Source organism: uncultured Sphingobacterium sp. (assembly GCF_964277905.1).
GTDB lineage: Bacteria > Bacteroidota > Bacteroidia > Sphingobacteriales > Sphingobacteriaceae > Sphingobacterium > Sphingobacterium siyangense.
Window position 1 is genome coordinate 173,014 of the sequence record NZ_CAXYKD010000048.1, and the last position, 57,671, is coordinate 230,684.

A 57,671-nucleotide genomic window follows, 5' to 3' on the forward strand; every position below is an offset into this window, starting at 1 on the left:
CAGGCATTAAATCAAGACAGGCAGAATAATCCGCATTCAACAGGTCGCCTACAGTAACGGCATAAATGCGTATGATACCACCTTTATTTTGTTCATTTCTGACGAAAGCGACTTCCTTAAAACCTCCCGGTAGATCTTCAATACTTTTCTGATTGAAACTATCTTTTAAAATAAAACCCAACAGCACTAAAATCGGTATGACCAAAAGCCATAGCCTTTTATTCTTCTTCATTAAAAATACTTAAATTGTAATTGTTATACCTAATAATTTGTAAAACTCTTTTAAAATTGCCTGGTGTCCTGGCCAAGCAGGAGAGGTGACCAAATTGCCGTCTACCACCGCTTGATCCGCAGGGATATTTTTCCATGTGCCACCCGCTAGTTCAATGTCGGGACCCACAGCAACATAAGCTGTCAAAGTGCGACCTGCGAGTACTTTTGCAGCTGTCAACACTTGAATGCCATGACATATTGCTGCCACAGGCTTATTGTGCTCAAAGAAGTGTCTTGTAATCTCCAAAACACGTTTGTTGAGTCGAATATATTCTGCCGATCGTCCTCCCGCAATATATAAACCGTCATAATCTTCGACATTGACCTGGTCGAAATCTTTATTGATTGCGAAATTGTGCCCGCGCAGTTCTTTATAAGTCTGGTCACCAGTGAAATCATGCACTGCTGTGGGGACTACATCTCCGCTTTTGCGGTCCGGAGCAATTGCATCTACCGTTAATCCTATTGAACCCATTGCTTGAAATGGAACCATTGCTTCGTAATCTTCTACAAAGTCTCCTACAAGTAGTAATATTTTTTTTGCCATATCAAAAAACCTCTTTTAATAGGTTTTCAATTTACATATTAAAAGAGGTATTCACAACGATTATTTGTTAATCTTTTGTTAACCTTGCACGGCTAATTTTTCGGCAAGTGCACGTTTTGTTTTACGTACTTTAGCTTCTAATTGACTTCTTAAAGTGGGATCGATAATACCTTTACCTTCTTCAAAGTTTTTGTGGAATTCAGGAAGGGAGAAGGAGTCTAATATATCGGCGCCATCCCAAGTGATTCGGTTTACAGCAGTGTTCAATACGGTGGCACCTCCCATTGGACCGGGTGCAGTAGCCAATAAGAAAACAGGCTTGCCATTGAATAATTTGCGGTTAGGAATACGCGAAACCCAGTCAACAATATTTTTGTAAGCTGTAGTATATGAACCATTGTGTTCGGCCAAGGAAATCAAAAGGAAATCTGCTGCATCCATTTTAGCAGCAAAGTCATGTGCCAACTGTGGAATGCCCAACTCGACTTCTTTGTCGTAAGAATAGATAGGCATTTCAAAATGGTTTAAGTCTAGCAATTCGATGATATCGTCTGCTTCTTTGTAGTATTTGGAAGTACTTGTGACGAACGTTTTGTTGATTGAATTTCTGTTGCTTGTTCCTGCAAATGCTAATATTTTCATCTTTATATCATTAATTTATGAGGTGTTGAATAGGGGCAAAACTACCCCATACTGACCTCGTTGTTACCTTTAGAAAATCATGATTTTCGCATGTTTTCGCTATGTTTTATTTTAAAATCTGGTCAAACTTACGATATAATTGCTGAATAAATGTCAATCAAATGTCTCTGTACGGCGTTCTCGCGTATTTATTGATGTAGATCAATAAAATTGAAACGTTCGTACATACCAAGCAGGCCTGTAAGTCCGCCAGTATGAATAACGAGTACCTGATCTGCGGGGGTAAAGTAGTCCCTTTTTATCAGATCATCTACGGCATAAAGTAATTTGCCGGTATAGGTGGGTTCGATCATGATTCCTGTCGCAGCTATAAAATGCTGAACAAAGGCGAGTAAGTCGGTATTGGATTTTGCATAACCACCAAAATGATAATCAAGATGTAAAATAGGAGGCGTGATGTCGGGGTAAAGTTGATCGACTTCCTCCTGAATAAAGCCTCCATTTTTTAAAACAGGTATGCCGTGTACGCGGGTAAATAGATCTCGTTTTTCTATCGCATTGGCTATTCCAGCTAATGTTGTTCCTGTGCCGCAGGCGGTAAAAATATGCTGGTATTCATGTTGGAGTTCATCAACGAGTTCGGAGCAACCTTTTGCTCCTAGCATGCCGTAACCACCCTCGTGTATATAGAACGTCGTTGGATCCTGACCAAAATAGCTGTTGTATAAATTTTCTTTATCTCGGTAAGATTCGCGGTCGACGTAAATGAGCTGCATCCCAAAAAGGCGGCACATTGCTAAAACAGGGTTGTTAACCCCTTCTTCACCTCGAACAAAAGCGGTTGTTTTAAACTTAAAGGTAGCTCCGGCGCAAGCGGTAGCTAAAAGATGGTTGCTCCATGCTCCTCCAAATGTAACAAGATGATTTTTCTGAAGCTGCAGGGCTTCTTCCAGATTATATTTTAACTTTCGCCATTTATTGCCTGAAATAAACGGATGTATGAGGTCATCGCGCTTAAGTGTTACTTTAATATGCTTCTTCTCCCAGGCTGGGAGGCACAATTCAGTTTCGGGGCTATGGATTTTGAAGGGCAACATAACATTAAATGAAAACAAATTTAACGAAAATTGTTTCATTTGGTTTATTTTTGTAGCATGACAGAACAAATTGGATCGCAAGATCAGGAAGAACAAGAATTATTTGAGCATCTACGTATTGAGGTGGATAAGGGACAAGCATTACTCCGCATTGACAAATACCTGATGAACAGGGTGGAAAATGCGACGCGGAGCAAAATTCAGCATGCTATTGAAGCAGGTTCTGTCATGGTTAACGGTAAGGAGATCAAGGCGAGCTATAAGGTTAGACCTGATGATGTGATTACATTGGTGCTACCTGATCCACCACGGGATAATGAAGTTTATCCAGAAAACATTCCATTGGATATCAAATACGAGGATGACGACGTACTGATTGTGAATAAAGAGGCGGGTATGGTCGTGCATCCAGGATATAATAATTATACGGGAACCTTGGTAAATGCATTAACGTATCATATCCAGCAGCTGCCACAGCTTCCAGGAAACTCCGATCGCCCGGGTTTAGTGCATCGAATCGATAAAGACACTTCCGGACTATTGGTTATTGCTAAAAATGAAAAATCAATGGCCTTTTTGGCAAAACAGTTTTTCGATCACAGCATTACCCGTAAATATATTGCATTAGTTTGGGGTGATTTAAAAGAGGATGGAACAATTACAGGTTATATTGGACGTCATCTAAAAGACAGACGCATTATGGCCATGTATGATAGCGAAGATAAAGGGCGTTGGTCAGTGACACATTACAGCGTTTTGGAGCGACTGGGCTATGTTACTTTAATTGAATGTCAGTTAGAAACAGGACGTACACACCAAATTCGTACGCATATGCAATCTATTGGTCATCCGTTATTTAATGATGCAATGTATGGTGGAGATAAGATTTTAAAAGGTACCGTATTTTCAAAGTACAAGCAGTTTGTGGATAACTGTTTTTCATTACTGCCGCGACAAGCACTTCATGCACAAGTATTGGGATTTATCCATCCTTCTACAAAAGAAAATATGTATTTTGAGGTACCATTTCCAGAAGATTTTCGTTTAGCTTTAGAAAAGTGGCGCGGATATGCGGCAAATTCAATGGCTATAGAAAATGATTAAAATTTAGAACAAAATTAAGATGCCAACAAACTATATCAATTTCAATGGCAGTGTAGTGCCGGAAGATCAGGAAATATTTAGTATTGAGAATAGAGGATTCCGTTATGGGGATGGATTATTCGAAACGATGCTGTATAAGGATGGTGATATCCGCTTTCTAAATTTTCATGTCGAGCGTTTACAGAAAGGAATGGAGTTGATTCATTTGGATGATGCGAATCTATTCGATGAATTTTTTATTCGATCGAGATCCGAAGAGTTAATCCGTAAAAACAATATGTTGGGGCAGCAGGTTCGTATCCGATTGATCGTGTTTAGATCTGGAGGTGGATTGTATAGTCCAACGAGTAATAAACCTGGTTTTGTTTTGCAGGTGCAGCGCATAGAACCCAATCTTCGCGATAAGAAGGTCGGTTTGATTGTTGGACTTTACAATGAATTCAAAAAACCGTATAGCGATCTTTCAAAGATTAAATCTTTAAATGCGCAGATTTATGTGTTGGCTGGCATTTATAAAAAGAAAATGGCTTTTGATGATGTATTGATTCTAAATCAGGAAGGTTATCTATGTGAATCCTTGATTTCAAATATCTTTGTCTATTACGAAAAGGTACTTTATACACCAGCGTTATCCGAAGGATGTATTGAAGGAGTAATGCGCCGGGTAGTCATGGACATGGCACAGGATGAAGGTATAGAAGTGGTTGAGGCACAGATAAGCCCCGAAATCATGAAACGGGCGGATGAGATTTTCTGTACCAATGCTGTACAGGGCGTACAATGGGTAATGGGCTATAAGCAAAAGCGCTATTTCAATAAGATATCGCGGATCTTGCAGGAAAAATTACAACATTGGAACTATGACGTCAGTGATGAACAGGACTAGAATAATTTCATTATACATACAAAAGGGCAGGATTTAATCCTGCCCTTTTGTATGTATAATTCGCTCAGCCCATTGCTCAAAGGCATTTTTAAAGCTGCGTAGAAAATCTTTGGTTTTTTGTGATTCAATAGTCCCGTTGGGTCCAATACATGTTGTTATACTACCCAAATAAGCTTCGGGTTGCTGCATCGTTAAGACATTGACGAAGACCAGTGATTGACGTAAATGGTGGTTGGCGCCAAAGCCACCGTAAACTCCCGTTGATGAAGAAATTATTGCTCCAGGTTTACCATCCCATTTATTTTTTCCATAGGGTCTTGAACCCACGTCAATCGCATTTTTTAAAACTGCAGGAATGGAACGATTATACTCTGCAGTAATAAAAAGTACAGCATCCAGGGACGCGACCTCTTTCCGAAACCGCACATAGCTCGGAGGAGGATTTCCTACATCGTCAACATCCTGATTATATAGGGGAAGCTCGCTGATATCGATTATGCGATAGCCAAATTTAGATTCCTCTTGCTCAAGAATAAACTGCGCAATTTTTTTGTTGTAAGATTCCTTTCGTAAGCTACCAACCAATATTCCTACGTTATATATGCTCATTGTTTTTAGTTCATTAAAGTCTGTATGATCTGAACAACTGATCCTATTAAAAAGTTTGCGGTTTTTTATCAATCATGTTGTATTTAACCTGTTTAAAATGAGATTCTTATTGTTGTGTTAACAAAAATTAACATTTGAACATTAATCTTTTGCACACTGTTTGTTGTCGTATTGTAAAGAAGAAATTACAAACTAGAGGGAGGAGCTACTTATGAAAAAATTGTTTTACGCGGCTGCGATTATTGCAGGCCTTTTTACAGCGGGAGCTGCACAAGCGCAAGTCAGTATCAGTGTCAATATTGGGAGTCAGCCTAGCTGGGGCCCAGCAGGTTATGATTATGCCCGCTATTATTATATTCCAGAATACAATATGTATTACGATGTACCCGCGAGATGTTACGTTTATTATGATAATGGCGGCTGGATAAGAAGAGCAAGTTTACCGAGGAGATACAGACATTACGATTTTTATCGGGCTCATAAAGTGGTTATTAACGATCGCACACCATGGCATCACCACGATCGGTATAGAAGCCGTTATGGCGGTTACCGTGGAAGACAAGTATCCATCCGTGACAACCACCACGGTGGTAGTGGGTATTCATTTGCCAGCGAACGTAGTGTAAGGCGCGAACATTCATGGGGAGAAAGCCGTCGATACGATAGCCGAAATGGACATGGACGTGGCAATAACCAGGGGCATGGAAACGGACATGGGCGTGGTAACGGTCACGGAGGAAGACATAGAGATTAATCGAGTAGTTGAATAACATGATAAAAAAGGAATCTATATACATATAGGTTCCTTTTTTTTTGGCCAGAAATAAAAGGCTGTTTGCATTCGTAGCTTCGGGTGCTTGCGGAATCATGACGCTTTTAGTGTACATGCACAATAAATTAAATAACATAACAGCTTGATTAATGAAAAATATATTAATTTTGCGCTACACGGGACTGAGATCCGCTTATTTTAGATGATTTTGAGTTTGTGAGAAATAATTGTAATGTGTAAGTTAATTTTTGTGATGAGAAAACTGGTTAATTCGGGTGTTGTATGGGTAGGGTTAAGTATATCTATTTTTGGATTTTACTCCTGCAATCAAAGTGGGACAAATAAGGTGCAAAATGTGGGAGCTGTTGACTCTATGCCGCCAAAAAAGGATAGTTTGCTTGCTGTGCAAGATTCGATAAGTAAAGTGGATTCGCTGCGTAAAGACACCATTACAAAAATGGAAGAAAATGTGGACTATAAAGGGACTAAAGATACGACCGTATTGTTGACTGATACTGTTTCTCCACGTTATATTTATCTCACTTTTGACGATGGTCCACTGAATGGAAGCCAGCACCTTGATTCCATTGCGACAGCGAAAGGCATCAAAATTAATGCTTTTCTGATTGGCAATCATGATAAAATGAGTAAAAAATTACACAGTTTTACAGAACGTTATAAGAATAATCCTTTAGTGGATTGTTACAACCACAGCTACTGGCATGCGCACAATAAATACAGTACTTTCTATTCGAATCCGCAGACGGCTTTTGAAGATTTTGAACTTGCTGAGCAATCGCTGGGATTAACCCATAAAATAGTTCGGTTGCCGGGACGAAATATCTGGTATATCGGAGACCGTAAAAAAGTTGATTTGAAAAGTGGGGCTTCGACAGCCGAGTTACTACATCAGAATGGTTATAAAGTAATTGGTTGGGACTGTGAGTGGAAGATAAATGGTGTTACAGGGAAACCGGACCTATCGGTGAATCAATTGTATACCCAAATGAAGAATTTACTCCGTAAAGGTACCTCTTATACGAAAAACAATGTTGTGCTATTGACACATGACAATATGTATCAAACGAAAAAAGGACAGCGGCTATTATCGGATTTGATCGATAGTCTCAAACAACATCCAAACTATCGTTTTGAATTTGTGCGGAATTATCCGCAATAATGACAGCTATCTCTCTAAATAATTAAGGCTTAAACTGGGGTTCATTCCTGTTTAAGCCTTAATTATTTAGACGAAAAATCTAGTTTAATTTTGTTTACGGAGATATTTGGTCAGTATAACGATTGTTTGACCCTCAATCTTTCCTTCAATTTGTTCGATATTGTCTGCTACTAGTCGAATATTCTTAACCACGGTGCCTAAAGTCGCTTTTAAGGAGGAGCCTTTCACGTCAAGTGTTTTTGTCAGCACAACAGTATCGCCTTCCAATAGTCGTTGCCCGATGCTATCTTCATGAAAAGAAACATAGCCATCATTTTCATGATCTCCAGTTTTCTTAGCTTCCGATAGTGTTTCATCATCGAGATAGAGGATATCCAGTGCTTCAGACGCCCAGCCTTCATTTTTTAATCGGTTTAACATACGCCAGCATACAATTTGCACCGATGGGTTTTCGGACCACATCGCATTTGGAAGGAATTTCCAGTCGTCTGGATTTAATTGCTCCGTTTTGTTGAGCTGATTGACCAATGTTTCTGAAATCAGTAAAGTATTGTCCAAATTTGATGTTATTTCCGGAGGTAATGTGTAGGCAATTAAAGTGGCATCTTCGCCTGTCAGCTCACATTTTCCGCCAGCTCTAGCTTGTAATTGTTCTTCTAATTTCATGTCAGTTTTTTTGAAAGCCCAAACTTAGCCAAATTTGCTTTGATGTACAATGACGAATATCACGACGTAGGGAAATAATTCCTGTTTTTACTCTTATAAAGCATTGTTTTTGCTTATGGCTTTCATTTGTTTGCTGGTAAATTTATTTATATGATGCGGGCTATGAGGTAAAGTGGAGTAAATTTTTTCTTCAAATAAATTTACTCCATGTAGAACATTGGTACCGAATTTGTGTTTAACCAACATTAGAAAAGATTATTAACTGTAATATAGGAATACTATGAAATGGCAAGGAGGCAAGCAAAGTGGTAATTTTGAGGACCGTCGTGGAATGTCGGGGGGAGGAAAAATTGCTTTAGGAGGAATTGGTGGGATTATTGTTTTGGTCATTGGATTTTTGATGGGTGGAGATCCGATGCAACTCTTACAGCAAGCCCAAAATATGGGGGCGCAAACTGAACAATCGGGACAGCCGCGTGAGTTAAATCCGGAGGAAAAAAGACTAACTGAATTTTCATTAACTGTACTTCAGAGTACCGAGGATGTTTGGGCAAAGCTGTTTAAAGAGCAGATGCAGAAAAATTATACCCCTACAACACTCGTATTTTACGATGGGGGAACACAAACGGATGGTTGTGGTATGGGGCAGGCTTCTTACGGACCTTTTTATTGTCCGGGTGATCAAAAGATTTACCTGGATCTAAGCTTTAGTAGAGAACTTTCGGATAAATTCGGTGCAAAAGGAGAGTTCGCCATGGCGTATGTAATTGCGCATGAAGTCGGACATCATATCCAACAATTGGTGGGATTATTGCCGAAGACCAATCAAGCGCGTGGGAAACTGAGCGAGCGTGAAAATAACAGGATCTCCGTTATGACCGAGCTTCAAGCGGATTTTTATGCTGGTGTATGGGCGCATTACATCAATGATTTAACTGATATAAAAATTGATTATAATGATATAATGGACGGGATGAAAGCTGCAGCTGCTGTTGGTGATGATAAATTACAGACTGAAGCACAGGGCTATGCTGTTCCTGAATCATTTACGCATGGTACATCCGCCCAGCGTATGGAATGGTTTAAAAAAGGATATGATTCGGGGGATATGCGATCGGGCAACACCTTTGAAGACCCTAGTCTGAAATAAGGATCGCAATTCGAATAAAAAACACCTGGCCGTGCATCATGACCAGGTGTTTTTTTTTGTGGTATAGGCAATTTGCCTTGAGGGAACCAAGCCGTTTGGCAAATGCCGCGCTGGTCATATCAGATCATTACTGAACCAACAGATTACAACCACGAATATCACTTTGGTCAAAACGTCCCAATATTTCAAAAGAGCCGTCCTGATATACTTTACCTAAATCTTGTGTGGCTATAAATGAACAGGAGTAGCGATTGGCGAGGTCGATTACATTGATGCCGCCAGTTTTATTCAAAGGAATCAGGCTTAAAGGATCATTGGTATCTCGGATCAAGATTTTCATCCATTTGGGAAGATAGAATATTCCCTGACCTAAAGAGTAGCCTTGTGAGAGTAATTCTGTCATGCCATATTCAGAATGGATGCCATGCACAGAAAAGGCTTCTTCGAGGAGTTTATGGATTTCCTGTTTCACCATTTCCTTACGCTTACCTTTCATTCCGCCGGTTTCCATAATGATCAGTTCAGGAAATTCAAAGGCATATTGTTCAATGAAGTCGAGTAGGGCATACGTTACGCCAAAGAGGATGGTCTTTGTGCCTTTATTTTTAAGCTTAATAAGTGTATCGAAAAGCTCTTGGTGGTTATAGAGAAAATAATTGCTTTCCGGTTGCTCACTTTGCTTCATGAGATCATCAATCATATAGATCAGCGACGAACCACTTCGCTCTAGGTAGGATGGGAGCAATGCAAGGACGGCGATGTTGCCGAGCGGACCATAAAAACTTTCAAAAATCTTCCGAAAAGTTCGCTCATATATGCTCCGGTCAGCGACCAGATGTTTTGAGGTGACCATACCTGTTGTACCCGAACTCGAGAATACAATTTCAGCCTCCATCCCTTCAGCAATAACCTGTTGGGTCTTAAAAAATTCGATGGGCATGAAAGGAATATCGGTATAGTGCTGAATAAGGTCTTTTTCTCGCCCAAGGAGTCTGATATAGTCACGATAAATTTTGCAATGCTGGCTTTGGAATTGGTAGGTATCTAAACAATGCTGATTAAAATCATCCTCGGTTTTAATGTCAAAAAAATCCTTCCAGTTCGTCATAGCATTTAAAAATTTGATGGACAAAATTAACTAAAATTTGGAAAAGAAAACCGTTAATTGTGGCGAGTATAGGTGTTTCGTAGAAATAGATCAGGATAGGCCGTGAAATATAACTAGAGAACAGGCTTAGGTTAAGTTTTCTTAACTTGACCTAAGCCTGTTTATTTTATAACATACCACCATCAACAGGAAGAACCTGTCCGGTTACGTATGCTGATAAATCAGATGCTAAATAAAGACATGCATTGGCAACGTCTTCTGGTTCGCCAGCACGTTTCAATGGAATCCCGGCTTCCCATCCAGCCACAACTTTAGGATCCAGTACATCTGTCATTTCGGTACGTATAAAACCTGGAGCAACTACGTTTGCACGGATATTACGAGAACCTAATTCTTTAGCGATAGATTTTGTGAATCCGATAATACCAGCTTTTGATGCGGCATAATTTGCCTGACCAGCATTTCCTTGAACTCCAACAACTGAAGACATATTGATAAATGAACCTTTACGGTTTTTCATCATAATTTTCGAAGCGGCTTTTGTAACGTTAAAGACAGATTTTAAGTTGACATTTAATACATCATCCCAATTCTCTTCGGTCATACGCATTAACAAGCCGTCTTTTGTGATACCAGCATTATTTACAACGATATCTAATCCTCCAAAATCGGCAACGATCGCGTTGATTAATTGTTCTGCTTCTTCGAATTTTGAAGCGTCAGAGCGATAACCAATCACTTTGGTGCCGAAAGCCTGAAGCTCCTGTTCCAGTGCCTGTCCTTTTTCGACAGAAGAAAGATATGTAAAAGCGACGTTAGCACCATGTTGTGCAAACACTTCCGCAATTTTCCTTCCGATTCCTTTTGATGCTCCTGTTACTAAAGCAATTTTTCCTTCAAGTATTTTCATCTGTATAAGTTATTTGTTCTTCAATTATTCACACTTAGGCATTTATGTCCATTTTCCTCGCGCTGTCTTTCTCTCACAGCCCGTCTGTTACTGGAATTCAATACGAAACATGAACTCGTTTCCATTTGGTTTATCTTGGTTATGCCACAGTGCTTATGTTTTTTCGATGCCGTCGTATTAGCGAATAAATGATCTTGTTTTTTAGCTATTGTGTACACTATTGCCTTTCGATGTTCTGCAAAAATGTTAAAACTATATTATAACACAAAATCTTTCGATAAATAACGGTTTAAAATAGAAAAACATTGTGTGCTGACCTTGTGTTTATCTTGGAGTGGGGGAGTGTTTTCAGGAAACAATTTTAGAATTTTACGGTAAGCGATCGCTCACTTAGGATTATTTTAATAAATCAATGGTATTTTTGAATAAGTGGTTCTAAAAAGTACAGTTTTTTGACAAAAGACTTGGACGTTTACCAAAAACTATATTAAATTTGCATCAATCACAAAAACATGAGCAAAAAATCAAATAAAGAAGTTGACGTTGTTCTGATCGGCGCCGGTATTATGAGTGCTACTTTGGGTACTCTAATCAATGAATTAAGCCCAGACGTTAATATTGAAATTCTTGAGCGTTTGGATGTTGTGGCTGCTGAAAGTTCTGACGCTTGGAATAATGCTGGCACGGGTCACTCTGCCTTATGCGAGTTAAATTATACCCCCGAACAGAAAGATGGTTCTGTAAAGATTGATAAAGCAGTTAAAATTGCTGAGCAATTTGAAGTGTCTAAGCAATTTTGGTCCTACCTCGTTGATAAAGGCATTATTGCCCAACCTGAAAATTTTATCCGTAGTATTCCACACATGAGTGCGGTTTTTGGTGAAAAAGATGCTAAATTCCTAAAGACAAGATGGGAAACATTGACGACCCAAAACTTGTTCAAAGGGATGGAGTATACCGAAGATACGGCATTGTTGAAATCGTGGATTCCATTGATGATGGAAGGACGCGAGGCCGATGAAAAAATCGCTGCGACAAAAATGGATCTGGGCACTGATGTTAATTTTGGGTCGTTGACACGTGATTTGATCGCTAATCTTGAAAATAAAGAAAATATTTCGATCTCCTTAAACCATGAAGTAATCGACATCGAACGTGAAGACGATGGCCGTTGGGAAGTGGAGGTCAAAGATTTAAAGACAGGAACAAAGAGAGAAATAAAAGCAAAGTTTGTATTTATTGGGGCCGGTGGCCACTCGTTGTTGTTGTTGGAAAAATCTGGAATACCAGAAGCGAAAGGCTATGGCGGATTTCCTGTAGGGGGCCAATGGCTACGTTGTGTAAATGAAGAGATTATTAATACACATCATGCGAAAGTGTATGGAAAAGCTTCTGTTGGAGCTCCTCCAATGTCTGTACCGCACTTAGATACACGTTATATTGATGGCAAACAAGCGTTATTGTTTGGACCATATGCAGGTTTCTCAACTAAATTCTTAAAACAGGGGTCTTACTTCGATTTACCTGCTTCTATCAAATTGTCTAATATCCGCCCGATGTTATCAGCCGGACTTGACAACTTACCTTTGACGAAGTATCTTATTACTGAAGTTATGAAGTCACCAAAAGATAAACTAGAGTCTTTAAAACAATTTATGCCTACAGCTAAATTGGAGGACTGGGTTATCGAGAAAGCAGGACAACGTGTTCAGGTCATCAAGAAAGATGAAAAGAAAGGTGGAATTTTAGAATTTGGTACAGAGGTCGTTTCTAGTGCAGATGGTTCTATTGCTGCGCTATTAGGAGCTTCTCCTGGAGCTTCGACGTCAGTTGCTATCATGATCAGCCTGTTGAAGAGATGTTTCCCTGAACGTGCGAAATCAGATGAATACCGTAAAAAACTACGTGAAATGATTCCTTCACACGGGAAATCATTGAACGATGATGCGCAACTATGTAAAGAAACGCGTACGCGTACGCACAAAGCGTTGAAATTGATTGATATAGAATAATCAATTCGACAGAAAATATACTTATGGGGTGCTTGGAATGACCATGGTCATTCTCGGCTGAGATTATACCCAATAAAAGCGATTGTACCTCCTTGTACAATCGCTTTTATATACCTGATCCAGGTAATGCTGGCGTAGGGATTTAATTTCAATAAAAACGTCCGTTTTTCTCCCATAGGTTTATTATGAATTACACGAAATAATAAACAAGGCGATGACTTCTGAAACAATTTTCGAAGCTTTTATAAAACAGATTCAACAGGCCACCATCGCGGAATGGCTAGGGGTATCCTTTGGTGTTTTACAGGTTTGGTTTTCCCGGCAAAATAAATCGATCAATTACATTTTTGGGATTATTGGTATCTTAATTTCTGTTTACGTATTATTCCATGCGAAACTATATGCAGAAATATTACTACATCTCTATTATTTGATCATGAGCATCTATGGCTGGATCTATTGGAAATATAGTAGTGATGTTGCTGCTCCCATAACGCATTGTGAGCCGAAAGAATGGTGGATAGTAGGGGGAATCTGCGCTCTCGGTTTTCTGTTGTTTTATTTCGGATTGGTACATTTAACGGATTCTGATGTACCGCTTTGGGACTCTGCAGTTTCCTGTACAGCTTGGGCAGGGATGTGGTTATTGGCAAAACGGAAGATAGAAAATTGGATATTGTTGAATATCAGTAATCTGATGGCAATTCCTTTACTGATCCATAAAGGGTTATTTCTTTATTCGGGCTTGACTTTGTTTTTATTTGTTATGGCATTTAGTGGATATTTTAATTGGAGGAGAATAATAAGTGAGGAAAGATATGCAACTCAGTAGCGAAGATATTGCTATTCTGAAAGATAATCAGGCTAAGGGAATCCATCAGAAAACATTGTCGGATGGACAACTCGAATTGATTTTTCGTCGGAAATGGTTTAAGATTTGGGTTCCACCTGCATTGGGTGGATTGGGGTTAAGTTTACCCGAAGGCCTCAACTTATTGGCTGACCTGGCTTATTGGGATGGGGGATTAGCCTGGACAGTAACGTTATGTTCAGGAGCAAATCTCTTTGTCGGTTTTATTGATCCGGTTTTAGGAGATCAGATTTTCAAAACGGATCGGGTTTGTTTTGGCGGCAGTGGACAGGCATCAGGTACAGCTACACGTGAAGGTGAACATTATCGACTCCGCGGTTTTTGGAGATATGCTACCGGAGCTCCTCATTTAACCCATTTTACCTTAAATGCTGCAATTCAGGAGGCAGGAAAACCCGTGTTGGACGAAAAAGGTGAACCACTGATAAAATCATTTTTTGTGGATCGTGACCATGTACTGGTGCATTACGACTGGGATACATTTGGATTGGAGGCTACAGCTTCGCATTCCTTTTCGCTGGAAGACATACTCGTTGATGGTAGGCAGTCTTTTGAGATTGATGCGGCAAAAAGTACACGTAGCGAGCTGTTGTATCAATATCCCTTTATGCCTTTTGCGGAATTGACTTTACTGGCTAACTTTACGGGAATGTATAAGCGCTTTTTGGATTTAATCGAAAAACTATTTGTGTTAAAAAGCAATCAATCCAAATGGGAGAAGACTGAAAGTAAAGAAGCCTTTAGGGTACTCGATGACTTTCAGCAAGATTATGTTAATCGGAGGGAAGCAATAATGAATTTGGCCGCTCTTTCTTGGGAAAATCTTCATGATGGCAATGATAATGCAGCAATTTATGAACAGATAGGGATACAAAGTCGAGATTTTGTGGAATCTATCTTGACAAATACAATAAGACTCTATCCGCATACCGGAATTTCTGGTGCCGCCATTGAACATGAAATCAATATAATCTTCCGGAATATTTTTACGGCTTCCCAACACAAGTTATTGCAAAAGAGCTTATAAACAAAAAAGACTATCCTAGGATAGTCTTTTTTGTTAAAGGACAAATGAAGATTTCGGGAGCTTTGCCGATACAATTTAGGTGTTCAATTTGTAACCGAAACTAGTGCTACTATCTATGGGGATACTAATTTGGAACACCTTAAAAATCCTAATGAGGTGGAGATTGAATTCTTTTGTGTTCACTCAAAAGCCGTTATTCTCCTCGTGAGATGCTATTGTGATATATCTTTTTCCGAAGGTCGTTTGAAACAGAACAAAAGCAATAGAAAGAAAATCAAATAAGATATATTAAATGCAGCAGCTCCTATCCATCCTCTTAAGTCAGATGGGGGTAGAATTAGTTTTAAAGGAAGCTGGTAAATGGTAAGAAATAACGGACTGATCAATCCTGCCCATTTTGGTAGATTAGTCTTACCAGCAAATATAAAAATTGAAAATATTAGATAGGCGACTAACATCGTGATGATCGCTGTCCCCCATGTGATAAACATTGTTTTTTGAAAGCCGGCGGCGATTTTTAACAAATAGGGGTGGGCGACAGGATCGGTGTTATAGATTGCTTTGTAGATCTCTCCCGTAAAATAGAAAACAGCATGCCCCAAAGGCATAAGCATCACACTGATAACCAGTAAATAGTAGGTTCCCCTGGCATACCATGTATTCTTATCCAAAATGTATTGATATACCAACCAAACACCAGGTAGAAAGAAAGTTGCTGTCATCGCAGCAATTAATGCCCCAAACATGAGGCGGTTGGTTGATCCTTCGAGCATTAAAGTCGCAAGTCCAACGTCAACCTTTTCGGAATACGTACTATAAAAAAGAGGGTAGTTTTTGGGATCTACGTCAAAGCCCGCGACATATATATCGCCCACAATCCAGCATATGGCGCCAGCTATACCTGAAATAAATGCCCATTTTAGTCGTTTATGGTAATTCATACGTTGATATTTTACTATTGAAACTCGACCATCTCACCGAGGTAATTGATTTCCAATCATGATTTGTTACAAAGAATCCGATGCAAAACTAGGAGACTCTTTTTATTTTGAGAGCTGTCATAAGGAATAAAATATCCGCCAAAAGGAATAGTTTAACCATTGACCGTATGTAATGATTTTCCCATTCAAACTACCTGTTTAAATATTAAATTGATTCAATAAATTATATCTTATATAGATTACGTTGCTCTTTCTTTTATTAAATCCGTGGATTTCTTTTTAGTTCTACCTGGGTTTATTTCGGTCGAATGGGTATATGAATAATAGCTGATATTAAAATAATCTTTTGAAAGGTTTTTTTTAAAGTTTGTAGTTGGCTGTTTTACTTTAAATAGCTGATTTATGTTTATTTTATGAGTTTTTTTGTCGTGTTAAACAAAACGGTTTTTTTAGGGTTATATAGGCAATGAATTGTATTTTTTAAGCCTATTTAGATATACAGCAATTTGACGGAAGAAACCATGCTAATCCGGAGATACATAAGGGTATACAAATACCGACTAGCTGAATAAAATCGTAGCTAAAAGGTTTTAAATGTGTAAAATTGACAATTAATATTTTGATGTATCATAAATAATACATTTATTTGCCTAATAATCCATTGCAACCGGTTGCAATTTTAAAAAGCCACCGGTTTAAACAAATTATAAATCAAGTTAATCTATCATTATTAAACTTATGTGGTATTCTGACAAAATCAAACTGGTGACGGCTTCTAAAAAGTGGATTATTCCGCTTGTCGCTCTAGCGACCAGTTATACACAGGTCCAAGCGGCGGCCGCCTTATCCGCTTTAAAGGGAAATAGTAATTTCCTAAATTTTCAACAATCTATTTCTGGGGTAATTAAAGATTCCGCTACGGGAAATCCAATTAGTGGTGTAACAGTTTTAATTAAAGGAACGACTGAAGTAACGCAGACGGATGCAGCAGGACGTTATACGATTGCAGCTAAGCCGGGACAGATCCTATTGGCTCGCTTTGTTGGTTATGACAATCAGGAGATTACTGTTGGCGAAAGCAAATCTGTAAACATTCAGCTTACAGCTTCGAGCAACCAAATCGGTGAGGTTGTAGTGACAGCACTGGGTATTATGCGGGAAAAGAAATCTTTGGGCTATTCAACGACCTCTGTCAAAGGCGATCAATTTACCACCGCCCGTGATCCGAATTTGGGAAATGCCCTGAGCGGAAAAGTGGCAGGTGTGAGCGTAGCCGGAAACGCAACTGGACTTGGTGGAAGTAGCCGTGTTGTCATTCGTGGAAATGCCTCCATGACAGGTAACAATATGCCCCTATATGTCGTAGACGGTATTCCATTGGATAACCAGAATCAAGGCTCCGCAGGTCAGTACGGAGGTATGGATATGGGGGATGGACTCAACAGTATCAATGCCGATGATATTGAAAATATTCAAGTATTAAAAGGTGCGGCTGCCTCTGCGCTATACGGCTATAGAGGTGGAAATGGCGTTATTATGATCACAACCAAATCAGGCAAAGGAGCACAAGGGATTGGTATCGATTTCAATAACAATATGACGGTTAATACCATTTATGATTACCGTGATTTTCAGGATATTTATGGTCAAGGTGTACAAGGTACTAAGCCTACGACTGCTGCCGCTGCTAATGATACTTATAATCAAAGTTGGGGTGCAAAAATGGATGGCAGCCAAGCCGTCAATAAATTTGGTAACAGTTATACGTATTCGCCTATCGATAACTGGAAGAATTTTTACCGAAAAGGTCTAAGTAATCAAACTTCTCTAGCAGTCAGTGGAAGTGATGAAAAATCCAGTTTCCGACTTGGATTGAATAATATGTATGAGGGATCTATCCTTCCTAATGCGAAGTCTAATCAACGCGGAGCAAATTTGAATACAACTTATAAAATCACACCAAAAGTACAGCTGGGTATCAATGCCAACTATATGTTTGAGTTTGTGAATAATAGGGCTAATCTTTCGGACGGTAATGGAAATACAAATGCCAGTCTTTTGTATCTGGCAAATAGCTATGATGTTCGCTGGCTCGAGCCGGCCGTTGATGAATTTGGTAAAGAACTGCAGCCAGGGAATAATGTTTATTTTAACAATCCTTACTTTCTGCAATATAGAAAATTCAACGAGTCCACCAAAAAAAGACTTACGGGAGGCTTTAATTTGCGCTACGACATAACGGATTGGCTATACGTGCAGGGGGCCGCCACTCGAGATGGTTTCAACCTAGCCTTTAAGCAGGTGCAGCCAAAGGGAGCCTCTGCCGATCCTAACGGTTACATCAATGAATACAATAAGGAATTTGAAGAAACCAATTTCAATTATTTAATAGGTTTTAAGAAAAAGTTGAGCGACTTTTCGATTTCCGCAACTGTGGGTGGAAACAGCCAAAAAACGCGTAACCAAACTTGGGGCACTGACGGTGGGATACGTCCATTTATCGTGGATGGTGTATATAATACAGGCAATGTGGCTGCAGGGACACGTACCTTCAAAAAATTATACGATGAATATCAGGTGAGATCTATCTATGGAACAGCTGATTTTGGTTATAAAGACTTTTTATTCTTGAATCTTTCGGCCCGTAACGATTGGTATTCCACGCTTAATCCCGAAAGTAACGGTTATCTGTACCCGTCTGTCAGTTTAAGTTATGTGTTTACAGATCATCTTAAGCTTCCGGATTGGATAAATATGGGTAAATTGAGACTATCGAGAGCAGCGGCTTCAAATGGAACGAAAGCTTATCAGACCGCATTGGCTTATCGGACTTTGTCTTATGAACTACAAAGTCAGCCCGTTGGAACAATTAACAACGATGTGGTTCCTAACGCTAATCTAAAGCCTGTTCGTATTAGTGAATGGGAAGCTGGAACAAATCTCGAATTTTGGGGTAACAGAATGGGGATCGACCTTGCTGTTTATCAAAAAACAACCAAAGATGATATTGTTCGCGTAACGACAAGTACAGGGTCAGGTTATTCAGTCGCAATTCAGAACATCGGTGAGTTGCGAAATAAAGGGATTGAAGTCTTAATTTATGGTGATATTATCCGTGCGAATGATTTTAAATGGAAAAGTTCGGTAAATTTTGCATTCAATGATAGTAAGGTTCTTAGCCTTGGCAACCAGAAAAGTTTGACTTTTGAGGGCGGGGTATCAAGATCTGGAAATGCTTCTGTACAAAATATCGTAGGCCTTCCTTATGGTCAGATTGTGGGTTATAAATATAAAACAGACGCCTCGGGGAATCGCATCTTCGATGATAAAGGATTACCTGTTCGTTCTGATGCGGTGGAGGTACTTGGAAACGGTGTTTATCGCTTTACAGGTGGTTTTAGGAATGATTTCACCTATAAAAACTTTAGCTTGGGAATGCTATTGGATGTTAAGTTAGGTGCAAAAATATTTTCAGGAACCAACCTAAACCTATACGGATCTGGTTTACATAAAGCAACACTTGAGGGGCGCGAAGGTAATATCGTTGGTAAAGGAGTAAACCTAAATGGTGGAACAAATACGACAGCTGTTGATGCTCAAACGTATTGGAAGTACGTGGTTGATCAGTCTTTTACAGAGGAGTTTGTTTATGACGCAGGTTTTGTCAAATTACGTGAAATTTCTTTTGGATATAGTTTACCCAAACAGATGTTGTCCAAAACACCATTCCGGGCCGCTTCACTTTCCCTGGTTGGTCGTAATCTATGGACAATCCACAAAAATACACCAAATATAGATCCGGAGTCGGCTTATAATAATAGCAATGCACAGGGGCTTGAACTCAACGGTTATCCGATGACACGTAATATAGGTTTTAATTTAAATCTAAAATTCTAAGGTCGAAAACCTAAAAGAATGACAGAGATTTTAGAAATCAGTAAAAGGTAAAGAACTATTAAAATGAAAAAGAAATTATTATATCTTCTTGCTGCGCTTGGATTCGGATTATCCTCATGTAGTAATTTTGGCGACTTGAATGTCGATCCCGAGGCAATAGGAAAAGACAATATGGATTATAAATTGCTGTTTACGAATGTGCAGCAATACGGTTATGGAACGGAGTATGAGGCTTGGAGAAATGGACTGATTTATATCAGTACCATGATTCAGCATACGGCTTCGGTTGAAAGTTACTGGAATGGTGACAAATATACCTATAGCGCTGGCTACAACTCGGCATTTTGGGATCGTTTATATCCAAATGGTGTACGTGATGTTGTCGATCTTATGGAAAACTGGAAGGATAAACAAGAGTTTTTTCCGGAATACCAGATGGTACGCATTATGCGTGTATTGTTGTTTCACCGTCTGACGGATCTTTATGGTGATGTGCCCTATTCGGAAGCGGGGCTAGCTTACTATCAAGGGAAAGGCTATCCTGTATATGATACACAAGAATCCATCTATCTCGATATGTTGAAAGAGCTCAAAGAAGCAGCGACTAATTTAAATGGAAAGACATCTACAATAGGCCAAGCGGATATTATTTATAAAGGTGATGTTGTCAAATGGCAAAAATTTGCGTATTCCTTGATGCTAAGATTGGGTATGCGCCTTTCTAAGGTAAATCCTGAAATTGCAAAAACTTGGGTAAATACTGCGGTAAGCGGAGGTTTGTTTGCCAGCAACGATGAAAGCGCGTTGATTTTACACCCTGGTGCAGTGACAGCCAATAATAGCGCTGAACCTTTTGGAAAGATTTATGTACACGAGGATCCAAACGCGTATCGTATGAGTGAGTCTTTTATTAATTTACTGAAAAATACGTATGATCCAAGATTAAGGTTTCTTGCAACAGTTGTTGAAGACCCTTCTATAAAAATAGATGATTCGAGATGGTCGAGAGGAGATACGACAGTAAGCAAGCAATTGGGCATGCCGAATGGTTATGATCAAACCACCACAGGTGCAACCTTCATTGAAAATTATGCACTCTATCCCGGGGCAATGAATAAGTATTCCGTAGCCAACAGATATACTTACGCTCGTTTAGACGCTCCGACGTTTCTCGTTACAAATGCTGAAAATCAACTTTTATTAGCCGAAGCAGCTTTTAGAGGATGGATTACAGGTTCGGCCAAAGCCTATTATGAAGCTGGTGTGACGGCTGCGATGAAACAGTTTGCACAATTTGGAATTGCAGGTATCGATGATGCAGCCATTACCCGTTATTTAACGCAGAATCCTTTTAGTGAATCTAAAGCATTGGAGCAGATCAATACTCAATATTACATTAATACGTTTTCGGATGAATATGAGTCTTTTGCCAATTGGAGAAGATCGGGGTATCCAGTCTTAAAGCAGGTCAACTATATAGGAAATGCTACGAATGGAACAATTCCTAGACGTTTTACCTACCCGACTGAAGAGTCTACTGTCAATGCTGCAAATTATCAGAAAGCTGTAGCTAATCTGGATAAAGGAGATCAGATGACATCCCGTGTATGGTGGGATAAACAATAATAAGATTGAGGGGTACTAAATTTAGTACCCCTTTTTTATATACAGCGGAGATATATTTTGTAAAGTTTGGCTTTATTTGTCTTTGAATTGAGCGAAATGTAGTGCCATGATTGTGATTTATTAGCCATAGCGAAGTGCTAAGTATCTGTAGGCTTTTTGTTTCTTAAAATGGGGGTTGGGGAGCAATACGTTCGCAATTGTTGATCTAAAAAAACGTATCGAAATAGGGTTGTGGTCTATTGCAACGGCTTTTTCCTATTTTTCACTTTGCGAAGTGGTTTTAAGCACTGCGAAGTAAAATTTTAGAAAAAACCCACTCTAAATCAATTTAAAGTGGGTCTTATTTTAAAATGTGTCCCCGACGAGATTCGAACTCATATCGTCAGAACCGGAATCTGAAATTCTATCCATTGAACTACGGGGACGTGTCGCAAAGATATACTATTTTCTAGATCTTACAAATAATCTTTGTGATAAAATTCAATCTTTTAGCAGACTATTTTTAATGCCTTTTGTCGACAGCATTTTTATGTTTAACATTCGCTAATTCCCTATTTTTTTATACGTGGGCTAATGATTTGTATATGAATGCTTAGCATCTGGGTGATGGTACTGTGGGCTACTTACTATTCCCTTTTATCCACCAGATAAATGGGTTTTCTGCTGAGCGGATTATAAATCCGGCTGATCAAAATTTCTTCGCGTTCGAACTCCACATTGGGAATTACGCGCAGTTTCGCCTGAAAACTATCTTTGATTTCTTTTAATAATGCGCTGTTTTGTTGTTTGGAGGATATTAAAATCCGAATGTCGTCTGTACCGACTGCAGTGCTGGAGATCTCGATCTGATAATGTTCAATTGCGGTGTAGCTGGCCAATACATCAAACATAGCCGGGGGAAACAGCGTCGTACCCTTATACTTAATCATCTGCTGTTTTCGGCCTTCAACAGGGCCTATTCTGTAGGAGTTCCGACCACATGTGCAAGGGTCAGCATGTCGTCTGACCATATCGCCAGTTTTATAGCGCAAAAGGGGCATAGCCTCTATTCCTAAGGTTGTGACAACTAATTCTCCCAGTTGACCATCGGGTACAGGATGGTCATTATCGTCCAATATTTCGGTAATGATTAATGCTGGATGTTGGTGACCACCGGCAAAAGCTTCACATTCTGTGAATGCTGAGCTCATTTCGGTGGAGGCATAAGTGGAGTAGAGGGCAATATTCCATTTTTCCTGAATTCGTTTTGCCAGTTGGTTGTCCTGCAGTTCCGCAGTTCTAAGATTTTCACCGATACAAATGGCGACCTTTACAGAGCTGCTGTTGTAGTCGATGTTATGTTCTTCGGCATAAGCAATCATTTTGAGCAGGAAGGAGGGGACGACAACAAGAAATTTGGGTTTAAACTGCTGGATTGAATCCCATTGCATTTGTGGTATGCCAGCCCCAATACGAAGTATTCCGGCTCCAATTTTACGGAGTCCAAGAAAGTAAGCTAATCCCGCCATAAAACGACGATCCAGGGTCGTCATAATTTGTACCCGGTCGCCTTTTTTAATACCTACCCGTTGGAAGGAAATCATCTCATTATAAGCGAGACGCTCCAAGTCCGCGTCTGTTAATCCAAATACAACAGGTGTCCCCAGTGTACCGGAAGTTGTGGAGAAGTCGACAATCTCCTCTTCGGGGACGCACAGAAAATCCAAGTTAAACTGCTGCAGCTGTTCTTTGGAAGTCGTCGGCAGAAGGGGGAGATCCTGAACACCGCGGATGCGTTGTAAGTCAACTCCTTCACGTTGAAAAAGACGTTTGTAGTAAGTTGAATGTGTATTCAAATAGTTTAACACAAATATTAGCTTTTCATCTTGATAATGGGTTATTTCTTCAAGACTGGCTTGTTCTATCGTTGGGATCATCGATTATCTCCTTTCTTCTCAATTTTATGAATATATGAAGCAATGTTTTTGCGGTCTACCAAAGTGGTCACTTCGCAGGAGTCGGCCTGTTGCAATTGCTTTAGTGCTTCGTCATAGCGCTTTCGCTCAAAATAATACGTTCCTCTCTTGTAATAGACTGCCCAAAACAGGGGATTGAGCTTTTGATATTCCTGCCATTCCGATTCAGTAATTTCTTGGTCAGACTTCAGTTTGTGGTCTATTATTCGATCTCGTTTACGGTATTCCTGATAATCGCGGTAGGCTTTACTATTTAAAAACGTATCTTGAGGAATATTCAATGCTGTATTGGCCAATGTAGAAGCTGGCCGATGTGCTTTGTTGTCGAAGATTTTATTTAAGTCGTAACAGACAAATTCCCCAAGCTGATAGGGGTTGGCTGAGATCCATACAAGGCGTTTTTTTGGTTGGAAAATGACACCATGATGAGCCAAGAGCTGATTTAAGGCCTTTTCATTGCCATAGCCTATTTCCTTATTTTTTAGTCCATTGCGATCTCTTAGTATAGCCGCAACTTTAGGGGCAGTAAGCTTATCCTGCTGTTGCAACTGCTCTGTCAGCAGTTGGTGTCGATAAACACTGTGGCTTTCTTCAATCTGTTTTTGATTGCGCTTATCGGATTGATAGGTACTGCTCTGAAAATGATTTGTGCATAGCAGGTAATTTGCATTGTCTGATTCAAAAACAGCAAATTTATGTGGCGACATCTCAATTAAGATGGCACGGTCTTCATCTGCAGAACCGATCATAAGTGATTCTGAAATAAAAATAGGATGTTTTTTTGCAATGGCGATGGCTTCCGTAAAATTTCGGGCATATTGGAGTATTTCTCGGGCAACAATAGATATAGGCGTTTTTGCGGCCCAGGGAATAGACGATTTTCCTGCATTGAGTGTAACTGTCAGGCCAGCACTGTTCATGCCGGAGACGACACCAATCATGCCTGCCCAACCCACGGAAAGAAATGAATAACCAGAATCCGGTTTCACAATAGTGATTAATTTGTTGTGACTAAAATCGTCGCCCGCATAAAAGTCAAAATTTCGCCCGATAATAAGCTCGCCATCCGCAGACTTTGGTCCCCATGCCGCTAAGGAAGAACAGCCAACCAAAGCGAGGTCCTGGAAAGCATGGCCCAAGTCATGGGCCCCATGAAGAAAAAGATTCCGCTGATAGGGATCCATAAGGGAGTCGTAGCGGGGAGAAGCATACCGTGACAATCCAAAAATCTCTTTTCTATACGCTATCGGGATATATTTATGGATGTTTCGATTATAGACTTTAGTCAATTTCATCATCCATTTCTGCTTGCGCTGAGAAGGGATAAACTCTTGAATTTTAGAAAAGAAAGCCTTTTCTTGGTAGGCATAAAGCGATTGTGTCAGTATACCCGTTTTTAATCCAAGTTCCATCGGGTTACCGCTGACGTAGAGTTCCCATAAACCTTGTGCGTTATGAAATAGGAAGTTACTGTCTATGCTGAGATAATTGTCCGTAGAGTCGGCCAACCTTAATGTCGGAATCGCCTGCTGTTCGAATTTAGCTTTTTCTTTCAGGGCGCCATTTAGCGCACAAGAGCTAAATAGTGATGCTATCCAAATCGCCAACCAATACTTTTTCATCATTCTCTTTAAATAGATCATCTTCAAATTCTTTTCCAAGCATCATTAAGCAACAGGAGAAGGCTGTAATTGTAACCCCCAATACACCGTGCATCTTGACATTTTGGCCTGTCAGAAACAAGTTCTTAACTTTTGTCTTCGTGGAAATTAAGCTATTTAACGGATGCTTGTATTCTTTTAAATAGCCATACATATTACCTTCCTCGGCCCCGATAAAATCACGGTAGCTTAATGGACTGGACGTGTGAACAGATTGAGCGGCAGCTTTAATATTCGGAAACAAGTGTTGGAGTTCTTCGATAATTTCTGCAGCCTTCGCAGCTTTAAAGGCTTCATACTCTCCACCACGGCTACTTAACTGCTGGATAATGGACCGATTGAAAGTCTCATTCCACTGTTGCACTTCGTCCGCAGTCATATAACACATCACGGTCATCGTGCTACAGTAGCGTTGATTTTCGCCGTTACAGCTCATGGAAACGACTAAGGGAGATTGCTCCTGATTATACCAAACGGAAGCGATGTTTTTATAATGGTAAATATTATAATTTTGATAGGGGATATAACCTTCTTTACAAACTATGTAAACGGAAAAAACCGAAGGGCTCAACGGTAAGCCTTGTATACGCTTGACATAAGCTTGCTTTTGAAATCTTTCAGGCAGCATGGCAAAGGTATGCCGGAGATTGATATTCGAAACAAACTCCTTTGCATAAATCAGCTGCTGGTCATCGGTGCGTACTGCTTTGATCAGCTGATCGTCCATTTCTACAGCAATGACTTCTTTATTTTTGATGATGTCACCACCATATTTACGCAATTGGCGGATCAATAACTTGGCAATTTGGCTACCGCCGTTTACACAACGCCAAGCGGACTGAATATAGGAGTTTATGGTAAGCGCATGTACATAGAGTGGGGTACTTTCTGCTTTTGCAACATAAAGGAAGTTCGAACCGACGAGTACAGCCTTAAGGAGTTCGTTATCGGTCAAATCGTCTAAAAAAGACTTTAATGAAATACCGAGTACAGCCTCATTGAACCCAAAACTTTTGCGGAGATTATACATAGGAAATGAATTACAGATGTCCTGTATCTTCTCACAATATACGGTTAAGGCCTGCTTTTCTTCAGGAAAGTAATGAAGCAATTGTTGTACAAAATTTTCATATCCTTGTGCATGTGGATAATTGATCGGATTTCCATCAAATGAAATTCGATCATATTCATCGATTCCCATGCGTTGGATCGATAGATCCTTCATAATCCCCAGATACTCAAAATATTTATACAGGTTTTCACCTTCACCCAAACCACCAATGTAATGTACCCCTGTGTCTAAGATTTCTTTGTCTCGCACAAAAGTCTGCAGATTGCCACCATATTGATTGTTTTTTTCAATGACACATACTTTGCGTCCAAATTTAGCAAGGAGAACTGCGGTAACAAGGCCTCCTAGCCCTGAACCAATGATGACGCTATCGTAGACTTTATCCATTCGTTCTTCTTTTTAATACGCAACTGTATTGATCTTTAAATACTTCTTCAAAACCAATGTAATGCGGCTTTTCTAGGAAATCATAACATACAATAGTATGTATCGAATCGCTGATTTCAACCTTTTCATCGTTGCTGCCCCAGATCAGTACATCGAAACGTAATGTGGTTTCGGTCGGCTGATTTAGATAAGTCAATTTACGTTTATGCTTTAGATACGTATTGCCCGCAATAGCACGTTTTTCAGGATCACGGATATAGCTTTCTATATGTCGCTGTGCCTGTTGCATGGTCAACAAAAAATCAATATGACCAAAATCGTTTCCAATATGCAAAATTTTTGCATTTGCTGCAATGAAATTATTCCAGGTTGCATAAGACTCCTGATGAAGGTCAAAATCATTAAGGCTTAATTTTTCGATTTCCGTTTCTTTATACCGATAGTTTAAGCTTATTTTTTCTCTAAAGTAAGTCGGACCCTCAAATTGCTTTCTGATTTCAGCGAACTGTTGTTTGAATAAGCGACTGATCGTTTTACAGCGTGCAGAATAATTATCCCCAAACTGTTGGTCGGTAGGTCGAATTCTTTCGCCTATGACTGTACTGAGTGTTCCATCATAAATGACAAAATCTCCTTTTGGACAAACGTCGGCAGCACCGTGTATATAAATAGGGAGTATATCCAACTGCAGCTGTTCGGCAATATAGAATGTGCCTTTGTGGAACCGTTGTACATCATTTGTTGCCGATCGCGTTCCTTCTGGAAAAATCGCAATCGAATACCCTGCATCGATACGTTGCTTTAAGATGTTTTTCGATTTTTCTAAATCGTCGTCGAGCATTAAAAAACCTGCACGCCTAACCACACGACCAAAGACCGGTGATTTGTAGACCCATTCGTTCGTAACAAATACGCACTTTGGCAATAAACGCCCAATAAGAAGTGTATCTAATAACGAATTGTGATTGGCTATAATGATCGCGGGTTTTTTGAAGTCTTCGTCGTGCGGGTTGAATTGTTGTTTCTTGACAAAAGGGTTGGATTTCAATACAGAGTCTCCAAAACGAGACATTACGCGTGTCATCCAAGCTCTATTAGAGACCAAACTAAAGAGAAGGCCTGAAAGCATACTTCCGATGATATAGTAGCTGAACGAAAACGCTGAAATCAAGCGCAGACGCAAACTAAGCGGAGATAAGCCTTGGGAAGGCCTGCGGCGAAATACAAACCTAAAAACGAGCGGATAAAGGACAAAAGTGTTTAAAACCGCCGCTGTAACACCGAGTAGGGAAACTGCTGAAATGGACCTTAATGCCGGGTGTTTAGCGAAAATTAAGGCACCGATGGCTAAAATTGTCGTTAATACGGCGAGTAGAATAGACGTACGGTACATAGGCATTTCATCTTTGCCGGTACTGTATTCTTTTTGCAGGGCTGCGGTCATAAATATGGCAAAGTCTACACCGTGACTGAATACAAGTGTGCAGACAATGGTACTGAAAATATTAAATTCGAGGTGAAACAGGCCCATGAGGCCCCCCGTAACCAAACCTGTTAACACAATAGGTACCATGCTGATCAATGTCAGTTCGATGCGGCGAAATGACAACCAAAGAATAACAAATATGGCTACAAAGCTATAATTGACCAAGGTGTTGAAGTCATTGACCAGCTGTCCCAAAAAGGTTTCATTCATTTCTTTACGATCAATGACAACTGTACTGCCATTATTGAACTGCTTAATCAATTTTTCCCGGTTTCCTTCTGTCGTTTTTACAATGGTATTTGCGGTGAAAAAGCCATCTTTGGAACTGATATACTCGCTCAATATTCCATTGTTGAGTTTCTGATAATCATCCCATCTGACGGTCGAAAATTTTTGATCCAAAAGGGAGAAGAAAGCTTGATAAGCAGTTGGTTTGAAACCAAAAGCAGCGCTAGAACGGATAAGATTCTCGCGGATTTCCGTTTTACGGACATCTGTCCAAAAGGAATTCCACTGGGCAATTTTCGCCTCCTGATCCTTTTTCGATAGAACAATTTCACCAATGGAATTGATAGCGATCATACCTGTATCTTGTTGTAATCTACTATACAATACAGAATTAGCCGAAAGAACCTGGTCGATATTGTTACCATAGTTTATCAGAAATAGCGACTTATTTTGTTGTTGTGCTGAATTTTCAAGTTTGTATTCGGCTTCTTGCAGTTCTTTTGGGAAGAAATTTAGTGCAGATAAATCTTTATTGAACCCGACTTTCCAAAAAGTAAACAAGCTCACTACTAACAATAGGTAGCTAAATATTTGTAAGGGTTTATTCCGTTCAAAACTGAATGCAGAAATCCGATCGATGAGATGGTTTTTATCATCCGAGGTTTTTATATTCGGTTTATAGATATGCGGGATAAGAATCAAAGAGAATATTCCCGAGAACAGGATGGCAATGAACGCAAATATTCCCAAATCTTTTAAGGCCTCCGAATTGACGAAGAGCAGGCAAAGAAAAGAAACGGCTGTAGTGCCCGCACTCATCAAGATTGGCTTAGTGATTTCTTTATAGAGGTGTTTGATATTCTGAGTTTGCTTGAAATGCGTCATGATATGCAGCGCATAGTCTATGGTAATGCCAATTAATACTGCAGCAATGGAGATTGAAATAGCAGATATTGTACCCCGCAGAAAGTAAAGAAATGCGAGTGCTAGTAAAGCCCCAAAAAGCGAGGGAATAAAGATGATGACCGGAATTTGCACTTTCTTGTAAAAGAGAATCAAAATAAGCATCAATAAACTCATCGAAATAAGGATCGTCGTTTGGATATCTGTTTTGATTTGCTTTGCATTGGCGACAGCAACCAAAGATGATCCGAAGTAGCTTAGTTTGGTTTTTTTTAGGTAGACCTTGTTTAACGCACTTTTCATGTTGTCAAGCCTGTCGACAAAAATCGCATTATGTTCTGTTTCCGAGCCTGAATATTTGGGATTAATAAACAATAACAGCTTGCTTGAATCTTTTGTAATAATATAGCCATTGTAAAGTTGAAAATCGCCAGCAATACTGAGCTTTTGGAATTTTTTAAGCGCCATAAAGCCAATCCCTAGGGGATCTCGTTGTATAAAAGATTTTGCAACGATACTCGTAGGCGAAATTAATGCAGCATAATTGGCTTCAACTACCTGCGCTATGCTATCACTTGGCAGGTGGCTTGCTATGGTTTTGTAATCGTTCTCGTCCAATAATGTCGGCAAATGCTGGTATACAAACTGCATGGTACTTTCCATTTCCGCGTCACTAATTTGCCCTTGTATACTATGATAGTAGGGGGCAAGCGATACGATGCTATCGGAAAAGGAATTAGCCATTTCAACCATATCGTCAATTGAAGCATCTTTTTCCCGTTCAATAATGACGCTTATTTTATCCGAAAACTTAAGTTGGGTCAATATTTTGGCAACCTCATTTGTCCGTTCATTTTGAGGTATGATCCGCGTAATATCTTCTTCAAATTTTAGTTTTATTGCGAAATATCCTGTTGCGACCAAAAAGAGCAGGGCAACTAACCAGGCGATATAAGGTTTCTTCTTGAAAAATAGATAAAGCTGATAAAAATAATGCTGCATATTAACGTCGTTGATTAAACCGCAATAGCGTAAAGGAGGAAAGTCCAAATAGGACTGCGGTCACTAAAGCCAAAGCGAGACTACCCAGTAGATATTCTAAAAAATGTTCGGATATAGCTTGAAAATCTATTTGGCTATAATCCAACAAAGGTTTGGCACTGGATATAAATAACTTTCCTGTTTGTATCGATCCCCAAATAATCAATGGGATCATAGGAGGGATACTGACATTTGAAAAGGCAAAACAAAGACCTTTATTAAGCCTAAAGACAGAGGCGAGAAAAATTGATAAAAAAGACTGAAATCCCCATAAAGGGGCAATCCCAATAAACACACCCAATGCAATCGAAATGGATTTAATAAAATTCGAATCGTGCGTTCCCAGAATATCTTCTTTTAGAAAATCCTTAAAGCTTTTTTTTTTGAAACTTCGAAAAGCGTTTCTTGGAAATATATAGAGTAGACTAATCAAAACTAAGAACGTGTTGAGGATGCTAATTCGTGTGAAGTCCTTAAATGGTCTAAAATGCGAAACTCGCTCTGTCGGATCGTAAAGTATCTTGATCGGTACATTCTTCACGACAATGTCTTTCCATGCTGAGCGTACAATTACTTCAATTTCTAGCTCGAATTTGTTGGTATATAGTTTTTTAGGTATGCGGTCAAGAGGGTAGAGTCTGTATCCTGATTGCGTGTCAGCAAGTTTTATCCCTGTTTCAAACCAAAACCAAAAATTGGAAAACTTATTACCGAAACTGCTCTTTTTTGGTATGCCGGCTTGGTCCATTTGGCGCTCACCAATCAATAAAATATTTCCGTCACTTTGGTTGAGTGCGTCTATAAAAGTTGGAATGTCATCGGGAAAATGTTGCCCATCCGAATCGATGGTGATTGCATACTGAAATCCCTGTTTTCTTGCCGTATCAAACCCTATTCGTAAAGCTTTGCCCTTACCTGAATTCTTTTCCAGGTGCAGCACTGTAATGGAAGGGTAATTTGCTAAAATCTCTGCTGTTGTATCCGTTGAACCATCATTGACTACAATAACCTGTGTGGTATAGGCCAAAACCCCATCTAAAACTCTTTTTAGCGTTTTAGCATTGTTGTAGGTGGGTATGAGTACACATACAGCTGTAGGAATAATAGATTGGCTGAAGCTTGGCGAATTGATCATGGTTATACAACAGGATAAGTGCGGCAAAAATTGAGTTCCATTTTAAGTGCAAGGGTATCATCGAAAGAACAATTGGCCTTGATCTGTATGGTTTCGGTTTCTTGAACCGCCAATTCCAATGTCAGCATGGAATGAACGGAAGGATCTATAATGGCATAAAAACGAATGTTTTTGGCAGACCGCATACGGAGTTTTGTCTGCAGTAAATCTTCGGTTATATTTTTTATGATCTGTAACATACATACACCTGGTGTTACTGGTCGCCCTGGAAAATGCCCGTTAAAAATCGGATGATCGGGATGAATACCTATCTCCATCAAATATTTTCCATCTTCACGCACCTGACTATTGTGTATCGTATAAAAGTCTGCTAAAACCATGTTTCAAACTTAGATAAATTACCTTTTATATGCAATATAATAGCGGAGCATAATAAAAGTAATTGAAGAACTTACTATAGCGGAAATACGGCTTTGTTTATTTTTTATATCTAGCCTTATGTATCATGTCGCTTAAAATGGAATATTTACAAAATCCATTTTTAGCTTGATACCACGATGTTTTATATTAAAGCTGTCAAGTTTCCCCAAAGAATCTGGTTTGAATTGAATTTCAAAAGCTCTTTTGTACTTGGATGCCATTTCGATTTTGGTTAAGGTTCCTTGGTCATCTATCTTAAGAAAATATCGTTTGCTGTTATAGATACTTAAAAATTGATTGGCTATTAAATTTTGATAGTCAGCTCTATAAGTTGTTTGTGTTAAAGCTCTGAAATCCCTCACTAAGGTGTGGAGGATTATCTTTCTGTCGAGATCTTGCATGACATAATTGACCAGATGTTGGTCTTTGGAAATCGTTATATCAAATAAGGTATTCCCCAGATCAGAGGTAAGTACAATCCGATGATCGTCCTGACTGATTCTTTTGGCGACAAACATTCCTGTCATCTCTTTTCCATAAAAGCGAATTGTAGCCCGATATAAGCGCTCTTCATTTAACCTGGCAAAATAGGGGTTTTGAACGAGAGTGTCGATTGCACCATAGTTTTGTTTACCATTTGGGTAGTAAACCTTACATCCTGTCAGAAGAACTAAAAGTAACAGACTAAAAACTGAATAACGCATCGCTGATTGGTTGGTTGATCTGCTTGTTTTTGAAAACTATTTTTGTATAATCTTTAGACGGTTCTATCAACTGGACTTCCGAAACTGTAGATTGTTGATCATTAAAATACAATACGATCGTTTGAATATAAGCCGATAGCTCTTTTGTTTTAGGTGAAAGCTTCGCTATGCGTTGATTTCGATTTTTGTGAAAGGTGATCGTAAAGTCATCGGCAGCAAAGAGATCTCCACTGATGCTGCCAATAATCATTTTATTGATTTTCTCGAACTTTTTATTGTTGCCAAGGTCGACCTTATTTTTTTTACCTTGATCATTTACCAATACTTTATTGTCTTTAAAAAGAATACCATATTGGATCGGTGTATTGTATTTCCAAAGCAGCTTGTTTGGGTCTTTCAATAACATGGATCCACTGGACGTAATCTCTTTAGAAAGAAAATCCAAGTGCTTATATTGGACAAAATCTGTTTTTAAGGTTTTTATTTTTTGTGCTTCCGCTACGACGGTTTGTTTAAAACTAGTTATTTCAGCGCTTGACATAGCTGTTTCTTGTGCTTTGGTCAGCGCAATGTGAAATACAGAAACAAGGAGTAGAATGAGCTTAGTTTTCATATACTTTTTGATTTAAGAAATCTTCCAAATTTACGGCTTCTAATTTGTTAACCTTTAATGCCATTAATAAACTTTTAACGATATGTACTGTTTTCTCGGATGTATCATGTAAAAGAATGATACTGCCGGGACTTAGTTTTTTTGCAATGCGTGCAAAAATCTGATCTTCAGTTAGATTTAAAGTATCCAAGGAGCGGATGTTCCAACCAATGGATTTCAACTTGCAATCGTGCAATGCTTTTGCAATATGTGGATTGCTGACACCAAATGGAGGCCTGTAAAGCAATACTTTTTTTCCTGTTGCCGTTTCAATGGCATGATTAGCTTCATTTATCTCTTCAACAACTTGTCTGCTTGGCAGAAACCCCATCTTATTGGGATGATTCATGCTATGATTGGCAATTACATGGCCCCTTTCAATAATTTGCTTCGCTATCATGGGATACTTGACGACCTGTGTGCCAATACAAAAAAAACTAGCTTTTGCTTGATATTGATCCAGTAAGTCTAGTATTTCCAAGGTAAAAGGTGTAGGGCCGTCATCAAAAGTGATCGCAACTTGCCGCACATTTTTTCTTACGCCTGTTGTCGATTGCATAAAGAAATTTAGACGAAGATCAAATGCTCCCCAGGAAACTATTCCAACATACATAATCAGCACAATAATCAAAGGAGAATACAGTTGATCGTTTTTCCAGATGAATACAGTCATCAGAAAAAGGGCAAGACTCACGTATGTTGTGTTTTTAAAATTTAGCATCTCGATAACAGCATTAGACTGTTTTGATATCCAAAATTACAAATCAGTACATGTTGAAAAGCACCGATCTTATTTCCAATTGGACTCTCCATCGATCGAAAGGTTTGATTATTCAATTGTTTTAAAGCGAAATCGAATGCAAACACAACATCTGTGTCAAAGTATCCTATCTGCGATTGATAGTTTATTTTAGCTAAGTCGTTGAATGCCTCAGCCTCCATTTCTGATGGGGGTTCCGGCTTTGCCGAACCATAAATAACCAAGTCAAGCTGCTCGGCAGATAGCTTGTTTTTTTTAAGAAATGCAGCTAGTTGGCTTTCTGGTCGTAGCTCTTCTGTTGGATGATAAATTACCATGTCAACCAATTCTCCAAGGGTATGTTGATTCTTTTGATTGGAGAAAATGAAGAAACCGGCACCTTCTGTCCGCGGGATTCCTGTTGTTATCGGTTGATCTGTTGTATTGGCTATGCTCTCGCTGATGTCGATACTGATATCTGAAAGCTCGTCAACGGCACCGACCAATAAAGTTTTCCGTTCGTTCAGCACAAGTTGTAGATAGGCATCAAATACGGTCGATTCAAATGATACGCGACCCTGTGAATAGGTCATATTATAACCTGTATTTTTGATTAAAAGGGCAATTTGACCGGCAACGGTATTGTGCGTCGACTGGATAAATGCAGTCGGTGATAAAAACTCTTCTTGTTGAACAACAATGGACTGTAAGAATTTATCGGAGTCTATTAGACAGCCTTTTCCACTTCCAACGAGGATACCGTCCAGCTCACTGCGATCAATCTGTTGCAGTGCTTCCATAGCACATATAATTCCCATTTTTACAGCTTTGGACATTCGCCTTGCACTGTTGGGCGATAGGATCTTACTGTCTATTTTAGGCAGATCAACCTTGATCCAATTTTCTCGACTATTTGGTAGGCTAAGGTTGTTAACGCATATGCTTGCGGCATTAATATATACTTTATGCATGCGAAAAAATTAAGCTTGAACAATTGCCGCCAAATCCAAAGGAATTGCTGAGTACATGCCGGATGTCTATACGTTGGTGTTCAGCGAGCGGCGGCAAGGCAGGCTGTTCCATGGTATTTTCAAATCTTAAATTAGCAAAGGCCAGTTGATGCTGAATGGCGAGTAGTGCATATATTGCCTCAATACCGGCTGAAGCTCCCAATGTGTGTCCAGTATATGATTTGGTTGAACTAAAAGGCGGTATCGTATCGTTAAATAATCGCTGTATCGCCGTTGCTTCTGTTCGATCATTATTTTCGGTCGCCGTTCCGTGTGCATTGATATAATCAATTTCGCTCGGTATCAACTCTGCCATTTTTAGAGCCTCTTGCATAGCGAGATAGGCACCTTCACCGCTATCTGAAGTTGAGGTTTGATGAAAGGCATCATTGGCGTTGCTGAACGCGTTCAGGTAACCTAATATGGGTTTCTTTGTGTTTTTTAAGGATCTTGTAGATTCAAGTACTAAAAAACCTGCACCTTCACCTAAGTTTAACCCTTTTCTATTGCTGTCAAAGGGGCGATTAAGTTGGTCGGACAGGAGCATTAAACTGTCAAAGCCATTGATTGTAAATTTTGACAGGGCATCCGATCCGCCCACTAAAACCCGATCTGCGCGTCCCGAGCGCAAAAGTCGAGCCCCAAAGCCAATGGCATTAGCCGCCGAGGAACATGCTGTACTAATAGCCGTCACATAACCATTGCTGCCCAATATTTTGGCCAATATGGCACTTGAATCCCCAACATCCCGGCGTTGTACGAGTGTGCCGGTCTGTTGTAAATGCGGGAAATGTTGTTCAAAAATATCCATTCCCGCAACCGAAGTTCCCAAAACAATTGGCGTATCAACTGCTGCTGTAATACCAGCCTGAGACATGGCTTCTTTTGCAGCAATTGCGGCAAGTAGGCTGGTTCGGGAACAATAGTCGGGTACCTCAGTACCTAATTTTTCAATTAATGCTTCGTTCGTTAACGACACTTCACCAACAAGCGTGTGATGTTGATGTTTTCCCGAGATATGTTGAAGCGGTTTGATACCATGCTGTTTCTGGAGCAAAGAATGATAGTTTTGCGCGACATCATTTCCAATGGCGGTAATCATGCCCATTCCAGTAACCGCAATAGTATTTTTCATGTTTTATTTCGTTCTATTTTCTGAAATATAGGTTGCCAATGTTTCAATGGATTGAAAAATAGTCTTTCCGATTTTTGGGTCAGTAACTTTAATACCATAATCCTTATCCAATAAAACAGTCAGCTCCAATGCATCAATAGAGTCTAGTCCTAGACCATCTCCAAATAATGGTGCCTGATCTTCAATTTCATCTACAGTGACTTCTTCTAAGTTTAAGGCTTCAATGATTTTCGTTTTTAATTCCGATTTCAACTCTTCCATTCTTTATTGTGTTAGTTGTCTTACGACATTTAAATTATGTGCTACAATGCCTGTTTTTTCCACAAGATACAAAACCAATTTATAGTTTCCTTCCATATAATCGACCCAACCGCATAGTACCTTTTCCACTCTGCTGGAATTTAAGAGGTAATTGCAGTAATTTACTGCAAGTTGACTGTCGAATTGCGCTGAAACAAAAAAGATATTTTCCGTTTGCAGGTTATGCCTAATCGCAATTTCACCCATACAGACATTGGGCAGGGTATATACAAATATAGCAGGACTGGGATAGTAATGCTCCTTGTCTGCGATGGTATTAAGGTGCTTTAAGTCGGTATCAAGGCTACTGTGCCTATTCGACAAGACAATGCCGATATTCTTTGTTTTTTCCTCTTTCAATAGTAATTCAGCCCCTAGCCAAGCTAATTTGCTGAGGTTATCCATCTTGAAAAACTTCGGGTAAGTCGTTTCTAGTGAATAGTAAAATGCTTTTGAAAAAGTAGCAAAATCTGAGGATATTGCTGCTGAAATCTGTTCACCATTAACATATACGCCTTTTGTATCGATTCGGCAATGCCTGCTGATTTGATAGTGTTGTTCCATGCTTATCGTAACTCCCTTTCAAATAATATGGCTGTATTTGTGCCAGCAAATCCCGATGCTGTTTTTAAGCAGCGAATAAGAGGTTGGGGTTGTTCCAATAGCTCAGTGACAACCGCTAGAGGTAATGAAGTGCCTTGTTTTTGATAGCCTAAACTGGGGAGTAGTAAATTATTTCGTAAGCATTCCAAAGAAATAATACTCTCGATGAGTCCAGCGGTTCCCAAGGTATGACCGAAGTACCCTTTTAAGCTATTGATCGGTTTAGTGGCTAATCCGGAATGATGTATGGCCACAGCTTCCATTTCATCGTTGTAAATTGTTGCTGTTCCATGTGCACAAATAAAATCAACAGATTTTGGTTCTAATTTGGCTTCGGCCAATGCAGATGCGATGCTAAGTCTCAGTCCTTCGCCTGTACGTGATGGTCCTGAAATGTGATTTGCGTCGTTGATTGAGGCTTCGCCGGCGATAAAGAATTCTTGATCTGTTAATTTTTGGCCGGTGACATGAATTGCTGCCGCGGCTTCGCCGAGATTTAAGCCCTGTCTAAACTCGTCATAGGGTTTACATACCGTGTTACTTAGGGCCTGAAAAGACTTAAATCCTGAAACGACAAATTCACTGACCAGGTCCCCAGCAACGATAATGGCATCTTTACAATAATCCATCTGTATAAGTCGTTTAGCGGTCGAGATGGCCTGCAGACCCGATACACAGGCATTGCTAATGATTATCGGAGGCCGTTTAAAACCAAAAAAATCGGCTATTCTTTGAGCTAGTACGGGAAGGCTTGCAGCAACAATATCGTTTGCTCCGCCTGCGCATTGCGCGATATTGCCCTTGGTTGTTGAGACGATTAATTCAGTCTCTTGTGTAATAATAACTGCTTTGACAAGAGGTGCTAATGCGGCTATCATGAGCTTTTCTAGTTTTGAGAATGCCGCATCGGAGGGGAGCTGTGTGTCCTGCAGCAATTTGTTTAAATGCTGATCCAATTGTTCTTCTTCAACAATAGCGGCGTAAACGTCTCCATGCAATTCAGCAAAGTCGGTCAACTTGATTCCTGATTTGCCGCTAACAAGGGCATTCCAGGTGTCTGCCAGATTATTACCTATGGGGGATATACAATTGTATGGGCCTAAATATACCTTTTTCATTTGCTGACAAAATCAAGCCGATTTTTCCATTGCTGAAAAAAATCCGGAGTATACAATTGTAAGTTTCCTGAAGAATCTAAAAATACCTGGATCGTTTCACCTAGGCAGACAACCTGATTGTTGTCATTTAGGATGCGGTAACGATAAATAATCTTTGCTGCTTTGGTATCCAATAGGGATGTTTCAATACGTGCATTGTCACCATATTTTAATGGGAGTTTATGTTCGCAGGTACTCTTCACGATCGGTGTTGTATAGCCATGGCCATGAATATCTAGATAGGTCAGTCCATGTTCCATGCCGAAAGATTCTCGGCCATCTTCAAAATAACTGATGTAATGGCCATGCCAAACTATCCCCAACGAATCGACTTCATTGAAACGTATACGTAAGGGACTTGTCCAAGTAATCTGATTGACTTGTTCGGTTCGTTTATTTTTTGCCATAATCATGAAGAAGCTATTACACTTTTTATTTCAGCTTGAGCGATCTGTCGATCTCCGACAAAGCTTTCTACGGAAACGAGTGTAACCCCCATAAACTCTTGTAGAATCGTTGCTTTAGTCAGCAATTTTTCTCCGACCTGAGGGAAGGAATCTATTGAAATACTTTTTATTGTACCGAGATAACCTATAGGTGCAGTTTGTTGTTTGATGTAAAAGCTGTAACCAGTATGTAAAGCAATGGATTGCGCCATGTGCTCAATAATACCTGCTTCCAATAATATACCATCTTCCACAAAAATATTATCTTCTTGAACAGTTAAACCTGCTGCCACTGTCTTTTCGGTGAAATCGTACAGGCAGTCAATCATAACCATCGGAGCACGATGAGGTAATAAATTCTGTAAAAATATGTTATCGACTATTGGAAATGGGGCAGCTGTCATTTGTCTAAAAAAGTTCCTTCAAAGTTACTAATTAAAAGATAAAATCATAGGTTTCAAGTAGCGCAAAATTGCTTTTGATCGGTTTTAGCACAGCGCCTCTGCTGTGTTATTTTTTTGTTCCTTCAGATAAATAATGTAAACAGAACTGTGGATGTTTATTGGGAATAGTCCTTCCAGAAATCGTAGAAGTTAAACCACTGCATTGGATATTTTTTGATCATATAGGTTAGCGACTGACAATAGGTTTGCAGTAAGCCCTGAGCGTCACGGTGTTTCACTTCCACTTCGCGGGCATAGAGATGATAGTGGAGCTTAGGTTCTTTCATAACATAGACAAAAATAACAGGAACCTTGAGCCTGGAAGCGATTAAAAATGGGCCGGCTGGAAATTGTGTGTTTTTACCCAGTAAATCTGCCGAAAGAGTTTTGGTGCCTTCTAGATAACGATCACCTGTAAAGACAATTAGTTCATTGTTTGTAAGTGCTTCATTGATGGCAAATACGTGGGAGAGATCTTCTTGGATAACGATGAATTTTACAGTCGATTTACGCGATACTTTTGCCAAGTATGATTTGATGGCTTGATGTTCGCGGTCCGAAATAACCAGATTAATCTGATTCTCGATATTGATGTCCTCCAGGAAATAAGAGGCGATTTCAAAGTTACCGATATGTGCTGATAACAGGATACCGCCATTTTTTTTCTCCAAGGCAGATTTTAAAATCGCAATACCGTCAAATTCATAGCTAAATCTGTTGCGCATACCCGCAGCTATTGCTGTTTTATCGATCAGGATTTGACCGAAAGTAAAGTAACTCCGGTAAAATCCAATGAGCGTTGAAGGAAGTGAATATTTTAGTCGATATCTTAGGTAATAATAGATCGACCGGTTGCTACTCCAAGAAGTCAGGAAATAATAAAAAGCTACAAATACCAGCAGCAGATAAGCTGTACGGATTCCTAGCTTTTGAATACAGAATACAAAGATTCGATATCCTAAGACACTACCCTTCGATTGTCCTTTCCACTGACTCATTGGTAAACATTGACTTAGTTATGAGCTGTCTTACGTTTGATGAGGTCATAAAAGTCTTGGAAGGTTTGGATATTTGTGAAATCGGCTTCAACCAATTTGACACCAAAATTGGACTCAATGATAACGACAAGATCGACATAATCCAAACTGTCTAAATTTAATGTATCTTTTAAATTTAGATTCGGTTGGATTAAATCAACATCCACTTCAAACTCATCAACAAGTATTTCGTTAATCTTTTCAGAAATCATTTTTATAAGTTAATCGTTTATTTTTTTAATGACTAATGCAGAGTTAGTTCCCCCAAAGCCAAAAGAATTGGACAAATATAGGTCAAATTCTTTAAATACGGTTTGTTTAACGATATTTAATTTGGCTGAATGTTCGTCCGGATTTTCAAAATTAATGTTTGGAGCCATAAAACCATTTAACATCATGATGTTGGAATAGATGATCTCACTGGCGCCGGCCATCCAACATTCATGGCCTGTCATAGATTTTGTGGAGCTGACAAAAGGTTGGCTTTCACCGAATACCTGCAAGATAGCCTGTGCTTCATTGGCATCGCCTACAGGGGTGGATGTGGCATGTGCGTTGATGTAGGCAATATCGGAGGGTTTAACGCCAGCTTGTTTAATTGCGCGTTCCATGGCCAAGGCCGGTCCTTCGACATTTGGTGTAGAAATATGCCCTCCGTTGGATGAAAATCCATAACCTACAATTTCCGCTAGGATAGGGGCTCCTCTACGTACCGCGGATTCATAACTTTCTATAATTATTGTAGCGGCGCCGCCAGAAGGTACCAATCCGGACCGATCTTTGTCAAAGGGACGTGATACTGTTGTAGCCGGCAGGGTATCATCTCCAAAAACACCTAAACCATCAAAACTGGCCATGGCATATTTATTGATCTCTTGCGCCCCACCACAGATAATCATATCTTGCATGCCACTTTTAATCAGGTTGAATCCAAGCCCTAGAGAATGGGATCCGGAGGCACAGGCGGCGGATATCGTCATGTTAATGCCTTTTAAACGGAATATCGTGGAGAGATTCATGGTTACCGTGGAGTTCATTGATTTAAAAATCGCTCCAGAACCTATCAGGCTGGTATCCTTTTTCTCCCGTACAATATCGACAGCTTCAATAATGGCTTTGGAGACCGAATCATTTCCATAGAGAATACCAATTTCATGTTCATCGAGAAAAGCATCGTCAATGGCTGCATTTTTTAAGGCTTCCATCGTAGCCAAATACGCATATTCTGTTTCTTCACCAATGGATATTCGCTGACGGCGGTTCAATTCATGTTTTAAATTTGGTTGTGGAACGGCACCGGTTAATGCGGAACGAAATCCAAAAGTTTTTCGTTCTTCATCGAAGATAATCCCTGATTTTCCTTGTTGCAGAGAATCTTTTACTTCTTCCAATGATGTCCCCAAGCAGGAATATATTCCCATCCCCGTGATCACTACTCTTTGCTCCATAGATTTACGAATAAATTCCTCCATTTATATTAATTACTTCCCCCGTAATATAGCCTGCTTTTGAAGAAGCTAAAAAGGTGACGAGGTCTGCGACTTCCTCAGGTTCCCCAAATCTATTGGCCGGAATCAGTTTTTTTAGTTCCTTTTCGTCCATATCGGCAGTCATGTCACTGTGAATAAATCCAGGTGCCACAGCATTGACGGTGATATTCCGTTTGGCAACCTCCTGAGCCAGCGCTTTAGTTGCACCTAGCAAAGCCGCCTTGGCCGCCGAATAGTTGGTTTGACCAGCTGTACCTTTTACACCGGATACGGAAATCATATTGATGATACGACCATAACGCTGGCGTAACAGTTTCTGTATAAAAAATTGGGTAACATGATAGAAACCATTGACGGTTGTGTTGATTACCGAGGACCAATCTTCTGCTGGCATCCACATAAACAAGCCATCTTTGGCTATCCCGGCGTTATTAACGATAACTTCAAGCTTAGCTTCGGGATGGCTCGATTCCCAGGTAGATAAGGCCTTGTCGACTGCGGATTTATCTGCGACGTCGAATTTTAGAAGCGAACCACTACCGCCCTTTGCTTCTATAGCAGCAAGTGTTTCTAATGCTGCAGTTTCATTCTGCTGAAAGTTGATCAACACATGATAGCCCAATTCTTGAGCCAGTTTAAGACAAATTGCCCTGCCAATTCCCCTTGATCCACCTGTAACTAAAGCGCATTTCATCCTACAATATGTATATTAATTTTGAAATAATTCTGCATTATCAAACCATTTGTTTCCTAAAAGGTTTCCTTTGGTGTCAATAAATCCCCATTTGCCATTGAGTTTAACTCGCGCTAAACCATCGATAAATCCCTTCTCCTGTTTCTTAAACGTTAGCGCCGCAGTAATCTCATATTGAAAGGGGATGATAACTTTGGCATTTTTATCGATGAATCCCCATTTACTGTCTTTAACTGCAGCGAGGCCCTCCGGAGAAAATGAAAGGGCATCCTGATAGGCAGTAGGGATGACCATTTTACCTGTAGTATCAATATATCCCCATTTCCCATTTAATTTCACGGGAGCTAGACCTTCCTGAAAATTTCGCGCATCATCATAAGTTGCAGGTATCACCCATTTGCCATCCGATGCCATAAAACCGATTTTATTTCCTTGCTGAACAAGGACAAAGTCGGGGTTTTCAATATTTTCAATTTTTGAAATACCAGGGAGAGCAATTTCTTTTTGACCAGATACGAGAAACCAGTTGTTCTGTTTTTTTGCCCATACCAATCCAACATTAAAATCGCCGATATCATCATAATTTGGAGCGACGACCTCTTTTCCCTGATTGTCAATGACACCCCATTTTTTATTTTTGGCGACTTTAGCGTAGCCATCCTTAAATGGACGGATGACATCATAAGTTGGTGGAAGCACAACCTCTTGTTTGTTGTTGATGAGACCGACTAAATTGGTCGCATCACGATAAAAAGCAACACCATCATTGAATTCATAAACCCGCTTGCTAGAGATCGACTTCAGTTCCTGCCCGAGAGAATCAATGTAAAGCCAACCGCTTGCAGATTTCACCATCGCCATTCCCTGACTGAAGGATTTGGCATTGACGTATTGAGGTTGAATAATATAGTTCGCATCTTTATCTACAAATCCCCACCTGCTGCCATCATAAACAGCAATCTTTCCTTCGGATTGATCTTGAGCATTTTTGAATTGAGGTGTAATCTGAAACGATCCATCTTTATTGATAAATCCGACAAGTCCCTTTTCTTGTACCCGCGACAATTGTTGCGCAGATGCGAAGGTGCATGATAGTATAAATAATCCGCCGAATGTGAGCCTTTTAATCATGATTTTTATTGATTAAGTATTCTTTTACTTTTTTAATAATCGGATACATCACTTGATCCTCGGCAAAGGCCGGAAACAAATTACGCAGGTCCATATACCAAGATAGTGTTTCTTTTGCTAATTTTTCCTGACAACCTAAATGGTCAATTGCCTGTGCTAAAGTAATAAATTCTATCGCCAGCACTTCAAAGGAATTTTCGATGACCTGACTGCATGACATTGCTGCATTCGTACCCATACTGACAATATCTTGGTTGTCATTATTGTTGGGAATGCTATGGATGTAGAGCGAAGTGCTTAGCGCTTGGGATTCCGCTGTTGTGGATGTTGCCGTAAATTGGACACCTTGCATGCCAAAATTTAGTCCTAATGTGCCTAAATTTACGAAAGGCGGGAAAATCTCATTGATCTTGCTGTTGAGTAAATAATTCAATTGTCTTTCCGCAAGCATTGTCATCTTGGTCATAACCAATTTAAGTTTATCCATTTCCAGTGAAATATAGTCGCCATGAAAATTGCCGCCATGATACACATGTTGATCGTTTAGATCAATGATGGGATTGTCGTTGGCTGAATTTAGTTCATGCTCAAGCACTGTGCCCACATTGTTAATGGTATCCGAAACCGGACCCAATATTTGCGGAACACAACGGACGGAATAATATTCCTGTACTTTGTCTTTGAAAATATCTTCTTGATTTTCACCAGTATAGAGGTGGTCTTCGCGTTTTCGAATCAACTTACTGCTTGCAAGGTGACCGCGCATCTTTTTGGCAATAGCTTGTTGTCCAGGATGCTTTTTGCTTTGATTTAACGCTTCCGAAAAATGATCGTCATAAGCTTGAACGATTTCATTGATTGCACAGGCTGCTTTGATGGACCAAGATAAGGCCTTTTGCGCATGGTTCCAGTTTAGTATGCCAATCCCTGTCATGACCGAAGTGCCATTGATCAGTGCCAAGCCCTCACGTAGAACAATCTGAATAGGGGCAAGACCTTCAGCATCAAAAGCTTGTTGGGTTGGAATTCGTTCGTTTTTATACATTACCTCACCCTCACCAATTAATACCAGGGCCAAATGTGCAAGCTGTACGAGATCACCACTGGCACCGACACCACCGTGTGCAAAAATAACTGGATAAATATCGCGGTTGATCAATTCTTTCATCAAAGCAATGGTGGATTTATGGACTCCTGAATAACCGAGAGTTAATGTATTTAAGCGTGCTAAAATAGTGCTTTTTACCTGAAGCGGATCAAGAAGTCGTCCTGTTCCTGAGGCATGGCTGCGAATTAGGTTGTATTGAAGTTTAGTGCGGTCTTCGTCTTTAATCCGATATTGAGCCATGGGGCCAAAACCGGTATTGACACCATAAATTACTTTGTTTTCAGCAAATTTCTGAAGAAAATTGTGGCTAGCATCTACTTTTTCCCAAATATCGTCATCGATATCCAATTTTTCGTTTCCGTAGGTTATTTGGATAAACTGTTTTAAATCTAAATGGTTGGTGAGTAAGCTCATGATTTATGGGATAGCAATTTTAAAAAACTCTCGAAATTGTTTTTTTTATTTTATTTTTTGTGAATAGATTTGGCAATTATTAATCAGGCACGAAATTAATATTTTTTTCTTTTAATCAAAGCGTATAATGAACGTTGAACAGGTTGACATTTTGATCATCGGGGCGGGACCTTCCGGTTCGGTTGCTGCTGGGTATTTACAAAAACAGGGGGCAAGGGTAAAGGTTGTCGAAAAAAGCCAGTTTCCGAGAATCGTGGTAGGAGAGAGTCTGATACCGCGCGTGATGGATCATTTTGATGAAGCTGGGCTGTTTGATGCGTTGGATGCACAAGGTTTCGAAAAGAAATTTGGAGCGCGGTTTATACGCGGGAAAGAAGTCTGTATTTTCGATTTTTCAGATAAATTTTCCGAAGGTTGGGATTGGACCTGGCAGATACCGAGAGCTGATTTTGATCAGGAAATGGCGAATGAGCTTATGCGTAAAGGGGTAGATCTTTCCTTCGGTACAGAAGTAACTGACGTACAATTTGATGGTGCAAAATCGATCACTACGGTATGCGATAGCCAAGGTGTTGAAACAAAAATAGAGGCAAACTTTCTGATTGATTGTTCGGGTTATGGTCGAGTTTTGCCTCGCATGCTAAATTTGGACGAACCCTCACGTTTAAGCCCTCATTCGGCGATATTCAGCCATGTCAATGACGTTAATCGACCGCTAGGGCAAGAAGGTAGTCTGATTTCTTTTGATATATTGGAAACGCAGGTTTGGTTGTGGGTAATTCCATTTTCCAATGGCAATACTTCTGTTGGGATTGTGGGGCCAACTTCGTTCATCGAAAGTCTGGGCGAAGATACGACTACAGCGCTAAATAAGGCTATTCAACTGTCCGATTACTATGTTAAGCGGTTTGGTGATGTCCCTTTTGTTTTTGAACCCCGTAAATTGAGTAATTATTCTACTGCGGTGAGCAAAATGTATGGGCCAGGGTATGCCTTAACCGGTAATAGTTCCGAATTCCTGGATCCTGTTTTTTCTTCCGGTGTGTGTTTCGCTACAGAATCTGGTATTTTGGCGGCGAAGTTAGCTTTAAGGCAGATCGAGGGTGAAACAGTGGATTGGCAGTCAGAATTTGAAGACTATATGAAAGATGGGATTGCAGTTTTTACAACATATATACAGGAATGGTATACAGGCAATCTGCAGGAGTTATTTTATCATCAACCCGAAAACCCGGAGGTGAAACGTAGCATTTGTGCAATATTAGCGGGATACGTGTGGGATAAAAACAATCCATTCGTTTTGAAACACGATCGTGTGGTGAAAAATTTGGCGCATCTTATTCGAATGTCCAAGCAGGAGAAATCGATATAGTTAAGATCTGGGGTGATATTGCGTAATAATGGAATGAAGGTAGTCCCTATCGATGTGTGTGTATATTTCGGTCGTGGTAATACTTTCATGACCGAGCATATCTTGTACAGCTCTTAAGTCGGCACCGCCTTCCACCAGGTGTGATGCAAAGCTATGTCTAAAGGTATGTGGGCTGATGGTTTTTTGTAACCCGATTTTTGAGGCAAGTTCCTTAATGATCAAGAAGATCATAACCCGCGATAATGCGGCGCCTCTTCTGTTGAGGAATACAATATCTTCATTTCCGGCCTTAATCTTGATATGAGGTCTAACCGTTTCTAAGTAGATGCGAAGGTGTTTAATGGCGTGTTGGCCAATTGGAATTAGGCGTTCTTTGCTTCCCTTGCCCTCAACTTTGATAAATTCTACATCTAAAAAAAGGTTTGATATTTTGAGGGTGACAAGTTCGGAAACACGGAGACCACATCCGTATAAGATTTCGATGATCGTTTTATTACGTTCACCTTCGGGTGAAGAAAGATCGATTGCCGAGATTAATTGGTCGATCTCCTGAATGCTCAAAACGCTGGGCAGCTTGCGTGCCAAGCGTGGCGCCTGAAGGAGATCGGTCGGATTGTTGACGAATTCATGCTCGATCATCAAAAAGCTAAAGAATGTCTTAAGGCCAGATATTAACCTGGATTGTGTGAAGGGCGAAATATTAAATTCCTGCAACCAAGCCAAAAACTCCTGTATATTCTTTCTCGTTACGGTATTTAAAACCAAATGATTGTCTTCACAGTAGATCTGAAATTTGGATACATCATTTAAGTAAGCATCAATTGAATTAATGCTCAAGCCTCTTTCGAACTTTAAGAATTGTTCGAATTCCTTTTTTATATCACTCCAGTTTTCAAAATCCATTTGCAACAAAATTACAATTAACTGTTGTTCTTTTCGAAAGTTATTCTGTATTTTTAGGTGGAATTTTTACAGATTATAAGTAACACAAAGAGACGTTCCCTAATGGAGGGACCCGATTCCTCCTTGGATAATGAAAAAAGTATTGATCTGTATTTTACTATTTATCGGGACAATTGATCTCCAGTTCCGTTTACCCTAATATAAAACAATTAGCAAAAATAACTGACTAAAAAAAAGACATTTTTTTGTATGAAATTCATTAAACCACTTGCATTAGCTTTTCTGTTACCTGCTACATTCTATATAGCAGAAGCAAAAAAGCCAACTACGTTAACCGCGGAAGCACGGGCGATTCTATCCCAAGATAGTTTGGCCCTGAATCAAAAATTACCCTTCGACAACGAAGTCATCACGGGGAAGCTGAAAAATGGATTTACATACTTCATTCGTAAAAATAGCGAGCCTAAGGGGCGTGTCACCATGTATTTGGGCATGAAGGCCGGCTCTATTCTGGAAAATGAAAAACAGCTTGGTTTAGCACATTTTTTAGAGCATATGAACTTCAATGGCCTGAAGCATTTTCCAAAGAATGAATTGGTTAACTACTTGCAAAAGGCAGGAGTTCGATTTGGCTCGGATCTGAATGCCTATACGAGCTTTGATCAGACAGTTTATCAGCTACCAATTCCTTCTGACGATCCTGAACTTTTAAAAAATGGTTTGCAGGTGATGCGCGACTGGGCTCAGGATGCTTTGTTGGATGGCGAAGAAATTGATAAAGAGCGGGGCGTTATCCTCGAAGAAAAACGTGGTGGAAGAGGAGTGCAGCAGCGTTTACAGGATCAATACTTTCCGATGTTGCTCAATGGATCCCTTTACTCCAAACGTTTGCCTATCGGAACTGAACAGATCCTGAAAACATTTCCTTATACAGAAATACGCAAATTCCACCAGGACTGGTATCGCCCAGATTTACAGGCTCTAATCATTGTTGGGGATATTGATCCTAAGGAAATGGAAGAAAGGGTGAAAGTTTTGTTTTCCGATATGAAAATGCCCAAAAAAGCATTGGAGCGTAAAAAATATCGTGTTGATTTGTTAAACAAGAACCAGTTCTTGGCAATTTCAGATCCGGAACTGCCTTATACCGTCGCGCAGATTTTGATTAAAAGTGAAAAAGAAAAAGTTTCCACTGTAGGAGATTATAGAAACGAGCTGTTGAAGAGTGTTTTCAATCAGATGATCGCAGGTCGTTTTTCTGAATTGATGCAGCAACCGAATCCTCCTTTTATGCAGGCAGGTGGAAGTATCAGCGATTTTGTTGCTAACCTCAATACTTTTTCATTGCTGGTGGTCCCAAAACCGGGCGAGTTGGAATCCGGATTTAAGGCGATGCTAACAGAATTTGAGCGTATTCAAAAATACGGTTTTACACAGACGGAGTTGGATCGTGCCATCGCAGATATGAAAAAAGGTAACGAGATGTCTTTTATCGAGCGTGATAAAAAGAAATCGGATAGTTACGTCAATCGTTATCTAAATTATTTTATTGATGATGAACCCGCTTTAAGTAATGAAAACGCTTATCGTTTGACTAAACAGCTGTTACCAACGTTGAAGCTGTCAGAAGTAAATGGCTTGGTGAAAAAATATTATACCGATCTGAACCGCGATGTTTTGGTTATGGGGCCAGAGAAGGATAAGGCCAACCTACCGGCTGAGTCTACCGTAATGAGCTGGGTAAAAGCAGTTGAAGAGACTCCTGTGACAGCTTATGAAGATAAAGTTTCCAATCTTCCCTTGCTTTCAAAAGAACCGGTGAAAGGCGCTGTTGTATCGTCAAGAAATATTGACGCTGTTCAAGCGAAGGAATTGACCTTAAGCAATGGTGTTAAAGTGATCTTAAAGCCTACGGACTTTAAAAATGATGAGATACAGATTATGGCGTATAGTCCAGGTGGAACATCTGGCTATAACGATGCAGATTACTTTTCGGCCTCTAATGCATCCTCTTTAATTGATGCAAGCGGCGTTGGACAAATGAACAACGTTGAGCTTACGAAGTATCTTTCGGGAAAAGATGTTTCCATCTCTCCGTACATTTCTGAACGCTACGAAGGTATCTCAGGTAGCACAGATAAAGAAGGATTGAAGAATGCTTTTGAATTGATTTATGGTTATTTTACCGAACCTCGCTTGGACGAGGATATTTTCCAGAGTACCATGACCCGGGCAAAAGGATCTTTGGAAAATAGATTGAGCAATCCAAATAATGTATTCTCGGATAAAGTGAAAGAAGTGCTTTATGGCAACAATGTCCGTCGGCAAAACCCAACGGTAGAAACGATCAATAAAATTGATCGGGAGCGTGCTTTGGCAATCTACAAAGAACGATTTGCGGATGCTTCGGATTTTGTGTTTACAATTGTGGGGTCATTTGACGAAAATCAGATCAAGCCTTATTTAGAAACCTATCTTGCCTCATTGCCGGCCCTTAAAAGAGGGGAGAGCTATAAGGATTTAAATATTCTGGAGCCGAGCAAGGGAGAGCGCGTGGTTGTTCATAAGGGAAAAGAAGAAAAGGCAAGTACGCAATTGGCCTACTATGGGGACTATACCTATAATGAAACTGAAAATGTTAATATGGAAGCCTTGGAGAGTGTTTTGACGATCAAATTGCTTGAAAGACTCCGTGAAAAAGAAGGTGGTGTTTATGGAGTGGGCGCTCGGGCAAGTTTTAGTAAGCTGCCAAAAGCGCGCTATGCTTTCTCCATTGGTTTTGGTTCCGCAGTAGATAAGGCTGATGCTTTAATCGCTTCGGCATTGGATGAGGTAAAAAAGATTCAGGAACAGGGCCCCGAAAATGGAGATATTGAGAAGTTCCTAGCAGAACAACAGCGACAAAATGAGTTAAATCTTCGTGAAAATGGCTATTGGCTGAATTACATATCAAGTTCATATCAGAATGATCTTGATCTTACGCGATATACACGAAGAATAGACAATTTGAAGAAGGTAACTTCAAAGTCAGTGCAGGACGTTGCCGGGAAATATTTGAAAAGAGATCGACTTTTTGAATTTATCTTGATGCCGGATTCTAAATAACAGGAGTCTTGGAAAATAAAAAAAAGGGTTGCCTGCTCAGTAGGCAACCCTTTTTTTATTGGACAAGAAATTATGGACAAAAAAATCCCAACCATTTCTGATTGGGATTGCCAAAATGTCTAATAAGTATCTCTTGTTAACCCAAATAGGATTTTAAGATTTTGCTTCTTGAAGTGTGTCTCAAACGCTGAAGAGCTTTATCTTTGATCTGACGAACACGTTCACGTGTCAAATTGAATTTCTCTCCGATTTCCTCTAACGACAATTGGTGATTGGAACCTAAGCCAAAGAAAAGTACGATAATTTCACGTTCTCTTTCTGTCAATGTTGCCAATGATCGTTTGATTTCTTCTGATAGAGATTCATCAATCAAAGAACTGTCTGTGTCTGGATCATGGTTCTCCAAAACGTCCAAAAGTGTGTTTTCTTCACCTTGAACAAAGGGAGCGTCCATAGATACGTGACGGCCAGAGTTGCTTAGGGTATCCGAAACCTTGTCTACTGTGGTTTCAAGGATATCCGCCAATTCTTCTGGAGATGGTTCCCGTTCGTATTCTTGTTCTAGTTTTGAGAAAGCCTTACTGATTTTGCTCAATGAACCGACTTGGTTCAATGGCAGACGTACGATACGCGATTGTTCAGCAATTGCTTGAAGAATAGATTGGCGAATCCACCAAACGGCATAAGAAATGAATTTAAACCCCTTTGTCTCGTCAAAACGTTTAGCTGCTTTAATTAAGCCCAGGTTACCTTCATTGATTAAATCACCTAAGGTTAAACCTTGATTTTGATATTGTTTTGCTACTGATACTACGAAACGAAGGTTGGTTTTAGTCAATTTTTCCAAGGCAACTTGATCGCCTTCGCGGATACGCTGTGCTAATTCTACTTCTTCTTCTGCTGTAATTAAGTCTACTTTACCAATTTCGTGTAAGTATTTGTCCAAAGACTGTGACTCACGATTGGTGATAGATTGTGTAATTTTGAGCTGTCTCATTAATTTTTATTAATTCTCCTCTCTAAGAAATGTTTGCGAAAATACGAAAAATTTTTGAATTATTAATGGAAAATTGATTATCTAGCCACTCATATTTAATGAGTTAGGTTTTTTTGAGTTTCAATTTTTAATCATCAAAAACTATTCCATTTTAATATTTTTTTTCTTCTTATCTGTTGCTGTAATATTCAACTGTTTGATATTTAAAGTGCTAAAGGGTTTAAATTTTTTTTCTTATTCTAGACAATTTAACTCGACGGTAGCTGATTTATTATGCAATATGCATTCCTCAAATTTATTTTAAAATGATAATTTTATGATAAAACAAAAAGATGGATCTTTTGTTTTATTAGTGACATTAAATAAATTTAAAAGAATAAAAATTATATTATGCCAATCTTAATTCACTTGGATAAAATAATGAAAGAGAAAAAAATGTCGCTTAACCAATTGAGTGACAATGTCGGAATTACCCTTTCCAATCTTTCAATCATCAAGAATCAAAAGGCGAAGGCATTGCGATTAGATACCCTTGAAGCGATATGCAAAGCGCTAGACTGTCAGCCTGGTGATCTGCTGCAATATTATGATGGTGGTGATGAAAAAGGCTAAAATCGATAACCTTTTAAAAAATCGAGTACATTCATTCTTTTCTTCCCTTCGAGTTGAAGGTCAGAAATGACAATATAGCCGTCTTGCGCCGCAATTTTTAAGAAACTTTTCTTGTCAGTTTCTATGGTTCCCGGTATTGTAGCTGTATTGACAAGTTCTTTTTCTGTGCTATAGATTTTTAGGACCTTATCATTTAAGAGGGTAAATGCCGCTGGATAGGGGCTTAAACCGCGAATGAAGTTATACACTTGTGCAGTGGGCTGATCCCAGTTTATTTTACAGTCTTCTTTGAAAATTTTTGGCGCATGTTTGAGCGGATCCGTTGTGAGAAGGACGTCTTGAGGTTTGGGCTGTAAGGCTCCAGCCTTTAATTGCTGAATGGTTTGCAGGAGAGTTTCTGCTCCGGCAACCATGAGGTTATCGTGAAGATCACCGGCGTTGTCTGTTTCTTTGATGGCAACTTTTTTCGACAATAAGATGTTTCCCGTGTCGATTTCGTGCTGCAGTAAAAATGTCGTTACGCCCGATTCTTTCTCTCCATTGATGATTGCATGATTTATCGGTGCTGCCCCCCGGTATTGTGGAAGGAGTGAGGCGTGGACATTGATTGTTCCAAATTTAGGCATATTCCAGACGATCTCAGGAAGCATGCGGAATGCTACCACAACCTGTAGGTCCGCCTGAAAACTTTTCAGTTCATCTAAAAATGCCTCATCACGGAGTTTCACTGGTTGAAGAACTGGGATATTATGTTGCGTAGCAAATATTTTCACAGCAGATTCATGTATTTTTTGTCCACGTCCTGCAGGTTTGTCCGGTACCGTAACCACAGCGACAACTTGTTCGCCAGACTGAATCAGTGCTTCAAGTGAAGCTACAGCAAAATCGGGAGTACCCATGAAAATAATACGCATAATACTTGTAATTTTTATAAAACTCTTTAAACCAGTACAGGGGCCTCCTTGTTGAATAGCCTACTGAAAAACGCCTAATTATTTGTCATTTCAGTTTTGTAAATAACAAATTTTTATAACTTTGCGAAGTTACATAAATATATTGAAAGCTTGAATTTTCCTTATTTTTTAGCAAATCGGATCGCATTTTCTGGAAAAAGAACGTTCTCAAAATTGATCGTTCGGGTGACTATTGGTGCAATTGCTCTTGCTATTGCAGCGATTATCATATCTATTGCGGTATTGCGTGGATTTAAGGGAGAGATTATCAGCAAGCAACGGAGTTTTTTTGCCGATGTATTGGTTTTACGTTACGACCTGAATAAGTCTTACGAGAATTCACCCATAACACTTACACCGGAGGTCCGCAAGTCCATATTAGCGATTCCCCAAGTCAACTCAATTAGTTCCTTTGCGACTAAAGCCGGCATCATTAATGTCAACGATGAAGTTGAAGGAGTGGTTCTCAAAGGTATCGATTCCTTGTATAATCAGCAGCCCTTTCAGCGTATGCTGGTGGAAGGGAGCATGATAAACTTTAAATCGGATAATGCGGATAATCAGATTTTGGTGTCCAAGTATCTCGCAGATCGACTGCTCCTAAAAGTCGGTGACGATTTTATTATGTATTTCGTGCAGGATCCTATACGTAAACGTAAATTTGTCATTAAGGGCATTTTTAATACAGGCTCCGAAGAATTAGATAAGGTCTATGTGATCGGGTCTCTCAATGTCATTCGTAAACTGAGCAACCTCGATGATCATGAAGTAGGGGGCTATGAGATTCGGATTAAAGATTTTAGTCAGCTCGAACAGACAACGAACAAGGTTGAAGATCTGTTGCCTATCGATATGCAGGCAATCAATATCAAGGATCAGGTCCCTGATATTTTTCAGTGGCTGGAATTGCTTGACATGAACACCAAAATCATTTTCATACTGATGACGGTCGTTGCTATTATCAATATGATCTCCGCCTTGCTGATCACCATTCTTGAGCGGACTTCAATGATCGGTATCTTAAAGGCATTGGGGTACCACAATGCCGGAATTCGCCGCGTCTTCATGTACAGTGCCTTGTACCTCATCGGTCTGGGATTATTAATCGGTAATCTTATTGGCTTAGGTTTTTACTTTTTTCAGGATTTTACCCATTTCTTTAAATTGGATGAGAAGACCTACTATATCTCCTATGTGGCCGTTCAACTTCAATGGTCTGATGTGATTTTGGTCAATTTGGCTGTCGTGTTTATCGGAATGATCTCATTATTTATTCCGTCAATGCTAATTACCAAGATTAGTCCGATCAAAGCCATTTCTTTTAAGTAACACTACTTTTAGGCTTCGCTTTCTTGAAAAAATCGTATTTTTAGTGCTGTTAACTATTTTTCGAGCTGTATAGAAAAATAAGTATATACATATTACGGCTAGTATACAAGCACTTATGAATAAAACTTTTGAGCATATTTCCCACGCTTTCGAAGCGCCTTTACAAAATCCTGTACTTATATTTTCGCTGGTACTTTTTATTATCCTGTTATCACCGATCGTACTGCGACCGATTAAGGTTCCGGGTATTATTGGATTGATTATATCTGGTGTTATTATTGGACCACATGGACTCAACTGGTTGGAAAAAAACTCGGCTATCACACTGTTTTCAACAATAGGCCTGCTCTATATCATGTTTATTGCCGGTTTGGAGTTGGATATGAATGAGTTTAAAAAGACCAAGAATAAGAGTTTACTTTTTGGCTTTTTAACATTTATTGTTCCGATCAGTATTGGCTATCCTGTTTGTCATTTTTTACTGGGCTACGGTGTTTTACCGAGTTTGTTGATATCAAGCATGTTTGCTACCCATACGCTGGTTTCTTATCCCATCGTAAATAGCTATGGTATTTCTAAAATGGAGGCTGTTGCGATCACGATAGGTGGAACAATCCTGACGGATACGGCCGTGCTGATTATTCTTGCGGTGATTACTGGCGTTTCTCAGGGAAATATTGGCAATGAATTTTGGATTACCCTGACGATTTCCTTTGCTATTTTCCTGTTTATCATGTTTGGTGTTATTCCAAGGATTGCAAAATGGTTTTTTGAACGCTTGGGGAGTGAGAAGACATCTAATTATATCTTCGTGCTCTCTGTCGTGTTTTTTGCTGCATTTTTAGCGGAAATTGCCGGCCTTGAGCCTATTATTGGGGCTTTCGTTGCCGGTCTGGCTCTCAACAAACTGATACCACACTCTTCCGCTTTGATGAACCGAATTGAGTTTATCGGCAATGCGATTTTTATTCCTTTCTTCTTGATATCTGTGGGGATGATTGTCGATGTCAGCGTGATTTTGAAGGGGCCGCAGGCACTTATTATTGCTGGAACACTGACCGTTGTGGCTATCGTCGGTAAATATGTGGCCGCATGGTTGACGCAGCTCGTTTTTAAATATAGCCGTGGTCAGCGCAATCTGATATTTGGTTTAAGTAGTGCTCATGCTGCTGCAACACTAGCTGTAATCATGGTTGGACATAAGAACGGTATTATCGATGAGAATGTGCTTAATGGTACGATTCTGTTGATTTTGGTTACCTGTATTGTCGCTACAGTGGTTACAGGGAATGCCTCGCGTAAAGTGGTTATGGATGGTGAACAGGACGAAGAACATACAGATGTGGTGAAGGAAAAAGATGAAAACATCTTGATATCTATCGCTAACATGGATAATATGGAGCCTATTTTGGATTTTTCAACCTATATTAAAAGTAAGAAATGTTCCTATCCAGTCAATATCGTGTCCGTTGTGAAGGATAATGAGCAGGCTCAATTAAACATGTCCAAAGCACGGAAGAACCTGGATAACATGGTCAGATATGCTTCGGGTAGTGAAACCAATGTTAATATCAGTGCTACAATAGATTTAAACATTGCTAGCGGGGTTGCACGGTCGGCAAAAGAAGTTTCTGCCAATTGTATTGTTTTGGGCTGGCCGAGTGCGGCCAATTTTATGGATAAGTTTGTTGGAGAAAAAACGGAAAGTATCTTAAACAGAACCTCGGCTAATGTGATGTTATGTCATTTTAAAAAACCTTTTATTTCTAATAAATCCATTGTCGTTTTTGCACCACCCATGTGCGAGGCAGAATTTGGGTTCGAGTATTGGCTGGAGAAGGTTGTTAAACTGGCACAGGAGCTATCTGTTCCAGTAACATTTGTTGTCGATGAACGCTCTGCTGCTGCCATTAAAGAACATCTTGTTGAGCTGAAAAATTCTGTTCCTGTTACCTTTGAACATTACGATGCCTGGGACAATTTGCAGGGCCTTAAAGCGTTTAAGGAAGAAGATGCGATGTTTATTTTTGTTTCGGCCAGAAATGGAGAAGTTTCCTATCGTGATTCTCTGGATGGGGTAGCAAAGAAATTAGATCGTATTTATGCAAACGAAAATCTTGTTTTAGTGTTTCCTAGTAGAGTGGAAAATGCACACATCGACGAGTATGAAGATGTCGAAGCAGCTCCAATCTTTAGAAAAATTAGCAAAGAGATCGGAAATATGTTTAATAAGGGATAGTAATTGTCCGTTAAAATTGAAGGTTATGTCAAATAAGATTACAATGTCAAGTGAAGGAACTTTACAGGTTCCAGATTTTCCAACAATTCCTTTTATTATCGGCGACGGTATTGGTCCCGATCTTTGGCATGCGGCAGTGCGTGTTTTTGATCAAGCGGTGGAGAAAGCGTATGATGGAAAACGGAAAATAACATGGAAGGAGGTGCTGGCAGGTGAAAAAGCTTTTAACGAAACAGGCGAATGGCTACCAAAAGATACCCTAAATGTACTAAAAGAATACCTCGTTGGAATTAAAGGGCCACTAACCACGCCAGTAGGTGGCGGAATCCGTTCTTTGAATGTTGCTTTGCGTAAGGATTTGGATCTCTATGTATGTCAAAGGCCGACAAAATGGTTTGTGGGCGTACCTTCGCCAGTCAAACATCCGGAATATGTGGATATGGTGATTTTTCGTGAAAATACGGAGGATATTTATGCTGGAATAGAGTTTCAGGCGGGAACAGCTGAAGCCAACAGGTTCCAGGATTTCTTGCATGACGAGCTTAATATTGATTATAATTTCTCGGCCACGACAGGAGTTGGTGTCAAGCTGGTTTCTGAGGAAGGGTCGAAAAGACTGGTCCGTGCGGCAATAGAGCATGCTATTCATCACAATTTACCTTCAGTGACGATTGTTCACAAAGGAAATATCATGAAATTTACGGAGGGGGCTTTTAAGATTTGGGGGTATGAGGTTGCTGAAACGGAATTTGCCGACAAAACGTATACCTGGGGACAATGGGAGCGAACGAAAGCAGAAAAAGGTGCGGAGGTTGCTAATCAGGAACAAAAAGCCGCCTTGGATTCAGGTAAAATTTTGATTAAAGATATTATTGCCGACAATTTTTTACAGCAGATCTTACTTAATCCACGGGATTTTTCTGTTGTGGCAACTTTAAATCTGAACGGTGATTATATTTCTGATGCGCTGGCCGCAATGGTTGGCGGTATAGGGATCGCACCGGGAGCTAATATCAATTTTAAAACAGGGCATGCTGTTTTTGAAGCTACTCACGGTACAGCACCTCGTTTTGCAAATACCAATACCATGAATCCTTCGTCGGTTATTTTAAGCGGTGTTATGCTACTCGAATACCTTGGATGGACAGAAGCAGCGGCGGCAATTGTTAAGGCCTTGGGCGAAACCATAATTGCCAAGACCGTGACCGTAGATTTTTACAATTTAATGGATGATGCTACATTAGTCAAAACAAGTGAATTTGCCGATCGAATTATCGAAAAAATATAAGAATTTTATTTTCTGAGATATTAAGCAGAAATTTGAATAAAATTTCTGCTTTTTTATGGATTACAATCAGCTTCCTCCTTTTATAAGGGAATCGAATATTTTTACGGAAAACGAGAAAATTAAGTTGGCTCAGATCGAACGTTTACCCACTCCACATGAGGTAGATGATATAACTAGTCTCCCTGAAATTTACGAATTGTTAAA

The 57,671-nt window shown here is 39.7% G+C and carries 51 protein-coding genes, 1 tRNA gene and 1 riboswitch (2 of these 53 only partly in view); of the genes, 17 read left to right on the forward strand and 35 right to left on the reverse strand.

Annotated features, from left to right (window positions below; genetic code table 11):
- The 4 genes from ACHWSC_RS22440 to ACHWSC_RS22455 form a co-directional block, all read right to left on the reverse strand.
- Positions 1 to 232, reverse strand: partial view of a hypothetical protein gene (locus ACHWSC_RS22440; RefSeq protein ID WP_075991931.1) — the 5' portion only. Its footprint begins 146 nt before the window's first position; 232 of the gene's 378 nt are visible here — the first part of the coding sequence; its start codon is at positions 230 to 232; the stop codon falls past the left edge of the window.
- Positions 233 to 241: 9 nt separating this feature from the next.
- The gene (locus tag ACHWSC_RS22445) at positions 242 to 820 is read right to left on the reverse strand and encodes a DJ-1/PfpI family protein (RefSeq protein ID WP_075991932.1); all 579 of its coding nucleotides are present in this window, start codon (positions 818 to 820) and stop codon (positions 242 to 244) included.
- 78 nt (positions 821 to 898) lie between these two features.
- Positions 899 to 1,462 (reverse strand): NADPH-dependent FMN reductase, encoded by a 564-nt coding sequence (locus ACHWSC_RS22450; RefSeq protein ID WP_120334736.1) that lies wholly within the window; start codon positions 1,460 to 1,462, stop codon positions 899 to 901.
- 188 nt (positions 1,463 to 1,650) lie between these two features.
- On the reverse strand, positions 1,651 to 2,598 hold the full coding sequence (locus ACHWSC_RS22455; protein ID WP_394678251.1) for a 1-aminocyclopropane-1-carboxylate deaminase/D-cysteine desulfhydrase: 948 nt from the start codon (positions 2,596 to 2,598) through the stop codon (positions 1,651 to 1,653).
- A gap of 18 nt (positions 2,599 to 2,616) precedes the next feature.
- Here ACHWSC_RS22455 and ACHWSC_RS22460 point away from each other — a divergent pair, with 18 nt between their 5' ends.
- Together ACHWSC_RS22460 and ACHWSC_RS22465 are read left to right on the forward strand one after the other, a co-directional pair.
- Positions 2,617 to 3,663, forward strand: coding sequence for an RluA family pseudouridine synthase (locus ACHWSC_RS22460; RefSeq protein ID WP_088161005.1), 1,047 nt, complete (start codon positions 2,617 to 2,619; stop codon positions 3,661 to 3,663).
- 19 nt (positions 3,664 to 3,682) lie between these two features.
- Entirely contained in the window at positions 3,683 to 4,549 is an 867-nt protein-coding gene (locus ACHWSC_RS22465) for an aminotransferase class IV (RefSeq protein ID WP_088161006.1), read from the forward strand.
- 33 nt (positions 4,550 to 4,582) lie between these two features.
- On the opposite strand, the gene ACHWSC_RS22470 is transcribed toward ACHWSC_RS22465, so the two are convergent.
- Complete coding sequence (locus ACHWSC_RS22470) at positions 4,583 to 5,158, reverse strand: NADPH-dependent FMN reductase (RefSeq protein ID WP_394678252.1); 576 nt, start codon at positions 5,156 to 5,158, stop codon at positions 4,583 to 4,585.
- A gap of 211 nt (positions 5,159 to 5,369) precedes the next feature.
- Here ACHWSC_RS22470 and ACHWSC_RS22475 point away from each other — a divergent pair, with 211 nt between their 5' ends.
- Both ACHWSC_RS22475 and ACHWSC_RS22480 read left to right on the forward strand, forming a co-directional pair.
- The gene (locus ACHWSC_RS22475) at positions 5,370 to 5,912 is read left to right on the forward strand and encodes a hypothetical protein (protein ID WP_120334733.1); all 543 of its coding nucleotides are present in this window, start codon (positions 5,370 to 5,372) and stop codon (positions 5,910 to 5,912) included.
- A gap of 271 nt (positions 5,913 to 6,183) precedes the next feature.
- On the forward strand, positions 6,184 to 7,110 hold the full coding sequence (locus ACHWSC_RS22480; protein WP_075991938.1) for a polysaccharide deacetylase family protein: 927 nt from the start codon (positions 6,184 to 6,186) through the stop codon (positions 7,108 to 7,110).
- Positions 7,111 to 7,194: 84 nt separating this feature from the next.
- On the opposite strand, the gene ACHWSC_RS22485 is transcribed toward ACHWSC_RS22480, so the two are convergent.
- Positions 7,195 to 7,776 (reverse strand): alkylphosphonate utilization protein, encoded by a 582-nt coding sequence (locus ACHWSC_RS22485; protein ID WP_120334732.1) that lies wholly within the window; start codon positions 7,774 to 7,776, stop codon positions 7,195 to 7,197.
- A gap of 280 nt (positions 7,777 to 8,056) precedes the next feature.
- Between ACHWSC_RS22485 and ACHWSC_RS22490 the strand changes: the two genes are divergently transcribed.
- Entirely contained in the window at positions 8,057 to 8,926 is an 870-nt protein-coding gene (locus ACHWSC_RS22490) for a neutral zinc metallopeptidase (RefSeq protein ID WP_088161011.1), read from the forward strand.
- Positions 8,927 to 9,053: 127 nt separating this feature from the next.
- Here the strand turns inward: ACHWSC_RS22490 and ACHWSC_RS22495 are convergent, their stop codons facing one another.
- Both ACHWSC_RS22495 and fabG (ACHWSC_RS22500) read right to left on the reverse strand, forming a co-directional pair.
- Positions 9,054 to 10,034, reverse strand: a complete 981-nt coding sequence (locus ACHWSC_RS22495) for an acyl transferase (RefSeq protein WP_394678253.1) — start codon at positions 10,032 to 10,034, stop codon at positions 9,054 to 9,056.
- A gap of 166 nt (positions 10,035 to 10,200) precedes the next feature.
- On the reverse strand, positions 10,201 to 10,944 hold the full coding sequence (gene fabG / locus ACHWSC_RS22500) for a 3-oxoacyl-[acyl-carrier-protein] reductase (protein WP_075991942.1): 744 nt from the start codon (positions 10,942 to 10,944) through the stop codon (positions 10,201 to 10,203).
- Positions 10,945 to 11,456: 512 nt separating this feature from the next.
- Between fabG (ACHWSC_RS22500) and ACHWSC_RS22505 the strand changes: the two genes are divergently transcribed.
- The 3 genes from ACHWSC_RS22505 (at position 11,457) to ACHWSC_RS22515 (ending at position 14,854) form a co-directional block, all read left to right on the forward strand.
- Positions 11,457 to 12,956, forward strand: a complete 1,500-nt coding sequence (locus ACHWSC_RS22505) for a malate:quinone oxidoreductase (protein ID WP_075991943.1) — start codon at positions 11,457 to 11,459, stop codon at positions 12,954 to 12,956.
- 14 nt (positions 12,957 to 12,970) lie between these two features.
- Positions 12,971 to 13,115: riboswitch (TPP riboswitch) on the forward strand.
- A 55-nt stretch (positions 13,116 to 13,170) separates the two neighbouring features.
- On the forward strand, positions 13,171 to 13,788 hold the full coding sequence (gene pnuC / locus ACHWSC_RS22510; protein WP_088161013.1) for a nicotinamide riboside transporter PnuC: 618 nt from the start codon (positions 13,171 to 13,173) through the stop codon (positions 13,786 to 13,788).
- Entirely contained in the window at positions 13,775 to 14,854 is a 1,080-nt protein-coding gene (locus ACHWSC_RS22515) for an acyl-CoA dehydrogenase (RefSeq protein ID WP_394678254.1), read from the forward strand. The genes pnuC and ACHWSC_RS22515 overlap by 14 nt, the downstream gene beginning before the upstream one ends.
- Positions 14,855 to 15,066: 212 nt before the next feature.
- Here the strand turns inward: ACHWSC_RS22515 and ACHWSC_RS22520 are convergent, their stop codons facing one another.
- Positions 15,067 to 15,795, reverse strand: a complete 729-nt coding sequence (locus ACHWSC_RS22520; protein WP_394678255.1) for a DUF6796 family protein — start codon at positions 15,793 to 15,795, stop codon at positions 15,067 to 15,069.
- Between the two features lie 738 nt (positions 15,796 to 16,533).
- Here ACHWSC_RS22520 and ACHWSC_RS22525 point away from each other — a divergent pair.
- Together ACHWSC_RS22525 and ACHWSC_RS22530 are read left to right on the forward strand one after the other, a co-directional pair.
- Complete coding sequence (locus ACHWSC_RS22525; protein ID WP_394678256.1) at positions 16,534 to 19,692, forward strand: SusC/RagA family TonB-linked outer membrane protein; 3,159 nt, start codon at positions 16,534 to 16,536, stop codon at positions 19,690 to 19,692.
- A 63-nt stretch (positions 19,693 to 19,755) separates the two neighbouring features.
- A complete protein-coding gene (locus tag ACHWSC_RS22530) occupies positions 19,756 to 21,318 on the forward strand; it encodes a SusD/RagB family nutrient-binding outer membrane lipoprotein (protein WP_394678257.1) in 1,563 nt (520 codons plus the stop codon).
- 353 nt (positions 21,319 to 21,671) lie between these two features.
- Here the strand turns inward: ACHWSC_RS22530 and ACHWSC_RS22535 are convergent.
- The 23 genes from ACHWSC_RS22535 to hutH all read right to left on the reverse strand — a co-directional run bounded on the left by ACHWSC_RS22535 (position 21,672) and on the right by hutH (position 44,669).
- Positions 21,672 to 21,743 (reverse strand) — tRNA-Arg (locus tag ACHWSC_RS22535).
- Between the two features lie 201 nt (positions 21,744 to 21,944).
- Entirely contained in the window at positions 21,945 to 23,234 is a 1,290-nt protein-coding gene (locus ACHWSC_RS22540; protein WP_394678258.1) for a phenylacetate--CoA ligase family protein, read from the reverse strand.
- A complete protein-coding gene (locus ACHWSC_RS22545; RefSeq protein WP_394678259.1) occupies positions 23,231 to 24,898 on the reverse strand; it encodes a C45 family autoproteolytic acyltransferase/hydolase in 1,668 nt (555 codons plus the stop codon). The genes ACHWSC_RS22540 and ACHWSC_RS22545 overlap by 4 nt, the downstream gene beginning before the upstream one ends.
- On the reverse strand, positions 24,852 to 26,393 hold the full coding sequence (locus ACHWSC_RS22550) for a phytoene desaturase family protein (RefSeq protein ID WP_394678260.1): 1,542 nt from the start codon (positions 26,391 to 26,393) through the stop codon (positions 24,852 to 24,854). Before ACHWSC_RS22550 ends, ACHWSC_RS22545 begins: the two co-directional genes overlap by 47 nt.
- On the reverse strand, positions 26,386 to 30,012 hold the full coding sequence (locus tag ACHWSC_RS22555) for a 1-acyl-sn-glycerol-3-phosphate acyltransferase (RefSeq protein ID WP_394678261.1): 3,627 nt from the start codon (positions 30,010 to 30,012) through the stop codon (positions 26,386 to 26,388). The genes ACHWSC_RS22550 and ACHWSC_RS22555 overlap by 8 nt, the downstream gene beginning before the upstream one ends.
- Position 30,013: 1 nt before the next feature.
- A complete protein-coding gene (locus tag ACHWSC_RS22560; RefSeq protein ID WP_394678262.1) occupies positions 30,014 to 31,186 on the reverse strand; it encodes a DUF2062 domain-containing protein in 1,173 nt (390 codons plus the stop codon).
- 2 nt (positions 31,187 to 31,188) lie between these two features.
- Positions 31,189 to 31,566, reverse strand: coding sequence for a 3-hydroxyacyl-ACP dehydratase (locus ACHWSC_RS22565; protein WP_145328542.1), 378 nt, complete (start codon positions 31,564 to 31,566; stop codon positions 31,189 to 31,191).
- Positions 31,567 to 31,698: 132 nt separating this feature from the next.
- Positions 31,699 to 32,310, reverse strand: coding sequence for a hypothetical protein (locus ACHWSC_RS22570; protein WP_394678263.1), 612 nt, complete (start codon positions 32,308 to 32,310; stop codon positions 31,699 to 31,701).
- Complete coding sequence (locus ACHWSC_RS22575; protein WP_394678264.1) at positions 32,291 to 32,923, reverse strand: outer membrane lipoprotein carrier protein LolA; 633 nt, start codon at positions 32,921 to 32,923, stop codon at positions 32,291 to 32,293. Before ACHWSC_RS22575 ends, ACHWSC_RS22570 begins: the two co-directional genes overlap by 20 nt.
- A complete protein-coding gene (locus ACHWSC_RS22580; RefSeq protein WP_394678265.1) occupies positions 32,913 to 33,656 on the reverse strand; it encodes a polysaccharide deacetylase family protein in 744 nt (247 codons plus the stop codon). The genes ACHWSC_RS22575 and ACHWSC_RS22580 overlap by 11 nt, the downstream gene beginning before the upstream one ends.
- 20 nt (positions 33,657 to 33,676) lie before the next feature.
- Positions 33,677 to 34,672 carry a beta-ketoacyl synthase chain length factor gene (locus ACHWSC_RS22585; RefSeq protein ID WP_394678266.1) on the reverse strand — a complete coding sequence of 332 codons (996 nt, stop codon included), beginning with the start codon at positions 34,670 to 34,672 and terminating at the stop codon, positions 33,677 to 33,679.
- Complete coding sequence (locus ACHWSC_RS22590; protein WP_394678267.1) at positions 34,665 to 35,846, reverse strand: beta-ketoacyl-[acyl-carrier-protein] synthase family protein; 1,182 nt, start codon at positions 35,844 to 35,846, stop codon at positions 34,665 to 34,667. The genes ACHWSC_RS22585 and ACHWSC_RS22590 overlap by 8 nt, the downstream gene beginning before the upstream one ends.
- A 3-nt stretch (positions 35,847 to 35,849) precedes the next feature.
- Positions 35,850 to 36,107 (reverse strand): phosphopantetheine-binding protein, encoded by a 258-nt coding sequence (locus ACHWSC_RS22595; RefSeq protein ID WP_075991965.1) that lies wholly within the window; start codon positions 36,105 to 36,107, stop codon positions 35,850 to 35,852.
- Between the two features lie 3 nt (positions 36,108 to 36,110).
- On the reverse strand, positions 36,111 to 36,710 hold the full coding sequence (locus ACHWSC_RS22600) for a hypothetical protein (protein WP_394678268.1): 600 nt from the start codon (positions 36,708 to 36,710) through the stop codon (positions 36,111 to 36,113).
- Between the two features lie 2 nt (positions 36,711 to 36,712).
- Positions 36,713 to 37,867 (reverse strand): beta-ketoacyl-[acyl-carrier-protein] synthase family protein, encoded by a 1,155-nt coding sequence (locus ACHWSC_RS22605; protein ID WP_394678269.1) that lies wholly within the window; start codon positions 37,865 to 37,867, stop codon positions 36,713 to 36,715.
- Positions 37,864 to 38,313, reverse strand: coding sequence for a thioesterase family protein (locus ACHWSC_RS22610; RefSeq protein WP_083663564.1), 450 nt, complete (start codon positions 38,311 to 38,313; stop codon positions 37,864 to 37,866). The genes ACHWSC_RS22605 and ACHWSC_RS22610 overlap by 4 nt, the downstream gene beginning before the upstream one ends.
- 2 nt (positions 38,314 to 38,315) lie before the next feature.
- Positions 38,316 to 38,756 carry a hypothetical protein gene (locus tag ACHWSC_RS22615; protein WP_075991969.1) on the reverse strand — a complete coding sequence of 147 codons (441 nt, stop codon included), beginning with the start codon at positions 38,754 to 38,756 and terminating at the stop codon, positions 38,316 to 38,318.
- 155 nt (positions 38,757 to 38,911) lie between these two features.
- The gene (locus ACHWSC_RS22620; protein ID WP_075991970.1) at positions 38,912 to 39,793 is read right to left on the reverse strand and encodes a lipid A biosynthesis acyltransferase; all 882 of its coding nucleotides are present in this window, start codon (positions 39,791 to 39,793) and stop codon (positions 38,912 to 38,914) included.
- A 14-nt stretch (positions 39,794 to 39,807) separates the two neighbouring features.
- Positions 39,808 to 40,044 carry an acyl carrier protein gene (locus tag ACHWSC_RS22625; RefSeq protein WP_075991971.1) on the reverse strand — a complete coding sequence of 79 codons (237 nt, stop codon included), beginning with the start codon at positions 40,042 to 40,044 and terminating at the stop codon, positions 39,808 to 39,810.
- A 9-nt stretch (positions 40,045 to 40,053) separates the two neighbouring features.
- Positions 40,054 to 41,280, reverse strand: a complete 1,227-nt coding sequence (locus tag ACHWSC_RS22630; RefSeq protein ID WP_075994721.1) for a beta-ketoacyl synthase — start codon at positions 41,278 to 41,280, stop codon at positions 40,054 to 40,056.
- 4 nt (positions 41,281 to 41,284) lie between these two features.
- Positions 41,285 to 42,016 (reverse strand): 3-oxoacyl-ACP reductase FabG, encoded by a 732-nt coding sequence (gene fabG, locus ACHWSC_RS22635; RefSeq protein ID WP_286733676.1) that lies wholly within the window; start codon positions 42,014 to 42,016, stop codon positions 41,285 to 41,287.
- Between the two features lie 15 nt (positions 42,017 to 42,031).
- Complete coding sequence (locus ACHWSC_RS22640; protein ID WP_394678270.1) at positions 42,032 to 43,147, reverse strand: WG repeat-containing protein; 1,116 nt, start codon at positions 43,145 to 43,147, stop codon at positions 42,032 to 42,034.
- Positions 43,140 to 44,669 carry a histidine ammonia-lyase gene (gene hutH, locus ACHWSC_RS22645; RefSeq protein WP_394678271.1) on the reverse strand — a complete coding sequence of 510 codons (1,530 nt, stop codon included), beginning with the start codon at positions 44,667 to 44,669 and terminating at the stop codon, positions 43,140 to 43,142. The genes ACHWSC_RS22640 and hutH overlap by 8 nt, the downstream gene beginning before the upstream one ends.
- Before the next feature lie 127 nt (positions 44,670 to 44,796).
- Here hutH and ACHWSC_RS22650 point away from each other — a divergent pair, with 127 nt between their 5' ends.
- Entirely contained in the window at positions 44,797 to 46,041 is a 1,245-nt protein-coding gene (locus tag ACHWSC_RS22650; RefSeq protein WP_394678272.1) for an NAD(P)/FAD-dependent oxidoreductase, read from the forward strand.
- Here the strand turns inward: ACHWSC_RS22650 and xerD are convergent, their stop codons facing one another.
- A complete protein-coding gene (gene xerD, locus ACHWSC_RS22655) occupies positions 46,042 to 46,944 on the reverse strand; it encodes a site-specific tyrosine recombinase XerD (protein ID WP_145328523.1) in 903 nt (300 codons plus the stop codon).
- Between the two features lie 249 nt (positions 46,945 to 47,193).
- On the opposite strand from xerD, the gene ACHWSC_RS22660 reads away from it, so the two are divergent.
- The gene (locus ACHWSC_RS22660; protein ID WP_088161042.1) at positions 47,194 to 50,049 is read left to right on the forward strand and encodes a pitrilysin family protein; all 2,856 of its coding nucleotides are present in this window, start codon (positions 47,194 to 47,196) and stop codon (positions 50,047 to 50,049) included.
- 136 nt (positions 50,050 to 50,185) lie between these two features.
- On the opposite strand, the gene ACHWSC_RS22665 is transcribed toward ACHWSC_RS22660, so the two are convergent.
- A complete protein-coding gene (locus ACHWSC_RS22665) occupies positions 50,186 to 51,046 on the reverse strand; it encodes an RNA polymerase sigma factor RpoD/SigA (protein WP_028068906.1) in 861 nt (286 codons plus the stop codon).
- A gap of 390 nt (positions 51,047 to 51,436) precedes the next feature.
- On the opposite strand from ACHWSC_RS22665, the gene ACHWSC_RS22670 reads away from it, so the two are divergent.
- Positions 51,437 to 51,658 carry a helix-turn-helix transcriptional regulator gene (locus ACHWSC_RS22670; RefSeq protein ID WP_046675813.1) on the forward strand — a complete coding sequence of 74 codons (222 nt, stop codon included), beginning with the start codon at positions 51,437 to 51,439 and terminating at the stop codon, positions 51,656 to 51,658.
- Here ACHWSC_RS22670 and fmt read toward each other — a convergent pair.
- On the reverse strand, positions 51,655 to 52,572 hold the full coding sequence (gene fmt / locus ACHWSC_RS22675) for a methionyl-tRNA formyltransferase (protein WP_394678273.1): 918 nt from the start codon (positions 52,570 to 52,572) through the stop codon (positions 51,655 to 51,657). The two genes, ACHWSC_RS22670 and fmt, sit on opposite strands and share 4 nt — an antisense overlap.
- A 150-nt stretch (positions 52,573 to 52,722) precedes the next feature.
- On the opposite strand from fmt, the gene ACHWSC_RS22680 reads away from it, so the two are divergent.
- The 4 genes from ACHWSC_RS22680 to ACHWSC_RS22695 all read left to right on the forward strand — a co-directional run.
- The gene (locus tag ACHWSC_RS22680) at positions 52,723 to 53,940 is read left to right on the forward strand and encodes an ABC transporter permease (protein ID WP_394678274.1); all 1,218 of its coding nucleotides are present in this window, start codon (positions 52,723 to 52,725) and stop codon (positions 53,938 to 53,940) included.
- 115 nt (positions 53,941 to 54,055) lie between these two features.
- Complete coding sequence (locus tag ACHWSC_RS22685) at positions 54,056 to 56,179, forward strand: cation:proton antiporter (RefSeq protein WP_153847450.1); 2,124 nt, start codon at positions 54,056 to 54,058, stop codon at positions 56,177 to 56,179.
- 25 nt (positions 56,180 to 56,204) lie between these two features.
- Positions 56,205 to 57,467, forward strand: a complete 1,263-nt coding sequence (icd, locus tag ACHWSC_RS22690; protein ID WP_120334703.1) for an NADP-dependent isocitrate dehydrogenase — start codon at positions 56,205 to 56,207, stop codon at positions 57,465 to 57,467.
- Between the two features lie 55 nt (positions 57,468 to 57,522).
- Positions 57,523 to 57,671: the 5' portion of a hypothetical protein gene (locus ACHWSC_RS22695; protein WP_088161045.1), read on the forward strand. The gene runs 109 nt beyond the window's last position; only the first 149 of its 258 coding nucleotides appear in the window; the start codon lies at positions 57,523 to 57,525; its stop codon lies off the right edge, out of view.

Excerpts from the sequence above, each read along its gene's own strand:
- ACHWSC_RS22540 (WP_394678258.1), bottom strand. The coding sequence starts at position 23,234 with ATGATCCCAACGATAGAACAAGCCAGTCTTGAAGAAATAACCCATTAT.
- ACHWSC_RS22550 (WP_394678260.1), bottom strand. The coding sequence starts at position 26,393 with ATGGATAAAGTCTACGATAGCGTCATCATTGGTTCAGGGCTAGGAGGC.
- ACHWSC_RS22630 (WP_075994721.1), bottom strand. The coding sequence starts at position 41,280 with ATGGAGCAAAGAGTAGTGATCACGGGGATGGGAATATATTCCTGCTTG.
- ACHWSC_RS22470 (WP_394678252.1), bottom strand. The coding sequence starts at position 5,158 with ATGAGCATATATAACGTAGGAATATTGGTTGGTAGCTTACGAAAGGAA.
- ACHWSC_RS22600 (WP_394678268.1), bottom strand. The coding sequence starts at position 36,710 with ATGGAACAACACTATCAAATCAGCAGGCATTGCCGAATCGATACAAAA.
- ACHWSC_RS22575 (WP_394678264.1), bottom strand. The coding sequence starts at position 32,923 with ATGAAAACTAAGCTCATTCTACTCCTTGTTTCTGTATTTCACATTGCG.
- ACHWSC_RS22665 (WP_028068906.1), bottom strand. The coding sequence starts at position 51,046 with ATGAGACAGCTCAAAATTACACAATCTATCACCAATCGTGAGTCACAG.
- ACHWSC_RS22520 (WP_394678255.1), bottom strand. The coding sequence starts at position 15,795 with ATGAATTACCATAAACGACTAAAATGGGCATTTATTTCAGGTATAGCT.
- ACHWSC_RS22620 (WP_075991970.1), bottom strand. The coding sequence starts at position 39,793 with ATGAGTCAGTGGAAAGGACAATCGAAGGGTAGTGTCTTAGGATATCGA.
- ACHWSC_RS22570 (WP_394678263.1), bottom strand. The coding sequence starts at position 32,310 with ATGCGTTATTCAGTTTTTAGTCTGTTACTTTTAGTTCTTCTGACAGGA.
- fabG (WP_075991942.1), bottom strand. The coding sequence starts at position 10,944 with ATGAAAATACTTGAAGGAAAAATTGCTTTAGTAACAGGAGCATCAAAA.
- ACHWSC_RS22560 (WP_394678262.1), bottom strand. The coding sequence starts at position 31,186 with ATGATCAATTCGCCAAGCTTCAGCCAATCTATTATTCCTACAGCTGTA.
- icd (WP_120334703.1), top strand. The coding sequence starts at position 56,205 with ATGTCAAATAAGATTACAATGTCAAGTGAAGGAACTTTACAGGTTCCA.
- ACHWSC_RS22565 (WP_145328542.1), bottom strand. The coding sequence starts at position 31,566 with ATGGTTTTAGCAGACTTTTATACGATACACAATAGTCAGGTGCGTGAA.
- ACHWSC_RS22670 (WP_046675813.1), top strand. The coding sequence starts at position 51,437 with ATGCCAATCTTAATTCACTTGGATAAAATAATGAAAGAGAAAAAAATG.
- ACHWSC_RS22640 (WP_394678270.1), bottom strand. The coding sequence starts at position 43,147 with ATGATTAAAAGGCTCACATTCGGCGGATTATTTATACTATCATGCACC.
- ACHWSC_RS22625 (WP_075991971.1), bottom strand. The coding sequence starts at position 40,044 with ATGATTTCTGAAAAGATTAACGAAATACTTGTTGATGAGTTTGAAGTG.
- ACHWSC_RS22505 (WP_075991943.1), top strand. The coding sequence starts at position 11,457 with ATGAGCAAAAAATCAAATAAAGAAGTTGACGTTGTTCTGATCGGCGCC.
- ACHWSC_RS22615 (WP_075991969.1), bottom strand. The coding sequence starts at position 38,756 with ATGACAGCTGCCCCATTTCCAATAGTCGATAACATATTTTTACAGAAT.
- ACHWSC_RS22610 (WP_083663564.1), bottom strand. The coding sequence starts at position 38,313 with ATGGCAAAAAATAAACGAACCGAACAAGTCAATCAGATTACTTGGACA.
- ACHWSC_RS22590 (WP_394678267.1), bottom strand. The coding sequence starts at position 35,846 with ATGAAAAATACTATTGCGGTTACTGGAATGGGCATGATTACCGCCATT.
- ACHWSC_RS22595 (WP_075991965.1), bottom strand. The coding sequence starts at position 36,107 with ATGGAAGAGTTGAAATCGGAATTAAAAACGAAAATCATTGAAGCCTTA.
- ACHWSC_RS22465 (WP_088161006.1), top strand. The coding sequence starts at position 3,683 with ATGCCAACAAACTATATCAATTTCAATGGCAGTGTAGTGCCGGAAGAT.
- ACHWSC_RS22490 (WP_088161011.1), top strand. The coding sequence starts at position 8,057 with ATGAAATGGCAAGGAGGCAAGCAAAGTGGTAATTTTGAGGACCGTCGT.
- fmt (WP_394678273.1), bottom strand. The coding sequence starts at position 52,572 with ATGCGTATTATTTTCATGGGTACTCCCGATTTTGCTGTAGCTTCACTT.
- ACHWSC_RS22495 (WP_394678253.1), bottom strand. The coding sequence starts at position 10,034 with ATGACGAACTGGAAGGATTTTTTTGACATTAAAACCGAGGATGATTTT.
- xerD (WP_145328523.1), bottom strand. The coding sequence starts at position 46,944 with ATGGATTTTGAAAACTGGAGTGATATAAAAAAGGAATTCGAACAATTC.
- ACHWSC_RS22525 (WP_394678256.1), top strand. The coding sequence starts at position 16,534 with ATGTGGTATTCTGACAAAATCAAACTGGTGACGGCTTCTAAAAAGTGG.
- ACHWSC_RS22450 (WP_120334736.1), bottom strand. The coding sequence starts at position 1,462 with ATGAAAATATTAGCATTTGCAGGAACAAGCAACAGAAATTCAATCAAC.
- fabG (WP_286733676.1), bottom strand. The coding sequence starts at position 42,016 with ATGAAATGCGCTTTAGTTACAGGTGGATCAAGGGGAATTGGCAGGGCA.
- ACHWSC_RS22455 (WP_394678251.1), bottom strand. The coding sequence starts at position 2,598 with ATGAAACAATTTTCGTTAAATTTGTTTTCATTTAATGTTATGTTGCCC.
- ACHWSC_RS22545 (WP_394678259.1), bottom strand. The coding sequence starts at position 24,898 with ATGATGAAAAAGTATTGGTTGGCGATTTGGATAGCATCACTATTTAGC.
- ACHWSC_RS22485 (WP_120334732.1), bottom strand. The coding sequence starts at position 7,776 with ATGAAATTAGAAGAACAATTACAAGCTAGAGCTGGCGGAAAATGTGAG.
- ACHWSC_RS22480 (WP_075991938.1), top strand. The coding sequence starts at position 6,184 with ATGAGAAAACTGGTTAATTCGGGTGTTGTATGGGTAGGGTTAAGTATA.
- ACHWSC_RS22685 (WP_153847450.1), top strand. The coding sequence starts at position 54,056 with ATGAATAAAACTTTTGAGCATATTTCCCACGCTTTCGAAGCGCCTTTA.
- pnuC (WP_088161013.1), top strand. The coding sequence starts at position 13,171 with ATGACTTCTGAAACAATTTTCGAAGCTTTTATAAAACAGATTCAACAG.
- ACHWSC_RS22650 (WP_394678272.1), top strand. The coding sequence starts at position 44,797 with ATGAACGTTGAACAGGTTGACATTTTGATCATCGGGGCGGGACCTTCC.
- hutH (WP_394678271.1), bottom strand. The coding sequence starts at position 44,669 with ATGAGCTTACTCACCAACCATTTAGATTTAAAACAGTTTATCCAAATA.
- ACHWSC_RS22475 (WP_120334733.1), top strand. The coding sequence starts at position 5,370 with ATGAAAAAATTGTTTTACGCGGCTGCGATTATTGCAGGCCTTTTTACA.
- ACHWSC_RS22605 (WP_394678269.1), bottom strand. The coding sequence starts at position 37,867 with ATGAAAAAGGTATATTTAGGCCCATACAATTGTATATCCCCCATAGGT.
- ACHWSC_RS22530 (WP_394678257.1), top strand. The coding sequence starts at position 19,756 with ATGAAAAAGAAATTATTATATCTTCTTGCTGCGCTTGGATTCGGATTA.
- ACHWSC_RS22460 (WP_088161005.1), top strand. The coding sequence starts at position 2,617 with ATGACAGAACAAATTGGATCGCAAGATCAGGAAGAACAAGAATTATTT.
- ACHWSC_RS22660 (WP_088161042.1), top strand. The coding sequence starts at position 47,194 with ATGAAATTCATTAAACCACTTGCATTAGCTTTTCTGTTACCTGCTACA.
- ACHWSC_RS22555 (WP_394678261.1), bottom strand. The coding sequence starts at position 30,012 with ATGCAGCATTATTTTTATCAGCTTTATCTATTTTTCAAGAAGAAACCT.
- ACHWSC_RS22445 (WP_075991932.1), bottom strand. The coding sequence starts at position 820 with ATGGCAAAAAAAATATTACTACTTGTAGGAGACTTTGTAGAAGATTAC.
- ACHWSC_RS22585 (WP_394678266.1), bottom strand. The coding sequence starts at position 34,672 with ATGCATAAAGTATATATTAATGCCGCAAGCATATGCGTTAACAACCTT.
- ACHWSC_RS22515 (WP_394678254.1), top strand. The coding sequence starts at position 13,775 with ATGCAACTCAGTAGCGAAGATATTGCTATTCTGAAAGATAATCAGGCT.